General features: G+C 75.6%; 47 protein-coding genes and 2 pseudogenes (1 of these 49 running past the window's edge). 27 read left to right on the top strand and 22 right to left on the bottom strand.

Going from position 1 to position 56,828, the window contains the following annotated elements:
• The 5 genes from ACFWA9_RS12005 to ACFWA9_RS11985 form a co-directional block, all read right to left on the bottom strand.
• Positions 1-394 carry the start of an aldo/keto reductase gene (locus ACFWA9_RS12005; protein WP_380385989.1) on the bottom strand. 602 nt of this gene lie to the left of the window's left edge, so only the first 394 of its 996 coding nucleotides appear in the window; the start codon lies at positions 392-394; its stop codon lies off the left edge, out of view.
• A gap of 117 nt (positions 395-511) precedes the next feature.
• Positions 512-841 carry a hypothetical protein gene (locus ACFWA9_RS12000; RefSeq protein ID WP_329486162.1) on the bottom strand — a complete coding sequence of 110 codons (330 nt, stop codon included), beginning with the start codon at positions 839-841 and terminating at the stop codon, positions 512-514.
• 115 nt (positions 842-956) lie between these two features.
• Positions 957-1,247, bottom strand: coding sequence for an SHOCT domain-containing protein (locus ACFWA9_RS11995; RefSeq protein ID WP_352292364.1), 291 nt, complete (start codon positions 1,245-1,247; stop codon positions 957-959).
• Between the two features lie 52 nt (positions 1,248-1,299).
• Positions 1,300-1,749 carry a DUF6325 family protein gene (locus ACFWA9_RS11990; RefSeq protein ID WP_380385985.1) on the bottom strand — a complete coding sequence of 150 codons (450 nt, stop codon included), beginning with the start codon at positions 1,747-1,749 and terminating at the stop codon, positions 1,300-1,302.
• A gap of 186 nt (positions 1,750-1,935) precedes the next feature.
• Positions 1,936-3,312: a hypothetical protein gene (locus tag ACFWA9_RS11985; RefSeq protein WP_329486159.1), complete on the bottom strand. Its 1,377-nt coding sequence runs from the start codon at positions 3,310-3,312 to the stop codon at positions 1,936-1,938.
• A 359-nt stretch (positions 3,313-3,671) separates the two neighbouring features.
• Between ACFWA9_RS11985 and ACFWA9_RS11980 the strand changes: the two genes are divergently transcribed.
• From ACFWA9_RS11980 to ACFWA9_RS11970, 3 genes are all read left to right on the top strand, one after another.
• Positions 3,672-4,130 carry a hypothetical protein gene (locus tag ACFWA9_RS11980; RefSeq protein WP_380385983.1) on the top strand — a complete coding sequence of 153 codons (459 nt, stop codon included), beginning with the start codon at positions 3,672-3,674 and terminating at the stop codon, positions 4,128-4,130.
• Between the two features lie 99 nt (positions 4,131-4,229).
• A complete protein-coding gene (locus ACFWA9_RS11975) occupies positions 4,230-5,843 on the top strand; it encodes an MFS transporter (protein WP_380385980.1) in 1,614 nt (537 codons plus the stop codon).
• Between the two features lie 190 nt (positions 5,844-6,033).
• Positions 6,034-7,428, top strand: coding sequence for an aminopeptidase P family protein (locus ACFWA9_RS11970; RefSeq protein ID WP_380386004.1), 1,395 nt, complete (start codon positions 6,034-6,036; stop codon positions 7,426-7,428).
• 19 nt (positions 7,429-7,447) lie between these two features.
• Here the strand turns inward: ACFWA9_RS11970 and ACFWA9_RS11965 are convergent, their stop codons facing one another.
• Positions 7,448-8,371, bottom strand: a complete 924-nt coding sequence (locus tag ACFWA9_RS11965; RefSeq protein ID WP_352292356.1) for an LLM class flavin-dependent oxidoreductase — start codon at positions 8,369-8,371, stop codon at positions 7,448-7,450.
• A 248-nt stretch (positions 8,372-8,619) separates the two neighbouring features.
• A complete protein-coding gene (locus ACFWA9_RS11960; RefSeq protein ID WP_380385977.1) occupies positions 8,620-8,970 on the bottom strand; it encodes a hypothetical protein in 351 nt (116 codons plus the stop codon).
• A 166-nt stretch (positions 8,971-9,136) separates the two neighbouring features.
• Here ACFWA9_RS11960 and ACFWA9_RS11955 point away from each other — a divergent pair.
• The 10 genes and pseudogenes from ACFWA9_RS11955 to ACFWA9_RS11910 form a co-directional block, all read left to right on the top strand.
• Positions 9,137-9,829, top strand: a pseudogene (locus ACFWA9_RS11955) (carbohydrate binding domain-containing protein); the annotation flags it as partial.
• 201 nt (positions 9,830-10,030) lie between these two features.
• Positions 10,031-10,990 (top strand): annotated as a pseudogene (locus tag ACFWA9_RS11950) (chitinase); the annotation flags it as partial.
• 139 nt (positions 10,991-11,129) lie between these two features.
• Positions 11,130-12,422, top strand: a complete 1,293-nt coding sequence (locus ACFWA9_RS11945; RefSeq protein WP_380385974.1) for an MFS transporter — start codon at positions 11,130-11,132, stop codon at positions 12,420-12,422.
• A 244-nt stretch (positions 12,423-12,666) separates the two neighbouring features.
• Positions 12,667-14,388, top strand: a complete 1,722-nt coding sequence (locus ACFWA9_RS11940; protein WP_380385971.1) for an acyclic terpene utilization AtuA family protein — start codon at positions 12,667-12,669, stop codon at positions 14,386-14,388.
• A complete protein-coding gene (locus ACFWA9_RS11935; RefSeq protein WP_380385968.1) occupies positions 14,385-15,983 on the top strand; it encodes an acyl-CoA carboxylase subunit beta in 1,599 nt (532 codons plus the stop codon). The genes ACFWA9_RS11940 and ACFWA9_RS11935 overlap by 4 nt, the downstream gene beginning before the upstream one ends.
• A 22-nt stretch (positions 15,984-16,005) precedes the next feature.
• Entirely contained in the window at positions 16,006-17,943 is a 1,938-nt protein-coding gene (locus ACFWA9_RS11930; protein ID WP_380385965.1) for an acetyl/propionyl/methylcrotonyl-CoA carboxylase subunit alpha, read from the top strand.
• A 110-nt stretch (positions 17,944-18,053) separates the two neighbouring features.
• Positions 18,054-19,241, top strand: coding sequence for an acyl-CoA dehydrogenase family protein (locus ACFWA9_RS11925; RefSeq protein WP_380385962.1), 1,188 nt, complete (start codon positions 18,054-18,056; stop codon positions 19,239-19,241).
• Positions 19,242-19,596: 355 nt separating this feature from the next.
• A complete protein-coding gene (locus ACFWA9_RS11920; RefSeq protein WP_380385959.1) occupies positions 19,597-21,183 on the top strand; it encodes a 4-coumarate--CoA ligase family protein in 1,587 nt (528 codons plus the stop codon).
• Between the two features lie 65 nt (positions 21,184-21,248).
• On the top strand, positions 21,249-21,872 hold the full coding sequence (locus tag ACFWA9_RS11915) for a TetR/AcrR family transcriptional regulator (protein ID WP_380385956.1): 624 nt from the start codon (positions 21,249-21,251) through the stop codon (positions 21,870-21,872).
• 150 nt (positions 21,873-22,022) lie between these two features.
• Positions 22,023-24,488, top strand: coding sequence for a SpoIIE family protein phosphatase (locus tag ACFWA9_RS11910; protein ID WP_352292338.1), 2,466 nt, complete (start codon positions 22,023-22,025; stop codon positions 24,486-24,488).
• A 64-nt stretch (positions 24,489-24,552) separates the two neighbouring features.
• Here the strand turns inward: ACFWA9_RS11910 and ACFWA9_RS11905 are convergent, their stop codons facing one another.
• The 9 genes from ACFWA9_RS11905 to ACFWA9_RS11865 all read right to left on the bottom strand — a co-directional run bounded on the left by ACFWA9_RS11905 (position 24,553) and on the right by ACFWA9_RS11865 (position 33,181).
• Complete coding sequence (locus ACFWA9_RS11905) at positions 24,553-26,124, bottom strand: MFS transporter (protein WP_380385953.1); 1,572 nt, start codon at positions 26,122-26,124, stop codon at positions 24,553-24,555.
• Positions 26,125-26,189: 65 nt separating this feature from the next.
• Complete coding sequence (locus ACFWA9_RS11900; RefSeq protein WP_352292334.1) at positions 26,190-26,744, bottom strand: helix-turn-helix domain-containing protein; 555 nt, start codon at positions 26,742-26,744, stop codon at positions 26,190-26,192.
• Positions 26,745-26,999: 255 nt separating this feature from the next.
• The gene (locus ACFWA9_RS11895; RefSeq protein ID WP_329486140.1) at positions 27,000-27,392 is read right to left on the bottom strand and encodes a cell division protein SepF; all 393 of its coding nucleotides are present in this window, start codon (positions 27,390-27,392) and stop codon (positions 27,000-27,002) included.
• 268 nt (positions 27,393-27,660) lie between these two features.
• The gene (locus tag ACFWA9_RS11890) at positions 27,661-28,191 is read right to left on the bottom strand and encodes a DinB family protein (protein ID WP_329486139.1); all 531 of its coding nucleotides are present in this window, start codon (positions 28,189-28,191) and stop codon (positions 27,661-27,663) included.
• A gap of 101 nt (positions 28,192-28,292) precedes the next feature.
• The gene (locus ACFWA9_RS11885; RefSeq protein ID WP_380385948.1) at positions 28,293-29,027 is read right to left on the bottom strand and encodes a TVP38/TMEM64 family protein; all 735 of its coding nucleotides are present in this window, start codon (positions 29,025-29,027) and stop codon (positions 28,293-28,295) included.
• Between the two features lie 141 nt (positions 29,028-29,168).
• Entirely contained in the window at positions 29,169-29,738 is a 570-nt protein-coding gene (locus ACFWA9_RS11880) for an RICIN domain-containing protein (protein WP_380385945.1), read from the bottom strand.
• A 43-nt stretch (positions 29,739-29,781) separates the two neighbouring features.
• Positions 29,782-30,324, bottom strand: coding sequence for an RICIN domain-containing protein (locus ACFWA9_RS11875; RefSeq protein ID WP_380385942.1), 543 nt, complete (start codon positions 30,322-30,324; stop codon positions 29,782-29,784).
• Positions 30,325-30,409: 85 nt separating this feature from the next.
• Positions 30,410-31,783 (bottom strand): RICIN domain-containing protein, encoded by a 1,374-nt coding sequence (locus ACFWA9_RS11870; RefSeq protein WP_380385939.1) that lies wholly within the window; start codon positions 31,781-31,783, stop codon positions 30,410-30,412.
• Positions 31,784-31,906: 123 nt separating this feature from the next.
• Positions 31,907-33,181, bottom strand: coding sequence for an MFS transporter (locus ACFWA9_RS11865; RefSeq protein WP_380385936.1), 1,275 nt, complete (start codon positions 33,179-33,181; stop codon positions 31,907-31,909).
• 157 nt (positions 33,182-33,338) lie between these two features.
• On the opposite strand from ACFWA9_RS11865, the gene ACFWA9_RS11860 reads away from it, so the two are divergent.
• From ACFWA9_RS11860 to ACFWA9_RS11835, 6 genes are all read left to right on the top strand, one after another.
• Positions 33,339-34,532, top strand: a complete 1,194-nt coding sequence (locus ACFWA9_RS11860) for an ROK family transcriptional regulator (protein ID WP_380385933.1) — start codon at positions 33,339-33,341, stop codon at positions 34,530-34,532.
• 195 nt (positions 34,533-34,727) lie between these two features.
• Entirely contained in the window at positions 34,728-35,144 is a 417-nt protein-coding gene (locus ACFWA9_RS11855) for a TOBE domain-containing protein (protein WP_352292316.1), read from the top strand.
• A 66-nt stretch (positions 35,145-35,210) separates the two neighbouring features.
• On the top strand, positions 35,211-35,657 hold the full coding sequence (locus tag ACFWA9_RS11850) for a hypothetical protein (RefSeq protein WP_352292314.1): 447 nt from the start codon (positions 35,211-35,213) through the stop codon (positions 35,655-35,657).
• A gap of 8 nt (positions 35,658-35,665) precedes the next feature.
• Positions 35,666-36,391: a glycerophosphodiester phosphodiesterase gene (locus ACFWA9_RS11845; RefSeq protein ID WP_380385929.1), complete on the top strand. Its 726-nt coding sequence runs from the start codon at positions 35,666-35,668 to the stop codon at positions 36,389-36,391.
• A complete protein-coding gene (locus ACFWA9_RS11840; RefSeq protein ID WP_380385927.1) occupies positions 36,388-37,494 on the top strand; it encodes a winged helix DNA-binding domain-containing protein in 1,107 nt (368 codons plus the stop codon). Before ACFWA9_RS11845 ends, ACFWA9_RS11840 begins: the two co-directional genes overlap by 4 nt.
• Before the next feature lie 258 nt (positions 37,495-37,752).
• Entirely contained in the window at positions 37,753-38,952 is a 1,200-nt protein-coding gene (locus ACFWA9_RS11835; protein WP_380385924.1) for an AI-2E family transporter, read from the top strand.
• On the opposite strand, the gene ACFWA9_RS11830 is transcribed toward ACFWA9_RS11835, so the two are convergent.
• On the bottom strand, positions 38,943-39,515 hold the full coding sequence (locus ACFWA9_RS11830) for a hypothetical protein (protein WP_359836948.1): 573 nt from the start codon (positions 39,513-39,515) through the stop codon (positions 38,943-38,945). The genes ACFWA9_RS11835 and ACFWA9_RS11830 overlap by 10 nt on opposite strands.
• A gap of 90 nt (positions 39,516-39,605) precedes the next feature.
• Here ACFWA9_RS11830 and ACFWA9_RS11825 point away from each other — a divergent pair, with 90 nt between their 5' ends.
• The gene (locus ACFWA9_RS11825) at positions 39,606-40,490 is read left to right on the top strand and encodes a virginiamycin B lyase (protein WP_380385922.1); all 885 of its coding nucleotides are present in this window, start codon (positions 39,606-39,608) and stop codon (positions 40,488-40,490) included.
• A gap of 94 nt (positions 40,491-40,584) precedes the next feature.
• Here ACFWA9_RS11825 and ACFWA9_RS11820 read toward each other — a convergent pair whose 3' ends face one another.
• From ACFWA9_RS11820 to ACFWA9_RS11810, 3 genes are all read right to left on the bottom strand, one after another.
• Positions 40,585-43,611, bottom strand: a complete 3,027-nt coding sequence (locus tag ACFWA9_RS11820; RefSeq protein WP_380385919.1) for an AAA family ATPase — start codon at positions 43,609-43,611, stop codon at positions 40,585-40,587.
• A gap of 299 nt (positions 43,612-43,910) precedes the next feature.
• The gene (locus tag ACFWA9_RS11815; RefSeq protein WP_359807438.1) at positions 43,911-44,102 is read right to left on the bottom strand and encodes a hypothetical protein; all 192 of its coding nucleotides are present in this window, start codon (positions 44,100-44,102) and stop codon (positions 43,911-43,913) included.
• A gap of 113 nt (positions 44,103-44,215) precedes the next feature.
• Positions 44,216-47,329 carry a type 2 lanthipeptide synthetase LanM family protein gene (locus tag ACFWA9_RS11810; protein WP_380385916.1) on the bottom strand — a complete coding sequence of 1,038 codons (3,114 nt, stop codon included), beginning with the start codon at positions 47,327-47,329 and terminating at the stop codon, positions 44,216-44,218.
• 284 nt (positions 47,330-47,613) lie between these two features.
• Here ACFWA9_RS11810 and ACFWA9_RS11805 point away from each other — a divergent pair, with 284 nt between their 5' ends.
• The 6 genes from ACFWA9_RS11805 (at position 47,614) to ACFWA9_RS11780 (ending at position 53,251) form a co-directional block, all read left to right on the top strand.
• Positions 47,614-48,465, top strand: coding sequence for a sigma 54 modulation/S30EA ribosomal C-terminal domain-containing protein (locus ACFWA9_RS11805; RefSeq protein WP_380385913.1), 852 nt, complete (start codon positions 47,614-47,616; stop codon positions 48,463-48,465).
• A 32-nt stretch (positions 48,466-48,497) separates the two neighbouring features.
• Positions 48,498-48,983: a pyridoxamine 5'-phosphate oxidase family protein gene (locus ACFWA9_RS11800; protein WP_380386001.1), complete on the top strand. Its 486-nt coding sequence runs from the start codon at positions 48,498-48,500 to the stop codon at positions 48,981-48,983.
• Positions 48,984-49,309: 326 nt separating this feature from the next.
• The gene (gene ctaD, locus ACFWA9_RS11795; RefSeq protein WP_380385998.1) at positions 49,310-51,094 is read left to right on the top strand and encodes a cytochrome c oxidase subunit I; all 1,785 of its coding nucleotides are present in this window, start codon (positions 49,310-49,312) and stop codon (positions 51,092-51,094) included.
• A gap of 176 nt (positions 51,095-51,270) precedes the next feature.
• Complete coding sequence (locus tag ACFWA9_RS11790; protein ID WP_380385910.1) at positions 51,271-51,804, top strand: hypothetical protein; 534 nt, start codon at positions 51,271-51,273, stop codon at positions 51,802-51,804.
• A 185-nt stretch (positions 51,805-51,989) separates the two neighbouring features.
• The gene (locus ACFWA9_RS11785) at positions 51,990-52,715 is read left to right on the top strand and encodes a response regulator (protein ID WP_380385908.1); all 726 of its coding nucleotides are present in this window, start codon (positions 51,990-51,992) and stop codon (positions 52,713-52,715) included.
• 80 nt (positions 52,716-52,795) lie between these two features.
• Complete coding sequence (locus tag ACFWA9_RS11780) at positions 52,796-53,251, top strand: pyridoxamine 5'-phosphate oxidase family protein (protein WP_380385905.1); 456 nt, start codon at positions 52,796-52,798, stop codon at positions 53,249-53,251.
• A gap of 34 nt (positions 53,252-53,285) precedes the next feature.
• On the opposite strand, the gene ACFWA9_RS11775 is transcribed toward ACFWA9_RS11780, so the two are convergent.
• On the bottom strand, positions 53,286-54,983 hold the full coding sequence (locus ACFWA9_RS11775) for a GAF domain-containing protein (RefSeq protein WP_380385902.1): 1,698 nt from the start codon (positions 54,981-54,983) through the stop codon (positions 53,286-53,288).
• Between the two features lie 345 nt (positions 54,984-55,328).
• On the opposite strand from ACFWA9_RS11775, the gene ACFWA9_RS11770 reads away from it, so the two are divergent.
• On the top strand, positions 55,329-56,192 hold the full coding sequence (locus ACFWA9_RS11770) for a universal stress protein (RefSeq protein ID WP_380385899.1): 864 nt from the start codon (positions 55,329-55,331) through the stop codon (positions 56,190-56,192).
• A 135-nt stretch (positions 56,193-56,327) separates the two neighbouring features.
• On the opposite strand, the gene ACFWA9_RS11765 is transcribed toward ACFWA9_RS11770, so the two are convergent.
• On the bottom strand, positions 56,328-56,762 hold the full coding sequence (locus ACFWA9_RS11765; protein WP_380385896.1) for a copper chaperone PCu(A)C: 435 nt from the start codon (positions 56,760-56,762) through the stop codon (positions 56,328-56,330).
• Positions 56,763-56,828: the final 66 nt, after the last annotated feature.

Below are 56,828 nucleotides of genomic sequence, written 5' to 3'. Positions count from 1 at the left end.
CCTCGATCTGACGGTCGAACACCGCCGTCGAGTGCTCCTTGACCTCGTGCACCGCCACCCCGGAGGCACGCCAGTCGGCGGTGTAGGTGTAACCCCACTTGCTGCCGATCACGACCTCGGCCGCGAGCCGCGGCCGGGCGGCGAGCCACCCGCCGACGAACTCCTCGGCGCGGCCGTAGGAGCGGGCGGTGTCGAAGTAGCGCACCCCCGCCGCGTAGGCGGCGTCGAGCAGGTCGTGCGTCCGCTCCCGCATCGCCTCGACGGTGCGCCCGGCCGGCAGGTCGAGCTCGCGCCCGAGCGTGATGTAGCCGGGCCGCCCGACGGCGGCGGTGCCCAGGCCGAACCGCGCGAGTGACGGTGCGACGGCTGGTCCGGTGGCGGGTGCGGTCGGCATGGGCGGGGTCCCTTCGGCGGTCCGGGCGCGGCGGCGGTGGTCCGCCGCCCGCATCCGAACCCTAACTTCCGCCGGGGGAGCGCCTCCGGCCTGGCCCGATGCCGCCCGCCGGCGCCGTCAGCCGTACCAGGAGACCTCGGTCGGTCCGGCCCGGCGCGGCACCTCGCGTTCGGGCATCGGCAGCCGGGTGTCGCCGTCGACCAGGGTGGCGGACGGGGCGCCGCGAACCGCGCCGGGCAGTTCGGCCTCGACGGTGACCGGGCGCGGCGGGGTGGTGGGCAGCGTGGTGCTGAGCGGGCACACCTGGGCGTGGTGGCCGGGGATCCGCTCGGCGGCGACCTCCTTGCCGTCGACCAGCAGCTCCACCGCCCGGGTGCCGCCCAGGTGGATGCCGACGGTGACCGAGCAGCCGGCGTACTCGCAGTGGAAGTGGTACTCGCGGCTCATGGGACCGCCTCCCTGTCGCGGCAGACCGGGGTTCACCGGCTGCGTCGGGGCACCGGCCGGGACGAAGGCGCCCTCGCCGTGGCCGCCGGCCCGGGGTGCGGGCCGGCGCCGCCGGTCAGGAGCCGAGCAGACGGGACTTCTGGGCCGCGAACTCGGCGTCGGTGAGCACGCCCTGGTTCTTGAGCTCGGCCAGCTGCTTGAGCTGGTCGAGCCGGGTGGCCATGTCGTCGGGCTCGGCGGCCGGCGCGGCGGCCGCCGCCGGTGGGGCGGCGGGCTGGGCCTGGGGCTGCGGCGCCTCCTGCTGGGCCCAGCGGCCGGCCTGCCGCCGGGAGACCCGGTTGGAGACGGCGGTCGCCGTACCGGCGACGACGGCGGTTCGGGCGACGCCGCGAAGGAGTCCTGGCATGGCGAAACCTCCTTGACCTTCGGGGTGGGGCGAGCGGGCGGGCAGGACGGGTTCAGCGTCCGTCCTTGCCCTCGGCCGCTTCGAGGGAGGCGAGGATCGCCTGGACCGGGATGCGACCGTCGGCGACCAGCCGCGCCCCGCTGCGCCGGAGGGCGGCGGCCAGCGGGCCGGCCCAGACGTTCTCGTAGACGAGGACGGCGGCGGAGCTGCCCGGCTCCAGGACGGCGGCGGCGTCGGCGAGGTCCTCCTCGTCGAGCAGGCCGGAGGAGACGCCGTCGAAGACGGCGAGGTCGAGCAGGCCGTCACCGGTGAGGTCGGCGAGTTCGAGGCCGGTGACCGAGCCGTCCGTCTCCTTGCGGACGAAGGTCAGGTCGAGGATCCGGATGATGCCCCGGTCGACCAGGTCGACCAGCAGTGGCAGCCCTTCCCCGGTCATCCGGCTGCCGGGGAACTCGACGACGATGTAGTCGATCGGTCCGGTCTCGTTCAGCTCGTCGCTCATGTCGGGTCCTCTCCGGTCGGCCGGGCGGAGGCTGTCGGCCGATGCCGTGGCGGTACGCGCCCGGGAGGGCGGCGCGCGGCGGACGGCGTCCGCCGCGGGCGGCTCCCGCTCCTGCCATTCCAGCAGTGCCCGCCGCACCGCGCATCCCGGCCCGGCGGGGCGGCCCGGGAGCCGGGCGGCGGGCGCTCAGGCGTGGGTCGGCGGCCCGGTACCGGAGACGGTGCCGGGCCCGGGGCCCGGGGCTCCGTCCGGGCCGGTGACGGTGCCCGGGCCCGGGCCGGTGTCGAGGAACTCCCGGATCAGGAAGGCGAGCAGGACCACCAGGGTGATCCACAGGACCACCGCCGTGGTCGGGTAGTTCCAGGTGGCCAGGACGACCGCCGCCACGGCGAGGATCAGGGCGCCGATCCACCGCTTGAAACGGTGGACGAACGGGCCGACCGGGCCCAGCCGCATCCCGATGCCGAACAGCACCTCGCGCAGGGCGTCGACCATCCGGCGGCAGGCGGTGCGGATCGCGACGGCGGCGCGGGACGGCCCGATCAGGAGCGCGCCCAGGGCGGTGACGACCGCCACCGCGAAGACCACCCGGATGCTCGCGCGCATGAACCGGATCAGGGTGTCGTACACGGCGCCCGCGGCGGCCTGGTTCGCGCCCGGTGGCAGGCGGTCGAGGTAGTACGCGCGGAAGACGGTCAGGACGATGCCGAGCAGCAGCATGGCGAGCGCCACGCCGACGGCCGCGCCGACCAGGCCGCGGCGCCGGTTGGAGGCGAGGAAGACGCCGCCGGCGGCCACCAGGACGGTCACCACCGGGAGCCACGAGCCCATGATCTCCAGCAGCCGGAAGTACGTCTTGACCTTGCCGATGTCCTCGGACTGGAAGACCACGAAGTCGGTGTGGACCTCCGGGATCTTGGAAGCGATCCCGAGGCCGGCGTCCACCAGCTCGGTCTTCACCTTCGCCACGATCGGCGCGATGTCGATGCCGACCTGATTGTTGGTCAGCGTCACCGCGCCGCCGCCCTTGCCGGTGAGGGCCTTGTCGAGGGCGGTGTGGATCAGCCGGTTGGCGTCGACCCAGATCGACTCGAAGGCACTGCTGGTCACCACCCGGTCGACGGTGGTGTGCACCAGGTCGTTGAGGCCGCTGGTGATGGGCCCGCTCAGACCGCCGATCAGGGTCGCGAGCGGGGCCGGCACGCCCTGCTCGGCGGCCGCGTCGGAGAGCTGCTTGACCAGCCCGTTCACGTCGATCTGGTCCAGGACGACCTGGGTGACCCGGGTGGTGACGGCGTCCTGCACCGCCGGATCGGTGGCCAGTGGCGCGACCGTGGAGACGTAGCGGTCGGTGTTGCCGACGATGTCGCTCGTCCAGACCGCGAGGACGGAGATCAGCGAGAGCAGCGACGCGATGACGATGACCACCACGGATCCGGAGGTCCGCAGCCGGTGGTGTTCCCGGTGGCGGGGCGGGGCGGTGCGCTCCAGCGCGGCGATCCGGGCCTTCAGGTGCTCGACCTCGTCCGGCGGTTGCGGCGCGGGCCTCGGTGGTGGTTCCACCGCAGGTCGTGTCGGTGGCTCCGGGGCGGCGGCAGCCGGCGGCGGAGCAGGGTGCGGAGGCCGGTCGCCGGGCGGTTCGGCTCCGTTCGCTCCGGTGGGATCCGCTCCGGAATCCGTCGGGGCCATCGCACTCTCCCTGGGGTCGGACGCGTGCCCCGCCGGGGAGCGCACGTGGTGACAGCTCCTCCCCAGCAGAGCCGCGCACGCCCCGGCCCACCAGCGGGAACGGCCGTACGGGTGGCGGCCGGGGCCCCGGCACGGGGCGCGCCCGCGGCGGGGGTGTGGAACGCTGGAACGTGGAGCCGCCGCCGGGTCCGGACCCATGGGCCTGCCGGCTCCCCGAGAGTTCGGAGGCCCTCATGGCCGGCAATCTCAACCCGCCCCAGCCGCCGCCCGCCGGCGCCGATCCGGCAGCGCCCGCGCGCTCCTCGGGGCACCTGCTGCGATCCGGGTGGATCGTGCTCGCGGGGATCCTGATGGTCTTCGGCGGGACGATGGCGATCTTCGAGGGGATCGCGGCCATCGCCAAGGACGACCTGTTCGTCCGGACGAACGACTACGTGTTCCGCTTCAACCTGACCGGCTGGGGCTGGATCCACCTCATCCTCGGCCTCCTCGTCGTGCTGGCCGGGGTCATGGTGTTCACCGGAGCCGTCTGGGCGCGCGCCGTCGGCGTCGTCCTGGCGGGGTTCAGCCTGATCGCCAACTTCCTCTGGCTGCCGTACTACCCGTTCTGGGCCATCGTGCTGATCGCCGTGAACATCTTCATCATCTGGGCCCTGTGCGCGGGGACGCTGCGCGGGCGGGACGTGGTCTGACCCCGGGTGCGGCGCGCCCGGCGCGCCGCACCGCCGACCCGGTCCGACCGGCCGACTCCCGGGTGGCCGCGTCCCGCCGCCGCTGCGACGATGCGGCCCATGGCACCCAGCGCAGGCACTTTCTCCGCGGTCGGCGGGTTCGTCCTGCCGACCCTCGCGGCCGGCCAGTTCCTGATGGCGCTCGACAGCTCCGTCATGAACGTCTCCATCGCGACGGTGGCCGACGACGTCGGGACGACGGTGGCCGGGATCCAGGGCGCCATCACGGCGTACACGCTCGTGATGGCGATGTTCATGATCCCGGGCGGCAAGGTCGGGAAGCTCATCGGCCGGCGACGGGCGTTCATGATCGGCTGCGTCATCTACGGCTGCGGTTCCCTGACCACCTCGCTCGCCCCCGACCTGGCCGTGCTGCTGTTCGGCTGGTCCTTCCTGGAGGGGGTCGGGGCGGCCCTCATCCTCCCGGCGATCGTGGCACTGGTGGCCGGCAACTTCGCCGCCGGGCGCCGACCGGCCGCCTACGGGTTCGTCGCCGCGGCGGGGGCGGTGGCGATCGCGCTGGGGCCGCTCATCGGCGGTGTCGCGACGACGTACTTCTCCTGGCGCTGGGTCTTCGCCGGCGAGGTCGTCATCGTCCTCGCCATCCTCGTGTTCGCCCGCCGGCTCGCCGACGCCCCGCCCGCCGACCGGGCCGGGCTCGACCTGGTCGGCGCCCTGCTGTCCGCGCTCGGGCTCGGGGTCTTCGTGTTCGGGGTGCTGCGCTCCAGCTCCTGGGGGTGGTTCGTGCCCAAGCCGGGTGCGCCCGGCTGGCTCGGCATCTCGCTCACCGTGTGGCTGCTGCTGGCCGGTGTGCTGCTGATCCGGCTCTTCCTGCACTGGGAGACGCGCGTCGTGGAGCGCGGCGGGGAGCCGCTCATCGACCCGGACCTGCTCGGCAACCGCCGGCTCACCGGCGGTCTGACGATGTTCTTCTTCCAGTACTTCATCCAGATGGGCGTGTTCTTCGTCGTCCCGCTCTACCTGTCCGTCGCCCTCGGCCTGTCCGCCCTGCGGACCGGCGTCTGGCTGCTGCCGCTCTCGCTGACGCTGCTGGCCGCCGCGGTCCTGATCCCGCGCCTGTTCCCGGACGTCTCACCGCGCCGGGTGGTACGGCTGGGGACGCTGGCCCTGCTCGCGGGCGCCGTCAGCCTGCTCGCCGCGCTCGACGCGGACGCGGGTGCGGAGATCGTCACCCTGCCCCTGCTGCTGATCGGCCTCGGGATGGGCGCGATGGCCTCACAGCTCGGCGCGGTCACCGTGTCGGCCGTGCCGGACGAGCAGAGCGCGGAGGTCGGCGGCATCCAGAACGCCGTGACCAACCTCGGGTCCTCGATCGGTACCGCGCTCGCCGGGTCGATCATGATCGCCGCCCTGACGGCCTCGTTCCTGACCGCCGTCGAGCAGAACCCGGCGGTCCCGGCCGAGGTCGCGGACCGGGCGGCCGTCCAACTGGAGAGCGGCGCGCCCTTCCTGTCGGACGTCCAGCTCACGGCGGCGCTGGACGAGGCGGGCACGAGCCCGGAGGTCGCGCGGGCGGCGCTCGACGCCAACGCGGCCGCTCGGCTGGACGGTCTGCGGGCGGCCCTCGCGATCCTCGCCCTGACCGCCGTCGTGGCGCTGTTCTTCACCCAGCGGATTCCGACCGTCCAGTCCGGCCGTGAGACGCCGGTGTAGCCCCGGGCGCCTCCTCGGGGTACGGGGGCTTCTGCCCGGAGGTATGGATGTGTGACATGTGAAATGGTAGTTTCCCCGTGCGGCCGACGTGCGGCCGACGTGCAGCGGGCGTGCGGCGGACTACGGCGAGCGGAGACGACGGGTGGAGCAGCAGGGCGGGACGCGCGGAGCCGGGGCGCAGGACCGCGCGGTGCCGGCCGCGCAGGCCGAGTGGTTCCACCACGGCTGGGCCGACACCGGGACGACGCTGCCGCTGCTGCCCGGTGCGGCCTTCGCCGCCGCGCGGCGCGCGGCGCTCTCCGAGCGGTTCCCGGGGGAGCGGATCGTCGTCCCCTCGGGCGGGCTCAAGGTCCGCAGCAACGACTTCGACCACACGTTCCGGCCGCATTCCGCGTTCGTCCACCTCACCGCGGAGCAGGGCACGAGTGCCGTCCCCGACAGCGTCCTCCTCTTCGAGCCCACCGGGACCGGGCACGAGGTCACCCTGTTCACCCGGCCGCGGTCGCCGCGCGACGGCGGGCCGAACGGCGCCGAGTTCCACAGCAGCCGCCGGCACGGCGAGTTCTGGGTCGGCCGGCGCCGGACGCTGTCGGAGACCGCCGACGCGATCGGTGTCCGGGCCGCCGCCCGGGACGACCTGGAGCGGGCGCTCGCCGGACACGTCCCGACCCGGGTGGTGCGCGGCGAGGACGCGCTCGTCGACGCACTGGTCCGGCCGGCCCACCGGGCGGAGGCCGAACTGCTGACCTTCCTGGCGGAGTCACGGCTGGTCAAGGACGCCTGGGAGGTCGAGCAGCTGCGCACGGCCGTCCGGTCCACGGTGGCCGGGTTCCACGACGTGGTCGGCGAGCTGCGCCATGCCACGGGCCTCGCGCGGGGCGAGCGCTGGATCGAGGGCACCTTCAACCGCCGTGCCCGGCTGGACGGTTACGGCCTGGGCTTCGAGACCATCGCGGCGGCCGGCGCGCACGCCTGCGTCCTGCACTGGATGCACAACGACGGCCCGGTGCGGGACGGCGACCTCCTCCTGCTGGACGCCGGGGTCGAGGCCGACTCCTTCTACACCGGCGACGTCACCCGGACGCTGCCGGTCTCCGGCCACTACACCGATGTCCAGCGCCGGGTGTACGACCTGGTCTTCGCCGCCCAGTCGGCGGGGATCGCGGCCCTGCGGCCCGGCGCCCGCTACGGGGCCTTCCACGACGCGGCGATGCGCGTGATCGCGGAAGGGCTCGACGCCTGGGGCCTGGCGCCGGACGGCGGGCCGTCCCTCGCCGAGTCCGGCCGGTACCGCCGCTTCACCGTCTGCGGCTCGGGGCACATGCTGGGCCTGGACTGCCACGACTGCGCCGGTGCCCGCGGCCAGGCCTACCTGGACGGCGTCCTGGAGGCCGGCCAGGTGCTGACCGTCGAGCCCGGACTGTACTTCCAGCCCGACGATCTGACCGTCCCCGAGGAACTGCGCGGGATCGGCGTCCGGATCGAGGACGACTTCCTGATCACTACCGACGGCGCGCAGTGGCTGTCCTCGGGCCTGCCGCGCCAGGCGGACGAGGTCGAGGCCTGGATGGCGTCGTTGCGGTAGCCGTGGAGCGGGTCCGCGGTCAGGGCAGCCGGGCGGCGCCGCGGTGGGCGGGCGCGATCTCCTCCAGGACGTGCGCGGGCGTGGCGAACGGCCCGGACTCGCGCGGGTGGTGGACCACCAGCTCGGTGAAGCCGAGCTCCGCGCAGCGCCCCGCGACCTCCTCGAAGGCCGCCGCCGAGCGCATGGTGGGCAGCGGCGAGAACCCGGTCAGCAGGGTGCGGCCGAGTGACTTCGGGTCACGGCCCTCCTGCTCGCAGGCCGCGTCGAGACTCTCCAGCCGCTGGGCGAGGCCGGCCCAGGTCGAGGCCTCGGTGAGGGTGTCCTTCGGCAGCTCCGCGTCGTCGGTGACGGCCCAGGACGCGCCGTACCGCGCCACGGTGCGCATGCCGAGCGGTCCGGTCGCCGCCAGCAGGAACGGCACCCGGGGCCGCTGGACGCACCCGGGCTCCAGCCGGGCGTCGATCGCGTCGAAGTAGCGGCCGCGGAAGGTGGTCCGCGGCCGGCCCTCGGGCGCCCCGGTGAGCAGGCGGTCCAGCAGTTCCACCGACTCGCGGAACCGGCCGCCGCGCTCCTTCACCGACCAGCCCGTGTCGGGCGCGCCCTGGCCGAGCACGATGCCGTCGGCGTCGGGCGCGCCGGCGCCGTAGCCGAGGACGAACCGGCCGCCGCTGATGGTGTCCAGCGTCATGACGTCCTGCGCGAGCGGCACGGGGTGGCGGAAGTTCGCCGAGGACACCAGCGTGCCGAGGCGGATCCGGGAAGTGGCCCCGGCGGCGGCCGCCAGGGTGGGCACGGCGCCGTACCAGGCGCCGTCCGGCAGGCCGCCCCAGGTGAGGTGGTCGTAGGAGTAGGCGGCGTGGAAGCCCAGCTCCTCGGCGCGCCGCCAGAGCGGGGCCGCCTCGGGGAACGGCCGGTCGGGCAGGATGCAGACGCTGACGCGCACGGGGACTCCAGCCTGTCGGTTCGGTTCTGCCGCCGCGTGGCGGGGCGGCACCGGTCGGGCGCCGTCGCCGCCCGACCGGTCGCGGTCCGCGGGGGCGTACGGCAGGAGGAACGATCCGCGGCACCGCCGCGGTTCGACGGCGCCCGCACCCGGGGCCTCCTCGATGCTCTCGCGCCCCGGCCGGGTGCGGCGACCGGGGCGCGGCCGAACCGGCGGGGCTGACTGACGGGAGCCGTCGCGGCCGGGCGCTACTGGGCGTTGATCGCCCGCAGGGTGTTCAGGCGGGCCGCCCGCCGGGCCGGCCAGGCCGCGGAGGTGTACGCGGTCACGGCGGCCGGCAGCCCGGCGGGGGGCAGCAGCCCGACGACGACGGAGGTGCCCAGCAGGCTCAGTACGGGGAAGCGGCGGCGGACGGCGAGCAGGACGAGGACGACGGTACCGAGGAGGAGCTGGATCTCGCCGGCCGGGCCGCGGCCGCCCAGGATCAGCTGGGTGAGGAGCATCAGCGCCGCGCCGCCGGTCGTCTCCGCGAGGGCGCGCCACAGCCCCCGGCCCGGTTCGCCGGGGGCCGTGAACGGGTTGCGGGAGAGGGGGGCCATCGGCCCATTGTCGGGGGCGGTGCCGCGGGTCCTTGTGCGACCTGGGGATGAGCTGCGGCTCTGTCGAAAGTCGGAGAGCCGGTGTTCCGCCGTCACCGGGCAATTGGTCCAGACCTATTGACGGGCCTTGCCGCCCCTCCTACGATCCGGTTCGGCACAGCCCCACATGTCCCCACCTCACCCAGAGCCGGGCGTCGCGCCCCCACGCGTCGGTCATGTCCATGACGCTCGGCGGGAAAGGGAGCACCGCATGATCCGTCGAAGGTCGCGTACGCCACGTCCGTCGGGCGAGCCCCGACCCAGCCAGGACCACGGTCGCCTCGGAGGCGACCGGACCGGGAGCGAGCCGCTCGGAGCTCCCGGCCTCCAGCGGGCGACCGCGGCACGCGCGTCGCGGGCCGGGCGGCCCGGGCACGGACAGACCGTCATGATGCGTTCCCTCGCCGGGGTGAGCGTCGCCGCCGTCATCGGGGCCGGACTCGCCCTGACCGGCTCCGTCACGGCCGGGGCGGCCACCACCAACCTGGTGACCAACCCGGGGTTCGAGAACGGACTCTCCGACTGGACCTGCACCGGCGGCTCCGGCGCGGCCGTCGGCAGCCCGGTCCACTCCGGCACCTCCGCGCTCAAGGCCACGCCGACCGGCCTGGACAACGCCCAGTGCACCCAGACCGTCAGCGTGCAGCCCAACTCCCAGTACACGCTGAGCGCCTACGTCCAGGGCAGCTACGTCTACCTGGGCGCCACCGGCTCCGGCATCACCACGGCGCCGTCCACCTGGACGCCGAACAGCGCGACGTACAGCCAGCTCAGCGTCGGCTTCACCACCGGCGCGACCACCACCTCGGTGACCGTCTACCTGCACGGGTGGTACGGGCAGCCGGCGTTCTACGCGGACGACGTGTCGCTCGCCGGTCCCGGCGGCAGCAGCCCCACGCCGACCGCGACCCCGACGACCACCGCTCCGCCGACCACCGCTCCGCCGACGACGACGCCGCCGACGACCGCCCCGCCGACCGCGACGCCGCCGACCACCACCCCGCCGACCACGACGCCGCCGGGTGACACCTGCCCGACGAAGCCGAAGCCCTCGGGCAAGGTCCTCCAGGGCTACTGGGAGAACTGGGACGGTGCCGCGAACGGCGTCCACCCGGGCATGGGCTGGGTGCCCATCACGGACAGCCGGATCGCCGCGCACGGCTACAACGTCATCAACGCCGCGTTCCCGGTGATCCTCTCGGACGGCACCGTCCTGTGGCAGGACGGCATGGACGCCGGCGTCAAGGTCTCGACCCCCGCCGAGATGTGCCAGGCCAAGGCCGCCGGCGCGACGCTCCTGATGTCGATCGGCGGCGCCGCCGCGGGCATCGACCTGAGCTCCAGCACCGTCGCCGACAAGTTCGTGGCGACCGTCGTGCCGATCCTCAAGAAGTACAACTTCGACGGCATCGACATCGACATCGAGACCGGTCTGTCCGGCAGCGGCAGCATCACCACGCTGTCCGCCTCCCAGTCCAACCTGATCCGCATCATCGACGGTGTGCTGGCGCAGATGCCCGCGGGCTTCGGCCTGACGATGGCCCCCGAGACCGCCTACGTGACCGGCGGAAGCGTCACCTACGGGTCGATCTGGGGCTCTTACCTGCCGATCATCAAGAAGTACGTCGACAACGGCCGCCTCTGGTGGCTGAACATGCAGTACTACAACGGCAGCATGTACGGCTGCTCCGGCGACTCCTACCAGGCGGGCACCGTCCAGGGCTTCACCGCGCAGACCACCTGCCTGAACAACGGCCTGACCATCCAGGGCACCACCATCAAGGTGCCCTACGACAAGCAGGTGCCCGGTCTGCCGGCCCAGCCCGGCGCGGGCGGCGGCTACATGGCGCCGGGCCTGGTCAGCCAGTCGTGGAACGCCTTCAGCGGCTCGCTGAAGGGGCTCATGACGTGGTCGGTCAACTGGGACGGCTCGAAGGGCTGGAGCTTCGGCGACAACGTCAAGTCCCTCCAGGGGCGTTGATCTCCGCCGATCCTTGCTGACAGCCCGCTGACCGCACGCGGGACGGACCCGGGAGCGCCCCCTGCTCCCGGGTCCGACCGGTCCGAGCGCTCCGAGCGGTCCGAAAGGCGCTCGTCAGGGCGCTGTTAGCCTGGGCCGCATGATCATCGGGAAGAGTTTCGGCCCACGGACGTCCACCGCGCCGGAGTCGAGCCGCCCGCAGCGCGCCCTCATCCTCGCGAGCTTCGTCAGCCGGGTGGGCAACGGGCTGTTCAACACCGCCGCGGTGCTCTACTTCACGCTGGTGGTCCACCTGCCCGCCGCCCAGGTCGGCGCCGGCCTCACGGTCGCCGGTCTGGTCGGGCTGCTGGCCGGGATCCCGGCCGGGAACCTGGCCGACCGGTACGGCCCGCGCACGGTCTGGCTGACGGCCCTCGCGCTGCAGGCCGTGACGATGGCCGCCTTCGTGTTCATCCAGGACTGGGCCACCTTCACGCTCATCGCCACCCTGGACCGGCTGGCGGCAACCGCGGGCGGCGCCGCGGGCGGTGCGCTCATCGCCCGGACCGGCGGGGAACGCCCGGCCGCCTTCCGGGCGAGGCTCCGCACCTTCGTCAACCTCGGCGTGGTCCTGGGCACCCTGGGCGCGGCCTTCGCCGTCTCGGTCGACACCCGCGCGGCGTACACCGCGCTCATCCTCGCCAACGCCGCCAGCTTCGCCGGCGCCGGCCTCGTCGCCCTGGTCGGCGTCCCGAACTACCGGCCGCTGCCCCGGCCCGAGGAGCACCACCGCTGGGCCGTCCTGGCCGACCGCCCGTACGTGTCCTTCGTCGTGCTCTACGGTGCGATGGGCCTGCAGTACCAGACCGTCTCCCTGCTGCTGCCGATCTGGCTCTCCGCCCACACCGACGCGCCGCGCTGGACGGTGGCGGCGGTCTACGCGGCCAACAGCGGGGTGTGCGTCCTGCTCCAGAGCAGGATCGGCTCCCGGGTGGAGACGCCGCGCCAGGGCGGCCGGGCGTTCCGGCTGGCGGGGCTGCTCTTCCTGGTCAGCTGCCCCTTGATGGCCCTGACCGCGGACGTTCCGGTCTGGGTCGCGCCGGCGCTCGCCCTCCTCGCCGTCGCGGTGCACAGCCTCGGCGAGGTGTGGGAGTCCTCGGGCGGCTTCGCGCTCGGCTTCGGCCTGGCCCCCGACCACGCCCAGGGGCAGTACCAGGGCTTCCTCGGCATCGGCTTCGCCGCCGGGCAGGCGCTGGCTCCGCTGGTCCTGACGACCGCGGTCCTCGGCCTCGGGCACGCGGGCTGGCTGCTGCTCGGCGTGTTCTTCGCGGCCCTGGGCGCGGCAGGCCCGCCGGTGGCCGCCTGGGCCGAACGCACCCGCCGCCCGGCTCCCGACCCGGCCCACGCGAGGCGGGACCGGCCCGAGGAGGCCGCGCTCCCGGACTCCGCCTGACGCCCTGGCGAGGCCGTGCCGCAGACCGGGAGTGCGTGCCCCGGCGGGCATCTCGTGGCCCTCGGGACGCACCCGGGAGAACGAGGCCGCGACCGCCGACCATCGCCGGCAGTCATCGCGCCATCGGTCGGCGGTGTCGGCGAAAAACAAGCAGGCATGATTGCTTTTTCTCCGTGCCGGTGCCACGCTGCTGCCCGACGGCAAGCGTGGCGAGTGCGGGGCCACCGGTAGGGGAGGCGCACCTGTGGGGTCGCGTTCGGTACTGCGGATCGGCAATGCCTCGGGCTTCTACGGGGACCGCTTCTCGGCGGTGCGCGAGATGCTCACGGGCGGGCCGCTGGACGTCCTGACCGGGGACTACCTGGCCGAGCTCACCATGCTCATCCTGGCCCGGGACCGACTGAAGGACCCCTCGCTCGGCTACGCGAGGACGTTCCTGCGGCAGTTGGAGGAGTGCCTCGGCCTGGCGCTGGAGCGCGGGGTGCGGATCGTGGTCAACGCCGGTGGCCTCAATCCGGCCCGACTCGCGGACGCCATCCGCGAACTGGCGCGACGTCAGGGGCTCGATCCCGCCGTCGCCCATGTCGAGGGTGACGACCTGCTGCCCCGGCGGGCCGAACTCGGCCTTCCCGAGGGACTGCTGGCCGCCAACGCCTATCTGGGCGCCTTCGGGATCGCCGAGTGCCTGACCGCCGGGGCCGACCTGGTGGTCACCGGCCGGGTCACCGACGCGGCGCTGGTCGTCGGCCCGGCGATCGCCCGGTTCGGCTGGGGGCCGGGGGACTTGGACGAGCTGGCCGGCGCCGTGGTGGCCGGGCACGTGCTGGAGTGCGGGGCGCAGGCGACCGGCGGCAACTACGCGTTCTTCCGCGAGCACGACGTCACCCGGCCCGGCTTCCCGATCGCGGAGCTGGCGGCGGACGGCTCCAGCGTCATCACCAAGCATCCGGGCACCGGCGGCGCCGTCACCACCGGTACCGTCACCGCCCAACTCCTCTACGAGACGGGCGACGCGCGCTACCTGGGACCGGACGTCACGGCCCGGCTGGACACCGTGCGGCTCGCCGAGGAGGGGCCGGACCGGGTCCGGATCCACGGCGTGCGGGGCGAGGCGCCGCCGCCGACCCTGAAGGTCGGGCTGAACCGGCTCGGCGGCCACCGCAACGAGGTGGTGTTCGTCCTGACCGGCCTGGACATCGAGGCCAAGGCCGACCTGGTCCAACGGCAGTTGGCCGAGGCCCTGCCGCCGGACGCCCGCCCCGCCGAACTCCGGTGGACGCTCGCCCGCACCGACCACCCCGACGCCGCCACCGAGGAGAGCGCCTCGGCGCTGCTGCGGCTCACCGCCCGGGACCGCGATCCGGCCAAGGTCGGGCGCGAACTCGGCAAGGCGGCGGTGGAGTTGGGGCTGGCCGGTTACCCCGGCTTCCATCTCACCGCGCCGCCCGGGGCGGGATCGCCGTACGGGGTCTTCACCGCCGCGTACGTCGACGCCAAGGCGGTGGAGCACACCGCGGTCCTGCCGGACGGGCGGCGGGTCGCCGTACCGCCCGCGCCGGTCACCGCCCCGGCGGAGCCGTCGACCCGGCCGTCGGAGCCGGGCCCGGACCTGCCGGCGCCGCTGCCGCCCGGCCCGACCGCGCGGGCACCGCTCGGCCGGGTGGCCGGCGCCCGCAGCGGCGACAAGGGCGGTGACGCCAACCTCGGGGTCTGGGCCCGCGGCGCGGACGGCTGGCGCTGGCTCGCGCACACCCTCACCGTCGATCTGCTGCGCGAACTCCTGCCGGAGACAGCCGGGTTGCCGATCGGTCGGCAGCTCCTCCCGCATCTTCGCGCGGTCAACTTCACCATCACCGGCCTGCTCGGCGAGGGCGTCGCCGCCCAGCACCGCTTCGACCCGCAGGCCAAGGCGCTGGGGGAGTGGCTGCGCTCCCGCCACCTCGACATCCCGGAGGCGCTGCTGTGACCGTCCTGCCCACCCGCCTCGACCCGGCCGGCGCCGACTACGCCGAGCACCGGGCCGCGATGCTCGCCAAGCTCACCGAACTGGACGCCGAACACGCCAAGGCACTGGCCGGCGGCGGCCCCAAGTACGTCGAACGCCACCGCGGCCGGGGCAAGTTGCTGCCGCGCGAGCGGATCGAGCTGCTGATCGACCAGGACTCGCCGTTCCTGGAACTCTCCCCGCTCGCCGCCTGGGGCAGTGACTACCCGGTCGGCGCGGCGCTCGTCACCGGGATCGGCGTGATCGAGGGCGTCGAGTGCCTCATCACGGCCAACGACCCCACCGTACGCGGCGGGGCCAGCAACCCCTGGACGCTGCGCAAGGCCCTGCGCGCCAACGAGATCGCGCTGCGGAACCGGCTCCCGGTGGTCAACCTGGTCGAGTCCGGCGGCGCCGACCTGCCCAGCCAGAAGGAGATCTTCATCCCCGGGGGCGCGCTCTTCCGCGACCTCACCCGGCTCTCCGCGGCGGGCATCCCCACCGTGGCCGTGGTGTTCGGCAACTCCACGGCCGGCGGCGCCTACGTGCCGGGGATGTCCGACCACACCGTGATGGTGAAGGAGCGGGCCAAGGTCTTCCTGGGCGGCCCGCCCCTGGTCAGGATGGCCACCGGCGAGGAGTCCGACGACGAGTCGCTCGGCGGCGCCGAGATGCACGCCCGCACCTCCGGCCTGGCCGACCACTTCGCGGTGGACGAACCGGACGCGCTGCGGCTGGCGCGGCGGATCGTCGCCCGGCTGAACCACCGCCGGCACGGCCCCGGCGCCGACCCGCTCGCCGAGCCGCCGAAGTACGCCGAGGAGGAACTGCTCGGCATCGTTCCGGGCGACCTCAAGATCCCGTTCGACCCGCGCGAGGTGATCGCCCGGATCGTCGACGGATCGGACTTCGACGAGTTCAAGCCGCTCTACGGCACCAGTCTCGCCACCGGCTGGGCCAGGCTGCACGGCTACCCGGTCGGCATCCTCGCCAACGCCCAGGGCGTGCTGTTCAGCCCGGAGTCGCAGAAGGCCGCCCAGTTCATCCAGTTGGCCAACCAGCGCGACATCCCGCTGGTGTTCCTGCACAACACCACCGGCTACATGGTCGGCAAGGACTACGAGCAGGGCGGCATCATCAAGCACGGCGCGATGATGATCAACGCCGTCGCCAACTCCACGGTGCCGCACCTGTCGGTGCTGATGGGCGCCTCCTACGGGGCCGGTCACTACGGCATGTGCGGGCGGGCCTACGAGCCGCGGTTCCTGTTCGCCTGGCCGAGCGCCAAGTCGGCCGTGATGGGACCGCAGCAGCTCGCCGGGGTGCTGTCGATCGTGGCCCGGCAGTCCGCGGCGGCCAAGGGGCAGCCCTACGACGAGGACGCGGACGCCGCGATCCGGGCGATGGTCGAGCAGCAGATCGAGGCGGAGTCGCTGCCCGCCTTCCTCTCCGGCCGGCTCTACGACGACGGGGTGATCGATCCCCGCGACACCCGGACCGTGCTCGGCCTGTGCCTCTCCGCGATCCACAACGCGCCCGTCGAGGGCGCGCGCGGCTACGGCGTCTTCCGCATGTGATCCGACTCTGAGAGGGACCGACGTGATCGCCAACCTGCTGGTCGCCAACCGGGGCGAGATCGCCCGCCGGGTGTTCCGCACCTGCCGGAGCCTCGGCATCGCCACCACCGCCGTCTACGCCGACCCGGACGCCGACGCCCCGCACACCCGGGAGGCTGACGCCGCCGTCCGGCTCCCCGGCGCGGCACCCGCCGACACGTATCTGCGCGGCGACCTGATCGTCAAGGCCGCGCTGGCCGCCGGGGCCGACGCCGTCCACCCCGGCTACGGATTCCTCTCCGAGAGCGAGGAGTTCGCGCAGGCGGTGCTCGACGCGGGCCTGACCTGGATCGGCCCGCCCCCGGCCGCGATCGCCGCGATGGGCTCCAAGACCGCCGCGAAGCGCCTGATGGCCGCCGCCGGCGTGCCCGTACTGGAGGCCCTCACCGACCCCGTCGAGGCCGACCTGCCGCTGCTGGTGAAGGCGGCCGCGGGCGGCGGCGGGCGCGGCATGCGGGTGGTCCACCGGCTGGACGAACTCGCGCCCCGACTGGCCGAGGCCCGCGCCGAGGCGGCCAGGAGCTTCGGCTCGGACGAGGTGTTCTGCGAGCGCTACCTGCCCACCGGGCGGCACGTCGAGGTCCAGCTGCTCGCCGACACGCACGGCACGGTGTGGGCGGTCGGCGAACGCGACTGCTCGCTGCAGCGCCGCCACCAGAAGGTCATCGAGGAGGCCCCGGCCCCCGGCCTCGACGAGGAGGTGCGCACCGCGCTGCACGCGGCCGCCGTCGCCGCCGCCCGGGCGATCGGCTACACCGGCGCCGGCACGGCGGAGTTCCTGCTCGCCCCCGACGGCCGGTTCCACTTCCTGGAGATGAACACCCGCCTCCAGGTCGAGCACCCCGTCACCGAGTGCGTCACCGGGCTCGACCTGGTCGCGCTCCAACTGCGCGTCGCCGAGGGCGAACCGCTGCCCGCCCCGGCACCGCCCGCCCCGCGCGGCCACGCCATCGAGGCCCGCCTCTACGCCGAGGACCCGGCGCGCGACTGGCAGCCGCAGACCGGCACCCTGCACCGTCTCGAACTCCCCGGCACCACCGTCGAGTTCGCTACTGCCGACGGTGACACCGGGCTGCGCCTGGACTCCGGGGTGGCGGCCGGCAGCGTGATCGGCGCGCACTACGACCCGATGCTCGCCAAGGTCGTCGCCTGGGCGCCGACCAGGGCCGCCGCCGCCCGCCGGCTCGCCGACGCGCTCACCCGGGCCCGGATCCACGGGCCGGTCACCAACCGGGACCTGCTCGTCGCGGCGCTGCGCCACCCCGCCTTCCTGGCCGGCCGGGTGCACACCGCCTTCCTGGCCGAGCACGCCGCCGGTCTCGCCCCCGCCCCCGGCGGGGACGCGGCGGCGGCCCTCGCCGCTGCGCTGGCCGACGCCGCCGAACGCCGCGTCGGCTCGGCGCTGCCCTCCGGCTGGCGCAACCTGCCCTCGCAGCCGCAGAGCAAGCGGTACGCCGCCGCCGACGCCACCGTGTACGAGGTCCGCTACCGGTTCGGCCGGGCCGGGCTGGTCGCCGAGGGCCACCCGGGCACCACGCTCGTCTCGGCGACGCCCACCCGGGTGGTCCTGGAGACCGACGGCGTCCGCAGCGGCTACGACATCGCGCGCCACGGCGACCGGGTCCACCTGGACACCCCGGCCGGCGCCACCGTGCTGACCGCGCTGGAGCGCTTCCCCGACCCGGCCGCGCAGGTCGATCCGGGGGCCCTGCTCGCCCCGATGCCCGGCACCGTGGCGCGCACCGCCGTCGCGGTCGGCGACACCGTCACCGCGGGCCAGCCGCTGCTCTGGCTGGAGGCGATGAAGATGGAGCACCGGGTCACCGCCCCCGCCGACGGCGTGCTCACCGAACTCCGGGCCGTCCCCGGCCAGCAGGTCGAACTCGGCACCCTGCTCGCCGTCGTGCAGCCGGCGCCCTGAGGGAGCCTCCCGAGCCCGACTCCCCGAGAAGGCACCCGAGACCCCCGGGGAGAGCGCCGACTCCCACCCGATTCCCGTGCCAGCCCCGATCCGCCCGGAAGGACGACCGCATGTCCGCACCGCGCACCACCACCCCCGGCAGCCCGCTGATCGAGAGCTCCGAACGCCAGGCCCTGCGCCGCGCCGTGGCCGACCTCGGCAGCCGCTACGGCTCCGCGTACTACCTGGGCAAGGCCCGGGCCGGCCTGCCCGCCGACGAGCTCTGGGCCGAGGCCGGCAAGGCCGGCTACCTCGGGGTCAACCTGCCCGCCGAGTACGGCGGCGGAGGCGGCGGCATCGCCGACCTCTCCATCGTCCTGGAGGAACTCGGCACCGCCGGCTGCCCGTTGCTGATGCTGATCGTCTCCCCGGCGATCTGCGGCACGGTGATCGCCCGCTACGGCACCGAGCAGCAGAAGCGGCAGTGGCTGCCCGGCCTCGCCGACGGCACCCGGCGGATGGCCTTCGGCATCACCGAGCCGGACGCCGGCTCCAACTCCCACCGGATCTCCACCGTCGCCCGCCGCGACGGCGCGGACTGGCTGCTCACCGGCCGCAAGGTGTTCGTCTCCGGCATCGACCACAGCGACGCCGTGCTGTTCGTCGCCCGCACCGAGGACGCCCGGACCGGCAAGCTCAGGCCCGCGCTCTTCGTCGTCCCGCGCGAGACTGCCGGGTTCGAGTACCGCCCGATACCGATGGAACTCGTCTCCCCGGAGAAGCAGTTCCAGGTCTTCCTGGACGACGTCCGGCTGCCCGCCGACGCCCTGGTCGGCGACGAGAGCGCCGGGCTGCTGCAACTCTTCGCCGGCCTCAACCCCGAGCGGATCATGACCGCCGCCTTCTCGCTCGGCCTGGCCCGCCAGGCCCTCGGCCGGGCCGTCGAGTACGCCAGGACGCGGACGGTCTGGTCGACCCCGATCGGCGCCCACCAGGGCCTGGCCCACCCGCTCGCCCAGTGCGCGGTGGAGATCGAACTCGCCCGGCTGATGACGCAGAAGGCCGCGCTGCTCTACGACGGGGGCGACGACCTCGCGGCGGGCGAGGCCGCCAACATGGCCAAGTACGCGGCCGGAGAGGCCGCCGCCCGCACCGTCGACCAGGCCGTCCAGACCCTGGGCGGCAACGGCCTGACCCAGGAGTACGGGCTCGGCGCGCTGCTCGCCGCCACCCGGGTCGGCCGGGTCGCCCCGGTCAGCCGGGAGATGGTGCTCAACTTCGTGGCCCAGCACACCCTCGGGCTGCCCAAGTCGTACTGACCCGGGGCCCGGGCGGGCGCCCGGCTGGAGCGCTCCGCCGCCGAACTCCCGCGCGACGCCGGCGGCGCGGGCCACCGTCTGTGCGAGGCGGTGGCCCGCCGCCGCCCGGCGCCCGGCGGGCCGGCCCGCCGGGCCGCCCGGCGACGTGTGCCCTGGTCGGGAGCGGGCGAGCGGAGCGGACCGGGTGCGCCGGGCACGGCGACCGGCCGGCACGGGACCCCGCCGCCCTTCGTCACAATGGAGCAACGCTCCGCCACTGTCCGTATGCTCCTGTGCGCGCGCTCGGCCGACCGGCGGGCCGGACCACTCGCCGATCCCCCCGACCGGGCGTCAACTACCCCTTTGGAGGCACGCCTTGGTGTTCCACAGCGAGTTCCCGGACGTCGGCATCGTCGATCTGCCGATCCACGAGGCGGTGCTCGGCTCCGCCGCCCGCTACGGCGACCGGCCGGCCCTGATCGACGGGATCACGGGGGAGTCGGTCAGCCACGTGCGGCTCGCCACGGCCGTCCGCCGGGCGGCCGCCGGGCTGGCCGAGGCCGGCGTGCGCCGGGGCGACGTGGTGGCACTGTTCAGTCCCAACACGGTCGCGTACCCGATGGCCTTCTACGGCGCCACCCGGGCCGGGGCGACCGTCACCACGGTGTCCTCCCTCGCCACCCCGGGCGAGCTGGCCGGCCAGCTCGCCGACAGCGGCGCGCGCTGGCTGATCACCGTCTCGCCGTTCCTGGACACCGCCCGGCAGGCCGCCGGGAAGCTCGCCGCCGAGGGCCGGGCGCTCGCCGAGATCATCGTGCTGGACGGCGCCGAGGGCCACCGCTCGCTGGCCGACCTGCTCGCCTCCGGCGGCCCCGACCCCGAGCCGGCGATCGACCCCGGCAGCGACCTCGCCGTCCTCCCCTATTCCAGCGGCACCACCGGCCTGCCCAAGGGCGTGATGCTCACCCACCGCTCGATCGCCACCAACCTCGCCCAGACGGACGCCCTGTACCGGCCGCGGGAGGGGGAGCGGATCCTCGCCGTCCTCCCCTTCTTCCACATCTACGGCCTGGCCGCCCTGCTCAACCAGCCGCTGCGGTGCGGCGCCACCGTCGTCGTCCTGCCGCGCTTCGAGCTGGAGCAGTTCTGCCGCACCATCGAGGAGCAGCGCGTCCAGGCCCTGATCGTGGCACCGCCGATCGCGCTCGCCCTGGCCAGGCACCCGGTGGTCGACCGCTTCGACCTCTCCTCGGTGGAGTACCTGCTCTGCGCGGCCGCCCCGCTGGACCCGGACCTGGCCGCCGCCTGCGCCCGGCGGCTCGGCCTGCCGCACATCCTCCAGGGCTACGGCATGACCGAGCTGTCCCCGGTCTCGCACGTCGTCTCCCCGACCGAGACCGACCCCCCGCCGGGCTCGGTCGGCCGGATGGTGCCCTCGACCGAGCTGCGGGTGGTCGCCCTGGACGGCAGCGGAGCCGACCTCGGCCCCGGCGAGCCGGGCGAGCTGCTGCTCCGCGGCCCGCAGGTGATGAAGGGGTACTTCGGCCGGCCCTCCGACACCGCCGCCACCATCGACGCCGACGGCTGGCTGCACACCGGCGACGTCGGCCACGTCGACGGGCGCGGCTACCTGTACGTCGTCGACCGGGTCAAGGAACTGATCAAGTACAAGGGGTACCAGGTCGCCCCCGCCGAGCTGGAGGCCCTGCTGCTCAGCCACCCGCAGATCGCCGACGCCGCGGTGATCGGCGTCGTGGACGCGGACGGCACCGAGTACCCCAAGGCCTTCGTGGTCCGCGCCCCCGGCAGCGCGCTCACCGAGCAGGACGTCACCTCCTTCGTGGCGGCCGAGGTCGCCCCCTACAAGAAGGTGCGGGCGGTGGAGTTCCTGGACGCCGTCCCCAAGTCGGCCGCCGGCAAGATCCTGCGCCGGGAGCTGCGGGCCCGCGAGGCCGCCCGCTGAGGCGGGCGGCGGATCTGCGAGGATCGACCCCGCCCGGACCCCCAGGACAGGACCAGTCGCCGCCGATGACCGCCCACCCCGCTGCCGCCCGTACCCCCCAGCAGGACCGCAGCCGCGCCACCCGGCAGCGGCTGCTGGCGGCGGCCGTCGACTGTCTGGCCGAGGTCGGCTGGAACGGCGCCACCGTCTCCGTGGTCGCCGAACGGGCCGGAGTCTCCCGCGGCGCCGCCCAGCACCACTTCCCGACCCGCGAGGACCTCTTCACCGCGGCCGTCGAGCACGTCACCGCCGAGCGGCTGGCAGCCGTCCGCGCCCACGCGGACGAGCTGCCGGCCGCCGGACCGGACCGCACCGTGGCCGTGGTCGACATGATCGTGCGCCTCTACACCGGTCCGCTGTTCCGCGCGGCCCTGCACCTGTGGGTCGCCGCCGCTACCGACGAACCGCTGCGTGCGCGGATCGTCGCACTTGAGGGCAGGGTCGGCCGCGAGGCCCACCGGGCCGCCGTCGAGTTCCTGGACGCCGACGAAAGCCGCCCCGGAGTGCGCGAGACGGTGCAGGCGACCCTCGACATGGCACGCGGTCTCGGACTGGCCGACCTGCTCTCCGACGACAGCGCCAGACGATCCGGAGTGATCCGGCAGTGGGCGGGCCTTCTGGAGGGTACGCTGCGGCCGGTACGCCCATGACGCCCGTACGACAGGTCCGTCCGAGGAACCTCTGACCAAGGGGTCGCCGGGCGGCCGATGTCCGTGCAGTCTGGAGAAGAACCCCGGCCGGCACGGACCACGAGGCCCCGCCCGGCCGGACACGAGCCGAACGCGGGGTGCTGGCTGATCATGCACGGACACGAATGGGACGAGACCGACGCCGCCGGCCCCGCACCGGGCGGAGCCTCCGTACGCCTGGACGGCCATCGCCTCGTCCCGCTCGCCACCGCGCTGCTCCAGGAGGACGGCCTCATCCTCCACTGGAGCGAGGACGCCGAGGCGCTGCTCGGCTTCTCCTCGGAGGAGGCCGTCGGCAGCTACGCCGCCCAGCTGCTCACCGCCCGCACCGACCGCCCCGAGGTGCTCGCCCTGTTCGAGCGCATCATGAGCGGCAAGGGCTGGTCCGGCGTCTTCCCGGTCCGCCACCGCGACGGCCACGTGGTCGAGCTGGAGTTCCGCACCTACCCGATAGCCGGCCCCGGCGGCACCCTGCTGCTGCTCGCCACCGCCTCGGACACCCAGGCCCTGCACCGGGTCGAGGCCGACCTCGCCGTCCTCGACGGGATCTTCGGCCAGTCCCCGATAGGCATGGCCGTCTACGACACCGACCTGCGCTACGTCCGGCTCAACCTGGCGCTGGCCCGGATGAACGGCGTCCCCGTCGAGGACCACCTCGGACGCCGGATCAGCGGCGTCCTGCCCGGCATCAACAGCGCCGAGATCGAACAGACCATGAGACAGGTGCTCACCACCGGCCGTCCCGTGGTCGACGCCCGCTCGCACGGCCGCGTCCCCGGCGACCCGCGCCGCGACCGGGCCTGGTCCGCCTCCTACTTCCGGCTGGAGGACTCCACCGGCCGGGTCTTCGGCGTCTGTTCGTCCATCATCGACGTCACCGAGCGGTTCCAGGCCGAGGCCCGCGCCGCCCGCGCGCAGGAACGCCTCACCACCATCGCCGAGGCCACCGCCCGGATCGGCACCACGCTCGACCTCCAGCGCACCGCGGAGGAGCTGATCGAGGCCGTCGTCCCCCGGTTCGCCGACTTCGCCACCGTCGACCTGCTGGAGCCGGTGCTGCGCGGCGCCGAGCCCGCAGCGATCCCCGAGGACCGCTCCGTCCAGCTGCGCGCCGTGGCCGTCGGCGAGTCCTACGAGTCCGGCCTGGCCCACGCCGTCGACACCGTCGGCGACGTCTCCGAGTACGCCCCCGACCGCAGCTACACCCAGTGCCTGCGCAGCGGCCGCCCGCTGCTGCGGGCCCAGGTGGACGAGGACGTGCTGCGCGGCCTGGTCGCCACCGAGGAGCGGGTCGCACCGGGCATCGGCGCCGGCATCCACTCGTACCTGATGGTGCCGCTGACCGCCCGGGGCATGGTGCTCGGCGGCTCCGAGTTCATCCGGATGCGCAACCCCGAGCCGTTCACCGACGCCGATGTCGCGCTCGCCGAGGAACTGGTCGCCCGCACCGCGATCGCGATCGACAACGCCCGGCTCTACCGGCGCGAGCGCGAGACCGCGCTGACCCTCCAGCGCAGCCTGCTGCCGCAGGAGATCCACCGCACGCTCGGCCTGGAGATCGCCTACCGGTACCTGCCCAGCAGCATGACCAGCGAGGTCGGCGGCGACTGGTTCGACGTCGTCCCGCTCTCCTGCGGCCGGGTCGCGCTGGTGGTCGGCGACGTGATGGGCCACGGCATCCGGGCCGCCGCCACGATGGGCCAGCTGCGCACCGTCGCCCGGACCCTGGCCACCCTGGACATGCCGCCCGAGCAGGTGCTGACCCGGCTGGACGAGACCGCCTCCGGGATCGGCGAGGGCCAGTTCGCCACCTGCATCTGCGCCGTCTACGACCCGCTGGAGCGGACGGTGCAGGTGGCCTCGGCGGGCCATCTGCCCCCGGTCTCGGTCGCGCCGGACGGCACCGCCCGCCGGATCGACGTGCCGCCCGGCGCCCCGCTCGGGGTCGGCGGCGTGGCCTTCGAGTCGATCGGCTTCACCCTCCCCGAGGGCGGCCTGCTGGCCCTCTACACCGACGGCCTGGTCGAGCGGCGCGGCCAGGACCTCGACGACGGCATCGACCTGCTCGCCCGCACGCTCTCCGGCCCCGGCCGCACCCTGGAGGAGAACTGCGACGCCGTCCTCGGCGCGCTGGTCACCGACGGCACCGACGACGACATCGCGATGATCATGGCCCGGGTGCTGCCGCTGCCCTCGGACCGGATCGCCACCCTCTCGCTCACCGGCGGCGGCCGGCTGCCCGGCACGGCCCGCCGCTTCACCCGCGCGACGCTGGACGGCTGGGGCCTGTCCGCACTCTCCGACTACGCCGAGCTGCTGGTCAGCGAGCTGGTCACGAACGCCCTGCTCTACTCCGACACCCCGCGCCGGCTCCGGCTCTTCCGCGACCGGGTGCTCACCCTGGAGGTCGCCGACTCCGGCGGCCAGACGCCGCAGCTGCGCCCGTTCGCCGAGCAGGACGAGGGCGGGCGCGGGATGTTCCTGGTCAACGAGCTGGCCCAGCGCTGGGGCAGCCGCCTGACCAGGGACGGCAAGGTGGTCTGGGCGGAGCTGGAGCTGCCGTTCGGCACCGGTTGAGCGCACCGACGCGCGGGACCTCGCACCCCGGGGAGGGGTGCGAGGTCCCGCGCGCGGCCCGGGGTCAGAGCGCCGCCTTCTCGCGGTCGGGCTGCCGCGCCGCCGCCTCGGCCCGGTCCCGGTCGGCGGCCTTCGGCAGGCCCCGCAGCAGGCGCCAGGCGAGCGCCGAGGCGGCCAGCAGCAGCCCGCCGGCCAGGATCGCGGCGATGTTCATGCCGTGCACGAAGGAGTCACGGGCGCTGTCCAGCAGCGGACCGGCCAGCGTCTGCGGCAGACCGTGCGCCACCTCGACCGCGCCGCCGAGCGACTCGCCGGCCTGGGTGGCGGCGGCCTGGCCCGCCCCGGCCGGCACGGTCAGCCCGCTCGCGTAGAGCGAGCCGACCACCGAGCCCACCAGGGCGATGCCGAGCGCCGTCCCCAGCTCGTAGGCCGTCTCGGAGACCGCCGAGGCGGCGCCGGACTTGTCGGCCGGCGCGGCGCCCAGCACCAGGTCGGCGCCGAGCGTGTAGACCACGCCCTCGGCGGTACCGACGATCAGGAAGGCCGCGGCGAGCACCAGGTAGGTGGAGTCCTGCTGCACCCAGCCGAGCAGGCCGATGCCGGTGCCCATGGCCAGCAGGCCCAGCGTCAGGGTGGCCCGGGCTCCCGCCCGCCGCGCCAGCCGGGCGGTCAGCAGACCGCCGACCACGGCTCCGGCGAAGGCCGGCAGCTCGGCCAGACCGGCCTTGAGCGGCTCGTAGCCGCGCACCAGCTGCAGGTACTGCGAGGTCACGAAGACCACGCCGGAGAGCCCGACCAGCGCGGTGAGCGAGGCCAGCACCGCCGCGGTGAAGCGCCGGTCCGAGAAGAGCCGGACGTCCAGCAGCGGGGTGGTCAGGCGCAGCTGGCGGCGGACGAAGACGGTCAGTGCGGCGGCGCCCAGCACGGCCGCGACCGGGACGTCCCAGCGCGCCACGCCGTGGGCGGCGGCCTCCTTGATCGCGTAGACCGCGGCGATCACCCCGGTCAGCGAGAGCACCACGGACAGCACGTCCCAGCGGCCCGGCTTCGGGTCCTTGGACTCCGGCAGCAGCCAGGCCCCGAAGACCAGCAGCAGCACCAGGACGGGGATGTTCAGCAGGAACACCGAGCCCCACCAGAAGTGCTCCAGCAGCACCCCGCCGACCACCGGTCCGAGCGCGGCGCCGGCGGTGGCGGCCGCGCCCCAGATGCCGATCGCGGTGGCCCGCTCGCGGTCGTCCGGGAAGAGGCTGCGGATCAGCGACAGGGTGGACGGCATGATGGTCGCCCCGGCCACGCCGAGCAGCGCGCGGGCCAGGATCAGCCAGCCGGCGCTGGGCGCGTAGGCGGCCAGCAGCGAGGCGGCGCCGAACGCGGTGGAGCCGGCCAGCAGGAGCTTCTTGCGGCCGATCCGGTCGCTCAGCGAACCCATGCTGACCAGCAGGCCGGCCAGCACGAAGGAGTAGGCGTCGCCGATCCAGAGCAGCTGCGTGCCGCTGGGGCGCAGTGTCTCGCTGATCGACGGTATCGCGAGGGACAGGACGGTCGCGTCGACGGCGACCAGGGTCACGGCCAGGACGAGGACGGCGAGGCCGATCCAGCGCTGGCGGGGGCGGGTGAGGACGGTGCTGCTCATGGGTATCGGTTTCCGGCCGCTGGTGCGGGCCTGTGGTCCGAGGTGCTGTGGGTGGGGTGGAGGGCTCAGTGCGGCCGCGGCGGCCGCAGCGCGCCGCCGAGGAAGAGCTCGGCGAGCGAGAAGGCGCCGTCCCGGGGGGCGAGCCGACCGTCCTGGACGGCCCAGCCGACGCCGGCCACCAGGTCGAAGAAGGCCTCGCTGAGCCAGCCGGCGGAGAGCTCGACGCGGAACACGCCCTGCTGCTGGCCGCGCAGGAAGAGCGCCTGCAGCCGGCTGATCTGGGCGTCCCAGAGCTCGTTGATGTCCTCGTCGTCGTACAGCTGGTTCTCGCCGGCCAGGAAGGCGCAGAGTGCGGCGTCCGGCACGATCCGGTCGACCAGGCGGCGCAGCGCGGCGTGCGCGTCGCCGTCCTCGACGGCGGCCGCGTCCAGGGCGGCGCCGAAGGTGCGCAGGCCGAGCAGGCCGACCTCGCGGATCAGCGCCTCGCGGCCGGGGAAGAGCCGGTGCAGCGTGGCGCGGCTGATGCCCGCGGCCCGGGCGATCTCGTCCAGGTGGGCGGTCGGGCGGCGGGAGAGCACGCCCACAGCGGCTTCGAGGACAGAGTCGCGGTCGGTGGCCATGGGGCCAGTCTACGCCAAATGAGACGTCCGTGTCTCAATCTTTTCTTGGATGCCTCAGTCGAGGCCCCGGTGTCGTGGCGGGGTCCGTGGGGCCGGTGGGCCGCAGGGCCGGTGGACCGGTGGGGCTGGTGGACCGGTGGGGCTGGCGGGGCACGGAACCAGTGGGGCCGGGCCCGGTGGGCGTCCGGGCATGCAAAACCGGGGACGGCGGTGGCCGTCCCCGGTCGCGGGTCTGGTGCCGGCGATCGCTGCCGGTCAGCTCTGGTTGTAGAACCCGGTCTCGTCCAGCGGTCGGTCGATGACCATCACCTCGACGTCCGCCGGCGTGAGCAGGAAGACCCGGCGGGCGATCCGCTCGATCCCGCCGCAGGTGCCGAAGATCAGCCCGGAGGCGAAGTCGACCATGCGCTTGGCCTCGGCCTCGTCCATCTCGGTGAGGTCCATGACCACCGGGATGCTCGCCCGGATGTGCTCGCCGACCGTTCGCGCGGCCTCGAAGCCCGTCGGCCGCAGGGAGACGATCTTCGTGGGAGCCGGGGAGGACGGTACCGTCTCCTGCTCGATCCACTCGTCGTCGTACACCGCGGCCGGGTAGTTCCCGGAGGGCATCAGCCACCCGTTGTGGTGCTCGTCGCGAAGTGCTCCCATGCCGCGCCTCCCTGCCTCGTTCCGTACAGGTCCCCCGGTGCGCGTGTCCTTTTGACACGTCATCCACTCGTCGGAACTGTCCGAGTATCGCACTGATCACCGGTCCCGTGCCCGCTCGCGACCCCCGTACGAGTCGTGCCGCGCCGGAAACCCGGGCGAACCCGGGCAACAGTTGCGACGCAGCGGAACGGCGGACGGTTGCGCGCGTAGACCATATCGGTCGTGGTCACCGCCGAATTGACCTTCTGTCAACGATGTGGGAACGATTTCACTCGCCGGTGACGCCGTCGACCAATTCGCGCAGCAGATCCGCGTGACCGTTGTGCCGGGCGTACTCCTCGATCATGTGGACCAGGATCCAGCGGAGCGTCACCTCCCGTCCCTGGCGCGGTCGCTTGCCGACCGTCTCCGGCGGCAGGCCCTCGCAGGCGGCCCGGGCGGCCGTGATCTGCCCCTGCCAGGTGGCGAAGTCCTCCGCGGCGTCGGCGGAGTCGACGAAGTCGAAGTCGCCGTCCGGGTGCTGCTCGGTCCAGTAGAGACCCGCGGTGCCGGGCTCCTCGCCGAGCAGGATGATCCGGAACCAGTAGCGCTCGACCTCCGCCATGTGCCGGACCAGGCCGAGCAGCGAGAGCGAGGACGGCGGGACGGCGCGCAGCCGCAGTTGGTCGGCGCCCAGCCCCTCGCACTTGCGGGCGAGGGTGGCGCGGTGGAACTCCAGCCACGCGGTGAGCATCGCCGTCTCGTCCGCCGCGAACGGGGGCTCGGGCCGGTCGACGGCGGGGATCGGGTCGTTGGTCATGGCGGCCATCCTGGCGTACCCGGTGGGGCCGGGGCGACCGAATAGTCGGTGGGCGCGCCGGGTACGCCGGGCGCGCCGGGCCGTCGGCCGGGTTGTCCGGCTCAGGCCTGCGGGACGCGGCGGCGGGCGGCGGCCCGCCACACCGACACCAGGCTGCCGACGGCCAGGACGGCGATCGCGCCGGCCGACAGCAGGAAGGCGGCCGAACCCGGCTTCCCGGCGCTGGCCGCGGCCGTGACGTACACCGCCGTGGTCGGTACCACGCCGATCGCGGTGGCGGTCAGGAACGGCAGGAACCGCACGCCGGAGAACGCGGCGCCGTAGTTGCCGGCCTGGAACGGGAGCCCGGGCAGCAGACGCAGCAGCAGCACGCTGCGGAACCCCTGCTCGGTGAACCGCCGGTCCAGCGCGGTCAGCAGGCGCCCGCGCAGATAGGGGCGGAGGGCGTCGCGGCCGAGCAGCCGGCCCAGGGCGAAGGCCGCCGCCGCGCCCAGGGTGGTGCCGAGCACGGCCAGCAGGATGCCCTGCTGGATGCCGAGCAGCAGTCCCGCCGCCGCGTTGAGCGCCGGGCGGGGTACGAAGGCCAGCGTGCCGACCGCGTAGACCGCGGTGAACGCGGGTGCCAGCCAGTACCCCGGCACCCCGGCCGGGAGCCCGTCGGAGAGCAGCGCCGACGGGCTCCAGAGCAGCAGCGAGCCGGCCGCCGCGGCGAGGATCACCACCAGCAGGGCGAACCGCGGCCAGGGCGAGCGCAGCCACGACGCGGGCCGGGGCGGCGTCGGGTCGGGCGTCGGCGGGGGCGCGGGCGGTGCGGGTGCGGGAGCGGGTGCGGGCACCGCCCGAGCCTAACCGGGCGGCCCGGTGCTCCGGGCGGTGGGTTCACCCCGTGACCGCCCCGGTGACCGCCTGGTGACCCCCCCCGGCGACCGGCCGGTCACCGGCGGCCCGGAGGCGGCGGCTTCTGACGCGGCCGCCGGTCAGCTGTGCGTGCCGTGCTGGGCGGGGGAGTAGATCCAGGCCTGGTTGAAGCCGTAGTTGCGCTCCCACTGGATGATCGGGGTGCCGTCGGCGGGGTTGGTCCCGGGGAGGTCCAGCACGAGGCCGCTGCTGCGGTTGGTCAGCGAGCGGATGCCGCTGTGGTGGACGACGGTCTCCGACCAGATCTGGTTGAGCCCGCCGTTGCAGTCCCACTGGTCGGCCTGGACGCCCCAGGCGGTGCTGAAGCCGGGGATCTCCAGGCACTTGCCGCTGTGGACGTTGACGAGCTGGTTCGCGTCGGTCCAGGCCCACTTCTGGTTGTCGCCGCCGGTGCAGGTCCACTGGCGGACCGGGGCGCCGTCGTCGGTGCGCCAGTCGGCGACTTCCAGGCACTTGTTGGTGATGGCGTTGCGGACCTCGGTCGGGCTGGTCACGACGACCGGGACGGAGGCCTGTGCCGTGGTCGGGACGGCGGCGGTGAGCACGCCGGCCGCGGCGAGCGCCGCGGTGGCCGCGCCGAGGCGCCGGAGCGGAGAGGTGCGGAGCTGAGCGGTGCGGAGCACGGTCATCGGATCCCCCTGGTGTCGGGTGGTCGGGCAGGCTTCGGCATGGTCAGTGGTGCGGTCCGGGCGGGAACGGCGAGTAGTACCAGACCTGGTTGTCCGCCCCGTTGAGGCCCCACTGGATCACCGGCGCGCCGTCGGCGGCGCTGCCACCGGCCACGTCGAGGTAACGGCCGCTGTGGGCGTTGACGAGGTGGCGGAGCCCGCTGTGCAGCCGGCTCGCGTCGCTCCAGCCCTGGTTCGCGCCGCCGTTGCAGGTCCACTGGCCGACCGCGGTGCCGGGGTCGCCGCTGTACCCCGGGATCTCCAGGCACTTGCCGCTGTGGACGTTGACGAGCTGGTCGGCGTCGGTCCAGACCCACTTCTGGTTGTCGCCGCCGGTGCAGGTCCACTGGCGGACCGGGGCGCCGTCGTCGGTGCGCCAGTCGGCCGCCTCCAGGCACTTGTAGGTGGCGAGGTTCCCGATCTGGAAGGGGGCGGAGGTCGCCGCCCGGGCCGGGCCGGCCGGTGCGGCGACGGCCAGGCCGGTGGCGAGGGCGAGGGCGGTGACGGTCGGGACGAGGCGTCGCCCCGTGGTGGAGCGGTCGGTCATCTGGTCCCCCTGGGTCGGTGCGGTGCTCGGGTCTGCCGGGGTGCCCGGCGGGGTGGCGGTGCTCCCCGCCGGGGCGGGGCCGGCTCTACAGCACCACGGACGGGTTGAAGTACCAGCGCTGGTTGGACACGCCGGTCGGGTACCACTGGATCACCGGGGCACCGTCGGCGGCGGTCCCGCTGTTGACGTCGAGCACGAGGTCGCTGTGGAAGTTGACGACGGCCAGCGAGCCCTGGCTGTCGTTGACGACCCCCCAGCGCTGGTTGGCGCCCTTGTCGCAGGTCCACTGGTCGGCCCGGGCGGCCGGTGCGGTGGAGTAGCCGGGGATCTCCAGGCACTTGCCGCTGTGGACGTTGACGGCGTAGCCGTCGGTGAACCGCCACTTCTGGTTGTCGCCGCCGGTGCAGGTCCACTGGCGGACCGGGGCGCCGTCGTCGGTGCGCCAGTCGGCGACCTCCAGGCACTTGCCGCTCGACTGCACCCGGACCTCGACGTCGGTGGCGGTGCTGATCGGCTTGTAGTTCATTCCCGCCGCCGAGGCGGGCGCGGCGGCCGCCAGGGCGCCGCCGAGGGCGAGGGTGACGACGGCGGCGGCGGAGCCGACGCGTCGCTTGCTGCTGGTTCGGCCGGTCATGAGTCCCCCTGTGCTGTGGACGTGACGGTCGCCGGCCGGGTCAGGCCGCTCCGGACGGGCCCGGGGCGGCGGCGAAGGCCAGCAGGCGCAGCCAGGACTCCCTGGCCGCGTCGGTGTGTTCGACGGCGCCCAGTTCGAAAAAGTTGTGCGGCGCCTGAGGAAAGTCATGAACTCGTGTGAACAGCCGGCTGCCGTGAGGGCCGCGTCGAAGGCGGCGACCGTCCCGGCGGGGATGTGCTCGTCGGCGCCGCCCCAGAAGGCGAGCACGGGGGCGGTCAGGCCGGGGGCGAGCTGGGTGGGGCCGGGGGCGCCGTTGATGGCGTCGGGGTAGCCGTAGTAGCCGACCACACCGGCGAGGCCGAACCGGGGGGCGGCGGCCCGGAACGCCTGGCGGCCGCCGAAGCAGAAGCCCAGGGCGACGACCTCGGTGACGCCGGTCGCGCGCAGCCGGCCGATGCCCGCGGTGAGGTCGGCGTCGAGGCCGTCCGGGGTGAGGGCGAGCAGGTGCGGCAGCAGGTGCGGGAGCTCGCCGAATTCCGGCCCGCGCTCCCGCGGCGCGGCGCCGGCGGTGCGCCCGTAGTAATCGACGGCGAGTGCCGGGTGGCCCTGTTCGGCGAGCCGGACGGCGGTCGCCCGGTAGAAATCGGAAAGGCCCCGGTTGTCCGGCAGGACGAGTACGCCGCGGCCGGTCGGCCGGACCGGCCGGGCCAGGAAGGCGGCGAATTCCGTGCCGTCGCCCGAGACGAGGGTGAGATCGGTGGATTCGGCCAGGGCGCTGCCCGCGGGGGTGAAGGCGGGGGGCGCGGAGTCGGCGTCGTAGCACACGGGGAGAATTCCTCCACTGGTCGCGGAACTGCCGGATGCTCCATGCATCCGGCAGTCGGCGATATTAGCGAAGAATTCAATTGTGCGGGGCCAGCATATCGCCCGGGAATTACCTTGGCAAGGCTATTTCGAGGACGGTGCGATCACGTTTTCGGTGGCCCGCTTCCCGGTGGTCGGCGGGTGGTCGGTGGCCGCCGCCCCGGCGCCCGGTTCGGCCCGGCGCAGGGCGCCGGCGCTCAGCAGCAGGGCGAAGGCGAGCGCCGCGACCACGCCGAAGGAGACGGTGAGCGAGGTGGCCTGGGCGAGCGCCCCGATGATGGCCGGCGCCACCAGGCCCGAGGTGTAGGTGACCGTCGCGACGCCGGCGATGGCCTGGCTGGGGTTGGTGCCGATCCGTCCGGCGGCCGCGAAGGCGAGCGGGACGACGACCGCGATGCCGATGCCGATCAGCGCGAATCCCGCGATGGCCGGGGCCGGGCTGTCGGCGAGGACCACCAGGACGCCGCCCGTGGTGGCGACCGCGCCGCTGATCCTGGTCGCCCGCACGGCGCCCAGGCGGCGGATCGCCGCGTCGCCCGCCAGCCGGCTGACGGCCATGGTGAGCGCGAACGCGGTGTACGAGGCGGCCGCGACGGTGGCCGAGGCGCCGGTGACGTCCTTGAGGTAGACGCCGCTCCAGTCCATCGAGGCGCCCTCGGCGAACACCGCGCAGAAGCCCACCAGGCCGATCACGAGCGAGCTGCGCGGCGGCAGGGCGAAGCGCGGCGGGGCCTCGTCCTCCTCGGCCGCCCGCAGGTCGGGCAGGCCCCGGCAGACCGGCTGGGCCAGGCAGAGGAGCACCACGGCGGTGACGGCCAGCTGGAGCCGGGCGTCGAGGTCCTGGTGGGCGGCGAGGATGCCGAAGGCCGAGGCCACCAGCCCGCCCGCGCTCCACATCCCGTGCAGTCCGGACATGATCGAGCGGCCCAGCCGCTGTTCGACCTCCACGCCCTGGGCGTTCATCGCCACGTCCGCCATGCCCGCCGTCGCACCGTAGGCGAGCAGGAACAGGCAGAGCAGCGGCAGCGAGGGGGCGAGGGCGGGGAGGGTGAGCGCCAGGCACCAGATCGACAGCAGTCCGCGCACCGCGGCCCGGCCCCCGTAGCGGTGGACGAACCGGCCGGCCAGCGGCATCGCGAGGGAGGAGCCGATGGCCGGCATCACCAGGGCGAGCCCGAGCTGGCCGGGGGAGAGGTCCAGCCGGTCCTGGAGCCAGGGGATGCGGGTGACGAAGGTGCCGCCGACCGCGCCGTGCACGGCGAAGACCAGCGCGATGCTCGCCCTGGCGCGGCGCGGGTGCGCCAGGGGCCCGGCGGCCGGCCGGCCGTGGGGTGGTCCTGTGGTCAGGCTGTCGGTCATCCGGTGTTCCCTCCCGGCCGCGCCGTGGCGCGACGGTGCCCTGTGGGTGGTTCCTGTGGAGTGATGCCCGCCATCGCGTGGTTCGTGCGCGGGCGTCGTCGTCCGATAAATTATCAGGAAGGGACCCTGATAGAAACACTCTGGAAGGATGACGCCCATGACCACCGTGCGTACGGCCACGCCGAGCACCGCCCGGGCGATCAACGACCGGCTGGCGCTCAACCTGCTGCTCGACCAGGGGCCACTGACCGCCACCGAGCTCCGCGACCTCACCGGGCTCTCCCGGCCCACCGTCGCCGACCTGCTGGAACGACTGCAGCGGACCGGCCTGGTCGCCGTGGTCGGCGAGCGCGGCGAGCAGCGGCGCGGCCCCAACGCCCGGCTGTACGCGCTGGTCGCCTCGCGCGCCCACCTCGCCGCGATCGACGTCCGGGCGGGCGGGGTCAGCCTGGTCGTCGCCGACCTGACCGGGCACACCCTGGCCTCCGCCGAGCTGGCGGTCGAGGGCCGGGGCGACGCCGGTACGGCGGAACGGATCGTCCGCACCCTGCGCGAGACCGCGGGCCGGGCCGGCGTGGACCGGCTGCACACCGTCGCCGTCGGTGCCCCCGGACTGGTCGCCCCCGCCACCGGCCGGCTCTACAGCACCGGTGCGCTGCCGAGCTGGCACGCCGAACTGCTCACCGCCCTGGAGGCACTGCCCGGCACCGAGGTGATCCTGGAGAACGAGGTCAACCTGGCCGGCCGCGCCGAGTACCGGATCGGCGTCGCCCGGGGGCAGCAGACCTTCGTCCTGATCTGGCTCGGCCACAGCGTCGGCGCCGCGGTGATCCTCGACGGGAGGCTGCGCCGCGGCGCCTCCGGCGGCACCGGCGAGATCTGCTTCCTGCCCGTCCCCGGCACCGCGGGCCTGCCCAGCGCCGCCGGGTGCGAGGGCGGGTTCCACGGCCTGGTCGGCAGCGCGGCGGTCTGCGGCCTCGCCCGCGCCCACGGTCTGCCCGCCGGCCCGGCCGACGACGCCGCGGCCGCGGAGGCCGTCGTCCGGACGGCGCTCGGCGCGTGCGGCGAGGGCGAGCCGGGCGGGCCGTTCCTGGACGAGCTGGCCGAGCGGATCGCGGTCGGCGCCTCGGCGGTCTGCGTCGTCCTCGACCCGGGCTGCGTCGTCCTCGGCGGCGAGGTCGGCCGGGCCGGCGGCGCCGAATTCGCCGGCCGGGTCGAACGCCGCCTGGCCGGGCTCTCCCCGCTGCGCACCGAGGTCCGGGCCGGTACGGCGGGCGGCGGCGCGGTGCTCGCCGGCGCCGTCCTCACCGCCGGCGACGCCGTCCGGCGCGACCTCTTCGGCGAGCCCTAGGCGCACCGGACCGGGCGCGGGGGCGGCCCCGGCGGGCGTACGGTGCTCCGCTTGGCCGGGCGGGCGGCCGGTACGGCAGGATGGCGGGGGCGGCCGGACGCGCGCCGCCGCCCCGCCGGGAGACCGGACGGGGTGTCACACGTGACACCGCACGTGCCACCGGACGTGCTACCGAACCACCGTCAGGAGTCGCACATGGGCCAGTCCGACGCGCCGGTCCACCCGTACCGGATCGGCGAGGCCGCGGCGATGCTCGGCGTGAGCTCGGACACCATGCGGCGCTGGGTGGACGCCGGCCGGGTCGCGGCCGAGCGGGACGAGCACGGCCACCGGATCATCCCCGGCGCCCAGTTGGCCGCCTTCGCCCGGGAGCTCGCCCGGCCCGAGAACGCCGAGGCCGAGGGGCGGCCGTCCTCGGCCCGCAACCGGTTCCCCGGCATCGTCACCGATGTGGTGCTCGGTGACGTGGCCGCGCAGGTCGAGATCCAGGCCGGGCCGTTCCGGGTGGTCTCGCTGATCAGCCGGGAGTCGGCGGAGGAGCTCCGGCTGGTGCCCGGAGCGCCCGCGACGGCGGTCATCAAGTCGACCAATGTGATGGTCGAACTGCGCTGACCACCCGCCCGGGGAGAGCCGGGCGAGCGCACAGCCGAACCCCGCCGACGAGAGGACCGCCACTCGATGCCCCACCCGCCGCTGCCGTCCACCCAGAGCGCCGTGTTCGCGGTCGAGGCGATGGCCGCCCGGCACGGCCGCGAGGTGCGCGCCTCCCACGACATCGGGCGCGACCAGACCTTCGCCGGACTGGTCGGGGGCCACGACCGCGCCGAAGGACTCGACGCGATCCCGCACGAGGCGCTGCTGGAGATCACCGGCCGCCCCGGGCTCACCGTCCGGCTCTTCGTCCACGACGAGGCGGTCGTCACCGTCGAGGACATCGCCTTCGACGTGCCGCGCGACAGCGTGCCCGCCTTCCTCGACGCGGTCTGGAGCGGGCTGGTCCACGTGAAGCAGCGGACCTTCCCGCCGTCCTGCACGCTGATCGTCACCGTGCCGGGCGAGCCGAGCTACCGCGAGTCCGTCACCCACCAGTACCTGTCCCCGTGGCTCGCGGGGCTGATCCGATGAGGGCTCCGATGAAACCCACCGCCGGCTCGAACGCCACCCGTCGCCCGGTGCTCGCCGTCGCCCACCGGGGCGACCCGTACCGGTACCGCGAGAACACCCTGCCCTCCGTCGAGTCCGCGCTGGCCGCCGGCGCCGACGCGGTGGAGGTCGACGTCCGGCTCACCCGCGACGGCGTGCCCGTCCTGCTGCACGACGCGACCCTCGAACGGCTCTGGGGCGATCCCCGCGCCCTCCGCCGGGTCACCCTCGACCAGCTCGACGAGCTGCGCGACGGCGACCTCGCCGTGCCCACGCTCGCCGAGGCGCTCAAGGCCGCGGCCGCCTGCCCGGCCGCCCGGCTGCTGATCGACCTGGACGACCCGCACCCCGTCGCCGCCGCCTGGGAGGCCGTCACCGGACTCGGCGCCGAGCACCGGGTCGGCTTCTGCGGGCCCGCCACCGCGATGCTCGCCGTCCGCGCGCTCGCCCCCGACGCCGAGATCGCGCTGACCTGGAAGCAGCCGCGACTGCCCGCCCGCGCCCTGCTGGACGACCTGCGCCCGCGCTACCTCAACCCGCCGTTCGGCCTGGCCACCGCCGAGTTCACCGCCGCCGCCCACGGCGCCGGCCTCGCCGTCTCCACCTGGACCGCGGACCTGCGCCGCACCATGCGCCGGCTGCGCGCCGCCGGGGTGGACTCGATCACCAGCAACCGGATCGGCGTGCTGCGCGACGTGCTGGACGGCCGCCGGTGACCGGACCGCCCGTCCTCGGGACCCGCGCGCTCGGCCGCGCCCTGCTGGCCCGTCAGCACCTGCTCGCCCGCAGCGCCATGACGCCGGCCGCGATGGTCGGCCACCTGGGCGGGCTGCAGGCCCAGGCCGTGCCGCAGCCGCCCTACCTGGGGCTGCTCAGCCGGCTGGAGGGCTTCACGCCCGACCTGCTCGACGACCTGTTCCAGCGGCGCGAGGTGGTCCGGATCGCGCTCCACCGCGGCACCATCCACCTGGTGACGGCGGACGACTGCCGGACGCTGCGCCCGCTCGTCCAGCCGGTGCTCGACCAGGGCCTGCGCTCCGCCTACGGCAAGCGGCTCGCCGGGCTGGACCTCACCGCGCTCGCCGACGAGGCGCGGGTGCTGCTGGAGGAGCGGCCGCTGACCTTCCAGCAGCTCGGCGGGGTGCTCGCCGCCGGCCGGCCCGACCGCGACCCCGCCGCCCTGGCCCAGGCCGCGCGCTGCCTGCTACCGCTCGTCCAGGTGCCGCCGCGCGGCCTCTGGGGCCGGAGCGGGGCGGCGGCGCACACCACCGCCGAGTCCTGGCTGGGCCGGCCCTTGGACCCGGCGCCCTCGCTGGACGCGCTGGCCCTGCGCTACCTGGCCGCCTTCGGGCCGGCGACCGTCGCCGACCTGCAGAAGTGGTGCGGGCTCAGCCGGCTGGGCGCGGTGCTGAAGCGGCTCGCGCCGGAGCTGGTCACCTTCCGCGACGAGCACGGCCGGCTGCTGTACGACCTGCCGGGGGCGCCCCGGCCCGACCCGGCCGTCCCGGCGCCCGTGCGGTTGCTGGCGCCCTTCGACAACCTGCTGCTCTCGCACGCCGACCGCACCCGGGTGCTGCCCGAGGAGTACCGGCCGCGGGTGATGACGCAGAACGGCATCGTGCTCGGGACGGTGCTGGTCGACGGCCTGGTCGCCGGGAGCTGGCAGCTGACCGAGGGCCCGGCCGGTGAGCGGGCGGTGGCGGTCCGTCCGTTCGCGGCGCTCGGCCGGGGTGACCGACGGGAGGCGGAGGCGGAGGCCGAGCGGGTGCTGGCCTTCGCCGGCGGGGGCGGGGCGGTCCGCTTCGAGGAGGCCGGTTAGGTCCGGCGTTCGACCGGGCCACAGGGGTGCGAGGCGCCGTTCCCGATGGGGTGAGGCTCCGCGATTCCTCCGGGCCCGGCCGGGGCGGGGCCGGTTGAATCGGCTCTGCCGGTGGTCGGCGACGGGCGTGGACGTCCGGAAGCCCGATCCCGCCGCGCGGTCGCGCCGGGCACGCCAGGGGTCGGACATAACGGGCGATCGGTCAGATCATCTGCTGAGATGGGGAAATTGGACCGGTCGAGCCAGGCGGAGGTGGACATGGCGGGGGAGCTTCCGCCCGACAGGGCTCCCGGCGAGCGGTGGGCGGACCACCGCAGGCCCTATCTGATGCTGCCGCCCCCGGTCCGGGCGGCGGCCGCCTGGTCGGTCGCGGTCATCCTCCTGATCACCGTCGCCTCGCTGGTCGTCTTCGCCCTGGTCGAACTGCGCGCGGCGACCGTGCCGGTCATCCTGGCGCTGCTCGGCACCTCGCTGCTCTACCCCGTGATGCCGTGGCTGGTCCGCCGCGGGCTCGGCCGCGGCGCCGCCGCCGGGCTGACCTGCGCCCTCCTGGTCGCCGCCGTCGGCGGGGTGATCGCCCTGCTGGTCAACTCGCTGGTGCACAGCGCCCCGCAGATCGCCGAGTCGCTTCAGGAGGCCGGCGACCGGCTCGCCGACTGGCTCGGACCGGTCGGCGAGAAGATCCGCCACGCGCTGGACAACGCCTCGGGCGAGACCAGCTCGCTGATCTCCACGGTGACCAACGGCGTGCTCTCCGGCCTCGGCCTGGCCACCCAGATCCTCACCGGCGCCGTGCTGGCGCTCGCCCTGGTCTTCTTCTTCCTCCGCGACGGCCACCGCACCCCGGAGGCGCTCCGCGCGCACCTCCCGGGCGGCGGCGCCGAGACGGTCGTCGCCTGCGCGGACCGGGCGTTCGAGGCGATGGCCGGCTTCATGCGGGGCACCACCCTGATCGCCCTGATCGACGCCTTCTTCATCACCGTCGGCCTGCTCGTGCTCGACATCCCCGGGGCGCCCGGGCTCGGCGCGCTGGTGTTCATGGGCGCGTACATCCCGTTCGTCGGGGCCTTCCTCTCCGGGACGGTCGCCGTCCTGGTCGCGCTGGCCGACGGAGGGCTGGGGACGGCGCTCTGGGCGCTCGGCATCGTCCTCGCCGTCCAGGTCGTCGAGGGGAACATCCTCCAGCCCGTGATCCAGAGCCGCACCGTCGAGCTGCACCCGGCCACCATCATGGTCGCCGTGGTGGCGGGTGCCGGAATCGCGGGCATCCTGGGGGCGCTGCTGGCCGTCCCGATCTGCGCCGCCGGGGTGGGCGTGGTCTCCGTCCTGCGCGGCACCGCGGACCCCGTCGGCCGCGGCCCACGCGGGGCGGCTCCGGCGGGCGCGGGCGGGGGCGAGCGCGAGGACGGGGACGGGGACGGGGACGGGGACGCCGGCGGGGAGCCGGGTCAGGAGTAGGCCACCGGGCAGCCGCGCCGGAGCGCGTGCTCGGCCGCCCGCAGGTAGACCGCGGTGTAGTAGGCGGCGTCCAGGTCCTCGCTCCAGGGGCCGGGGGCGGTGGCGGCCGCGACGGCCGCCGGGCCGTCGAACCAGCGGCCCAGGTCGAGGCCGTCGCAGTGCTCGGGTATCCCGGCGGGCAGCGCGAGCCGGTCGGCGAGGCGCCGGGCGGCGGCGAGCGCGCGCCGGGCGCCGCCGACCGTCGTCGGGTCGTCGTCCTCCGACCGCGCCGGCAGGACCACGGAGTCGGCGAGGTCGACCGGCAGCAGCACCTCCCAGCCGAGCAGCGCCTCGTGGGTGTCGTCGGACCGCGCCCGGCAGAGCCGGTCGAAGCTGCCGATCGGACGGTGGAGCTTCTCCTCGAACCGGGTGCCGGGGCGCCGCCCGGCCCGGACGGGCTCCGGACAGACGAACGGCGCCAGGCCGCGCCGGCCCAGCTCGGCGTCGACCGCCCCGGCCACCGGCCCGAGCACCTCCTCGTCGCGCCAGTCGTCGGCGGCCACGCTCACCAGGTAGATCCCCATGGCCCAGGACGGTAGACGACGCCACCGACAACGGCTGGTGACGGCGTGACAGCATGGGGACGATCACGTCGCGACAGTCGAGGAGCGGGGATGCGCGGGGAGTTCGAGCGGTTCCGGGTGGCGGACGGGAAGGCCGGTCCGTACGGCATCACGGTGGGGCCGGACGGCGGTGTCTGGTTCACGCTGGTGCACGCCGGGGAGATCGGGCGGCTGGCGGTGGACGGGTCGGTGCGGCGGTTCGGGACGGGCTCCGCGGGGTCCGGACCGTCGGTGATCACGACCGGGCCGGACGGCGCGCTCTGGTACGCGCGGATGCGGGACCACCGGATCGGGCGGATCGGCACCGACGGCCGGGAGCGGTCGTTCGGGCTGCCGACCGAGGCCGCCGGGCCGTACGGGATCGCGGCCGGCCCGGACGGCGCGCTCTGGTTCACCGAGCTGAACGCGGACCGGATCGGGCGGATCACCGTGGACGGCCGGGTGACGGAGTACCCGCTGCCGCTGACCGGCGCCTTCCCGTCGATGATCACGGCCGGGGCGGACGGCGCGCTCTGGTTCACCCTCAACCAGGCCGGGGCCGTCGGCCGGATCACCGTCGACGGCGAGATCACCGTCCACCCGCTGCCGACCGAGGGGGCCGCGCCCGTCGGCATCGCCGCCGGTGGCGACGGTGCGCTCTGGTTCGCCGAGATCGGCGCCGGCCAGGTCGGCCGGATCACGGTGGACGGCCGGGTGACGGAGCATCCGCTGCCCGACCGGGCCGCCCGGCCGCACGCCGTCGCGGCCGCCCCCGACGGCCGGCTCTGGTTCACCGAGTGGGCCGGCAACCGGCTCGGCTCGCTCACCGCCGACGGCCACTACGTCGGGTACGAGCTGCCGGTGCCGGCCGCCGAACCGCACGGCATCGCGGTGGCTCCGGACGGCGCGGTGTACGCGGCCCTGGAACTCGGCGAGATCGTCCGGCTCACCCCCTGAGCCGGGGGCCGGTCCCGGAGCCGTCACGGTCCGGCGGCGAGGCCGTGGAGAGCCGCGCGGTCCGCGGGGCGGGACCGGCGGGGCGGCCGGACCGTCACGGTCCGGCGCAGAGCTCCGCGGCGAGGTCGCAGAGGGCCGCGCGGTCCGGGCGGCCGGTCTTGGCGAGCAGGTTGGCCACGTGCTTCTCCACCGTGCGGGGGGAGATGGAGAGCGTCCGGGCCAGCTGCTGGTTGCCGGGGCGGTCGGTGAGCAGGGCGAGGACCTCGTACTCGCGCAGCGTCACCCCGCAGCTGCGCAGCCCGGCGGGGACGGCGTCGCGGCCGCCGCGGTGCTGGGCGACGCTGGCGCCCGCCCGGCGCAACAGGGCCCGGCAGGCGGCGGCCACCGGCTGGATGGCGGCCTCGTGGAAGTACTCCTCGGCGGTGCGCAGCCAGCCCACCGGGTCGCCCCAGCCGTCGGCGAGGGCGGCTTCGGCGGTCAGCCGCAGCGCCAGGTGGTGGGCGAGCGGGAAGGGCGCCGCCGCCGCGCTGGCCTCGTCGACCGCGCGGGCGGCGTCCCGCGGCCGGCCCTCGCGGCCGAGCAGCACGGCCTCGGCGAAGCCCAGGAACTGCCGGTTCCAGGCGAGTTCGGTGGCGGGCGCGGCCATGGCCCGGGTCAGGTCGGGGCGCTGCCAGTGGCCCTCGGCGACCTCCAGCAGCGGGTGCAGCCCGTGCCGGCCGGCCAGGTAGAAGACGTTGGGGTGCTCCTGCTCCCAGGCGAGGCCGGCCGCCAGTTCGGCCCGGGCCCCGGCGCGGTCCTCGGCGAGCAGCGCGCCGATGGCGCGGCAGAGACCGTGCCGCAGGGGCATCAGGAAGGACTCCTCGCCGCCGGCCTGGCGGAACCGGACCAGTTCGCGCTCCATCTCCCGGCCCCGGCCGCGATGGGCGGCCAGGGTCGCCGAGCCGAGCAGCAGGTAGCGGTGCGCGGGGACGTTGTTCAGCCGGGCGGTGGCGTCCAGGCAGCGGTCGACGATCTCGCGGGCGGTCCGCCATTCGCCGCGCAGGACGGCGTTCATGGCGAGCAGGCCGTCCAGGGTCTGGGTGAGCACGATCGCGCCGAGGCCGGCGGCGGCCTCCCGGGCGCGTTCGAGGCGGGCGCCGTCGCCGGTGCGCATGAAGGCGTTGGCGCCCAGCCGCAGCAGCGCCTCCACCCGCCAGACGGGCAGGGCGTGGGCCTCGGCCACCGCGAGCATCCGCTCCAGGCAGGCGTCGGCGTCGTCGAAGCCGCGCTCGCGGGCGAGCAGGGCGAGCAACTGCCAGGCCTGGCAGGCGACCACCGGCAGTCCGGAGCGCTCGGCCACCTCGGCGGCCCGGCGGGCCAGGGCCTCGGTGCGGGCCAGCCGGGCCCGTCCGGGGTGCTCGTCGCCCGGGGCCCCGGCGGCGGTCGCGCCGCCCTCGGGCGCGGTGGGCACGGCGGGCGCGTGGTCGGGCAGGAGCGCCAGGTGGCCCTCGACCACGACGAGTGCGGCGTCCTGCTCGGGGCGCGGGTGCGCACCCGAGAGGGCGCGGGCGGCGGCGACCTGGGCGGCGGCCTCGGCGGCCCGTTCGGCCATCACGGCCGCCCAGGCGAGCCGGGTGTGCAGGTCGACCCGGCGGTCGGTGGCCGGGCCGCGGACCGCCGCGGCGCGGGCCGCCGCCGGCTCCGGCCGGACCGGGGGCAGCGTGCGGACCAGCTCGAAGGCCCGGTCCAGCTGGCCCGCCTCGGCCAGGGCCGGCAGCAACTGCTCGGTCACGGCGGCCCGTTCGGCGTCCCCGGCGAGTTCGTGCGCCCGCTCCAGCAGCACCACCGCCGAGCCGGCGGCGCCGGCCTCCAGCACGCGTCGGCCGGCCTCGGCGAAGTGCACGGCGGCGCCCGTCCGGTCCCCGCCGGCCAGCAGCAGGGAGGCGACCAACTGGCGTCGTTCGTCGGCGAGTTCCGGATCGGCGCGAAGGATCGCCCGGGCCGCCCGGCGGGCCACGGCGGCCCGCTCGGCCGGGGCCAGGGCGGCGGTGACGGCGGCGGCGGTGAGGGTGTGGCGGAAGGCGTAGCGGTCCGGGGCGGCGCCGTCGGGCACGATGACGTTGGCCTCGGAGGCCGACCGCAGGTGGCTGAAGAGCGTCCGGTCGTCGTACCCGGTGATCAGCTGGACGGTGGCCACCGAGAACCGGCTGCCCAGGGTGGCGGCGGTGAGCAGCAGGTCGCGCACGGGCGGGTCCAGCTGGTCGATCCGCCGGCCCCAGCTGCGGACGATGGTGCTCGGCACGCCGGTGCGCAGGCCCCCGGCCACCTCCCAGCGGCCGCCGGCCCGGTGCAGCGCGCCGCCGGCCAGCATGTCCGCGAGCAGTTCCTCGATCAGGTAGGGCGAGCCGTCGGCGCGGTCGGCCAGCGTCTCCAGGACGGCCGCCGGGACGTCGGCGGCGTCGCTCTCCAGGACGGCGGCGGCCATCGCCCGGACATCGGCGGGCGGCAGCGGGCGCAGTTCGGTGACGGCGGCGGCACGGCGGCGTTCGGCGGCCCGGACCAGGTCCAGCGCCGGGCCCGGCTCGGCCCGCAGGGTGCCGACCAGCAGGACGGGCAGGCCGGCCAGGTTGTCGACCAGGTACTCCAGGACGGCGACCGTCTCCGCGTCGGTGTCGTGCAGGTCCTCCAGGAGCAGCACGCAGCCCGCGTCCCGGCCGAGCACGGCGAGCAGGCGCAGCAGTGCCTCGGCGAGCTCGACCACCGTCTCGGGGTACGCGCCGGCCCCGGCCGCCGAGGCCGCCGCCCCGCGCCATTCGGGCACCAGCCGGGCCAGGGCGGGCCGGTACGGGTCGAGTTCGGCGTCGGTGGGCGGTCCGGCGGCCCGGAAGCGGGAGGAGAGCGCCTCGATCAGCGGCCGAAACGGGGTGACCGTCCCGGTGGAGCTGCCGCGCCCGCGCAGGACCGGCAGGCCCAGCCCGTAGGCCTGGTAGGCGCACTCGCCGGCCAGCCGCGACTTGCCGATCCCGGCCTCGCCGAGCAGGAAGACCGCCCGTCCGGACCGCTGCCGGGCGGCGGCGAGCGCGCTGCCGAGCCGGCCGAGCTCGGCTGCCCGGCCGACGGTGATCGACGAAGTGGTCCGCATGGCCCGCAGGCTACTTGACGGCCTCTCCGATCTGTAGAGTGGTGAATCGGCCACGAAGCGAACACCTGTCCGGCACGGGCCGGCCACCGTACGGCCACATCGGCGAGACGCCGCTCCGGTCCGCCACCGGGGCGCTGCCCGGTCCCCGGTGGCGGCCGGCCGCGCCCTCAGGGGCGCACGGTCCGGCGTCGGTGGCGTGCGGCCCGTTCACGGCCGGCACATGGCGATCGCTGTCGGGGTGTCACGGGCGGTGCCCGGTGCCCCCGGTCGCTCGGATCGGTCCGGTCAGATCGGGACGGTCAGATCGGGACGGTCATGGTAGGGAACTCGAAGGCCGGGGAGACGGAGCCGCCGGCGGCGGACAGGAGCTGCGAGCGCAGGCCCAGCCCGCCGCCGGCCCGCAGCCGGATGTCCCCGGCGGGATGGTCCACCGCCTCCTCGGGCCGGGCGTCCGGCTGGTTCCAGGTCTGTGCCAGGTCGGTGTCGTTCATGCGGTGCGGTACTCCCGTTCGTCGGTGGAACGCGTGGGGCCGGGTTCGGCCCGGGCGAGCGGTGCTCGCCCGCCGCGCCGCTTCGGCCGTCGTGGACGGTACACGGCGTGCGGTCAGGGGGCCGGCCTTTCGGCCGGGGTGCGGGGGCGCAGCAGCAGGGCGGGCGGCACCCGCTCGGGGAAGCCCAGCCGGAGCAGCCCGTGGCCGATCCCGGCCAGGCCGGTGAGCAGGCCCGGGTGCGGTACGGACCCGGGGGTGCCGCAGCGCGGGCCGTCCTGGTCGACGCCGGCCAGCAGCGAGGCCGCCCGGCGCACCCACGGCGTCCGGCCGGTGGCCGGGCCGCCTCGGCCGAGCAGTTCCAGTACGCCCGACTCGCCGTGGCACAGGCTCTGATCGGCCGTCGGGGCGGCCCGCGCGGTGTTGCGGACGGCGCGCTGGGCCCACTCGGCGAGCCGCCGGTCCGCGCGGGCGGACGGGCTGTCGGCCACCGCGAGGGCAATCCCGGGGCGGCCTCGGCACCAGGAGGACTCCCGGGCGCGCGCGGCCGTGGCGGCGTGCAGGGCCGCCAGGCCCGCCCGGTGGTGCGGTCCGTCGGCGGCTTCGCCGACGGTGTCCGCGTACCGCAGCAGCGCCCAGCCGGTGCCCGCCGCGCCGTGGGCGAAGCCGGCGGCGGCGGGCACCGGCAGGGCGGCGAGCCGGTCGGCGCAGTCCGTCGCGGCGGCCAGCGCCTCGGGCCGGCCGGTGGCGGTGTGCACGGCGAGCAGCGCGGCCAGGCCGCCGGCGGTGCCGCTGTGCACACCGGGGTCCGTCTCGCGGGCGGCGGCGGCCGCGGTGAGCGCGACCGCCGGGCCGGTCCACTGCCGGATCAGCGGGTCGTCCAGGGTGCGGCCGATCTCGGTGAGCGCGTAGGCGATGCCGCCGAGCCCGGCGAAGCCGCCCGAGCCGACGGCGGCCGGCCGGTCGGGGTGCGCGCCGAGGGTGTCGAGCAGGCCGGGAACGGGTGCGAGGGTCCGGCGGGCCACCTCGGCGTAGCGGTCGGAGCCGGTGAGGGCGGCCAGTTGGGCGAGGAACAGCGCGGTGCCGGTGTACCCGCCGGCCAGGTCGGCGCCGAGCGGGCGGACCCGCCAGTAGCGGTCGGCGAGCAGCTCCAGGCCGAGCCAGTTGGTGCGGGACCGCCCCTGGTAGGCGGCCGCGACCAGCTGGTCGCCCACGCCCCGGGCGGCGGCGAGGAGCTGCTCGGGCTCGGGCGCGGTGGCCCAGACGTTCTCCGGCGCCGGCCGGCCGGGCCGGTGCGCGGGGGTCGGGGCGGCGCCGGCCATCGCGGCCCGGACGATCCACTCCTGGTCCTTGCGGTCGACCTCGCCGAGGGCCGCCAGCTTGGCCTCGACGCGGGCCAGCCCGGTCTCCGCGAGTTCGCCGGGGAGCCGGCGGCCGGTGGAGGTCCACAGGTCGCGGCTGCCGGGGCGGGTGGTGAACAGCGGGACGTCGCCGGAGCGGAGGTCGGCGAGCTCGTGGTCGGCGAGTTCCGGGCGTCCGGGGTCGGCGACGGCGTCGGTGCGCAGCAGTTCCAGGACGGCGCCCCGGGCGGCGGCGTCGCGCAGCACGTCCGGGTGGGTCGACTCGTCCAGCAGCCGTGCGTACACCCGGGTGGCGCGGGGCACCACCCGGACCTCGTCCTCGGCGAAGGAGCGCAGCAGGCCGTGGGCGCCGACGAGTTGGTGGCGCCCGCCGGTGATGGCGGTGTAGCCGGCCCGGAAGCCGGTCACCAGGGCGTCGGTGTACTCGGCCGGGTCGGCGGGCGCGCCGTCCAGCCGGGGCCGGTTGCGGGCCTCGGCGAGCGGGCGGGCGCGCCGGACCAGCCGCATCTCGTCGGTGCCGGCGCCCGTCCAGTCCACGCCCTCCACCGGGGAGGTGGACCGTCGGCCGCCGCCGATGCCGGAGACGTCCACGGCGCCCTCGTCGCCGAGCAGCAACTGCGGCAGCAGGCCGACCCGGTGGACCGACTCCTCCAGGGCCCGGGCCGCCGGGTCCGGTGCCGGGTAGGCCCGGGCCGGCGGGTGGAACAGGGTCTCGACGTCCACCAGGACGGGCTGGTCCCCGGCCGCGACGAGGTTCTCGTAGTGCAGGTCGGTGCCGTCCAGGGCGTGCAGCAGCGCCAGCAGCGCGCCCTGGCGCCGGTAGAACCGCTCGACCTCGTAGCCGGTGCGGCAGGGGTGGGCCTCGGCGTACTCCGTCCAGCCGTAGTCGCCCCGGTCCAGCAGCCCGAGCGCGCGCAGCCGGGGGACGCCGGGCTGCGCGTTGAACCAGCCGAGCAGGGCGTTGAAGTGCCGGTGGGCGGCGGGCGGGCGGGGGCGGTGGACGACGGCGGCGCCGTTGGCGAAGTGCAGCACGCTGACGGCGCGGCCGCGCCGGTGGCGGTCGCCGGCCTCGGAGTCGACGGCCACCAGCGCCCCGGGGTCGGTGCCGTGCAGCAGGCCGGCGACCAGCAGCGGCCGGTCGGCGGCGAAGCGGGTGAGCAGTTCGGCGTGCGCGTCGGCGGCGTCCAGGCAGGTCTGCGCGAGCAGCCGGGCCAGGACGGGGTACCCGCGCAGCAGCCCGGCGAGGCCGTCGCGGCGCGCGGTCAGGGCGAGGAAGGAGCGGAACCGTTCCTGCGGGGTGGTGCCCGCGAGCCGCCCGCTGGTCCGCGCGGTGTGCAGTTCGAGGACCAGGGTGCGGGCGGCGATCCGGGCGAGGCGCCGGGCGAGGCGGGCGGTGAAGCCGGCCCGCAGGGCGGGGACGTCCAGCCGCCCGGGCCGGCCGGGGTGGTGGGCGGCGGGGTCGAGCACGGCCGGCAGCCGGACGAGGGCGCGTTCGGCGAACGGCGCCAGGACCAGGGCGAAGCCGGTCAGCCCCGGGTAGGCGGCGCGCGGCACGATCGGCCGCACGGGGGCGGCGGCGACGGCGGCCTCGGTGAACGCGGCCCAGTCGGGGCGGGCCTGCGGCCGGGGCAGACCGGGGGTCAGCGCCCGCTCCCACCAGACGGCCCGGTCCGCCCGGGCGCGCCGGACCCGGGGCGCCGGGGCGTGCTGCGGGGCCGGGGCGGGTGCGTGGAGCCGGGCCGGCGGGTCGCCGGGCATCGGAGGGTGCGGCGTCGTGGCGGCCTTGGCGGACGCCGGTGCGACCGGGCCCTGAACCGGTACGCCGCCCCCGTCGGGGTGCGCTCTGCGCACGGCGTCCACCTCTGCCACCACCGCACCTCCGATGCCGCGAGAGGGCCGCGTCGCCGTCGAAGCCGCCGCCCTCGTGCTGATCCTTGCCCTGCCCCGGCCGCCGGGGCATGGGGGACGGCCCCCCATCTTTGTGGCGCTCCGCCCGCATGATCCGGGCCGGGCGGCGCGCGCGCACGGGCCCTTCGGCCCTTTCCGGCGCCGACCGCTGGCGGGATCGTGAGCGCCTGACGGGTGTGCGGGGCGTACCGGTGGGCAGACGTGACGGGACGGCGGACTTCGTGACGGGACAGGAGAGGCCTGAGGTGGGCGAGTTGGTCGCGATACAGGTGGACGAGGGGCTCGCGCGAGGGGTCGCGATCGACGCCAGGGCCCGGATCGCCGCGGTGGTGGGCGGGGCGGACGCGCTGGTCGAGGCGGTCCGGGTACGGATCCGGCCGGTCGGCGCGCGGGCCGTGCTGGCGCAGGTCAACGCCGAGGTGGACGGCCGGCGGATCCGCGTCCAGGAGGCCGCCGCCGACCGGGCCACCGCCCTGGACCGGCTGGCCGACGGGCTGCGCGCCCGGATCACGGCCGTCACCACCGGCTGGACGCCGCTGCCGTGGCCGCGCCGGGCGCCCGGGGCCGGTCTGCTCTCCGCCGTTCCCGCGCAGGGCGGGCCGTCGCGCGCCGGCCGTGCGCCGGTGGCCGCCGGGGCGGCGCCGTTCGCCGCGCACCCGTGCACCGGGTTGCCGCGCGCCGGCGTCCGGCCCGCCCTGGCGGCGTCCTCGGCCGGCCCGCGCCACATCGCGCGGCGCAAGGAGGCCCACCTGGTGTGGTGCTCGCCCGACGCGGCGGCCCGGACCATGGACGCGATGGACTTCGACATCCACCTGTTCACCGACCCGGCCACCGAGACCGACGCCGTCGTCTACCGGACCGGCCCCACCGGCTACCGGCTCGCGCGCACCGGCGCCGCCGGGCCGCCCACCCGCCCGGCCGTCCCGTTCACCCTCAGCCCGGTCGGCGCACCCGAACTGACGGAGGCCGGAGCCGTCGACCGGCTCTGCGCCGCCGACCTGCCGTTCCTGTTCTTCGCCCAGCCCGGGACGCGGCGCGGCCGGGTGCTCTACCGGCGCTTCGACGGCCTGCTCGGCCTGATCGCGGCCACCTCGTGAGAGACGGGGCCGTCCGCCACCGGCTGCGGACGCTGCGCCGCCTCGCGGGGCGGCCGCCCGGCCGCGGTCGGCCGCCGCACACCGGGGCCCCGCCGCGCCGGCTGGTGCCGATCGACCGGGCCGAGGCGCTGCGGCTGCTCGGCAGCGCGCCGTTCGGGCGGATCGTCTTCACGCTGCGGGCGCTGCCCGCCGTCCGCCCGGTCAACCACCTGCTGGTCGACGACACCGTGGTGATCCGGACGGACGACGCGGCGGCGCTGGGCGCGGCCACGCTCGGGGCCGACGCGGCGGGCGTGGTGGTCGCCTACGAGGCCGACGCCATCGACCCGCGGACCAGGCTCGGCTGGAGCGTGGTCGTCACCGGCTATGCCCGCCCGGTCACCGACCCCGCCCTGCTGGCCCGGTACCGGGCGCTGCTGACGCCCTGGGTGGACGCCGGTACGGACCACATCGTGGCCATCCGGCCGGAGCTGGTGACGGGCTACCGGCTGACCCCGGCCGGGGCCGCCGGCCGGTAGCGCCGGTCCGCCGCCGGTGCGGTGTCGCGGCGGCCCCCGGGCCCCGCGAGGGCGCACCGGCGCTTCGGCATGTCCGGCTTCCGGCCCGCACCGGTGCTTCGGTACGTCCTGGTCCGGGCCCCGGCGGGATCCGGCGGTGCCGGAGGCCGGTCGGAGGTCCCTGGCCCCGGCCCGGGACGGAGGCCCACCGGCCCGGGACCGCCGGGCCCAACGGCCCTGGGGCGCCGGGCCGTCGAGTTCTGATCATGGATCACCATCCATTCGCAGAACTTCGAAGGAGTGCGTCCTTGAGCGCCATCGAGGCACCGGGCGACAGCGCGCCGCCGTTGCCGCCGTCGGCCGCCCGGCCGGCCGGAGTACGGGCCCGCCGGCCCGGCTCGGCCCTGGTCAGGCTGCTGACGACCACCGACCACAAGACGATCGGCTCGATGTACCTGGTGTCGGCGTTCGGGTTCTTCCTGATCGGCGGCGTCCTGGCGCTGGTGATGCGGGCCGAACTCGCCCGGCCGGGGACGCAGATCCTCTCCAACGAACAGTTCAACCAGGCCTTCACCATGCACGGTTCGGTGATGCTGCTGCTGTTCGCGATGCCGCTGTTCACCGGCTTCGCCAACTGGATCATGCCGCTGCAGATCGGCGCGCCGGACGTCGCGTTCCCCCGGTTGAACATGCTGGCCTACTGGCTGTTCATGTTCGGCTCGCTGATCGCCGCCGCCGGCTTCGCGACCCCGCAGGGCGCGGCCGACTTCGGCTGGTTCCTCTACGCGCCGCTCTCGGACGCGATCCACTCGCCGGGCGTCGGCGCCGACATGTGGATCATGGGCGTCACGCTGTCCGGCTTCGGCAGCATCCTGGGCGCGGTCAACTTCATCACCACCATCATCTGCATGCGCGCCCCGGGCCTGACCATGTTCCGGATGTCCATCTTCTGCTGGAACGTGCTGCTCACCTCCGTCCTGGTGCTGATGGTCTTCCCGGTGCTGGCCGCCGCGCTGCTGGCGCTGGAGTGCGACCGCAAGTTCGGCTCGCACGTCTTCGACCCGGCCAACGGCGGAGCGATGCTCTGGCAGCACCTGTTCTGGTTCTTCGGCCACCCCGAGGTCTACATCCTGGCGCTGCCGTTCTTCGGGATCGTCTCCGAGGTCATCCCGGTCTTCTCCCGCAAGCCGATGTTCGGCTACGCGGGTCTGATCGCCGCCACCGTGGCGATCGCGGGCCTCTCGGTGACGGTCTGGGCGCACCACATGTACGTCACCGGCCAGGTGCTGCTGCCGTTCTTCTCCTTCATGACCTTCCTGATCGCGGTGCCGACCGGGGTGAAGTTCTTCAACTGGGTCGGCACCATGTGGAAGGGCTCGCTGAGCTTCGAGACGCCGATGCTCTGGACGGTCGGGTTCCTGGTCACCTTCCTGTTCGGCGGGCTGACCGGGGTGCTGCTGGCGGCGCCGCCGATCGACTTCCACGTCTCCGACTCGTACTTCGTCGTCGCCCACTTCCACTACACGCTGTTCGGCACGGTCGTCTACGCCATGATGGCCGGCTTCCACTTCTGGTGGCCGAAGATGACGGGGAAGATGCTGGACGAGCGGCTCGGGCGGATCAGCTTCTGGACCCTCACCATCGGCTTCCACAGCACCTTCCTGGTGCAGCACTGGCTGGGCGCCGAGGGCATGCCGCGCCGCTACGCCGACTACCTGGCCTCGGACGGCTTCACCCTCCTCAACACCGTGTCCACCCTCGGCTCGTTCCTGCTCGGCCTGTCGATCCTGCCGTTCCTCTACAACGTCTGGAAGACCGCCAAGTACGGCGAGCGCGTCACCACCGACGACCCGTGGGGCTACGGACGCTCGCTGGAGTGGGCCACCTCCTGCCCGCCGCCGCGGCACAACTTCGCCACCCTGCCCCGGATCCGCTCGGAGTCCCCGGCGTTCGACCTGCACCACCCCGGGATCGCGGCGCTGGACTTCGTGGAGAACAACGGCGAACCGGCCAAGCACCTGGCCGGCGTCACCCCGGCCCGGTACGACGCCCCCGCCCCGCGGGCCCGCCGGGCGGTGCGGCGCGGCGACGGGTCGCCGGACCGGTCGCCGGACCGGTCGCCGGACCGGTGACGGCCCGCGCCTGCTGACGGCCCGCGCCCGCCGCGGCCCGCGCCGCCCCGAACGCCGGTCCCGCCCGTTCCGCTGCCCCCGGGCGGGCGGGGCCGGTCCCACCCCTTCCCTTCCACCCGCTTCGGAGCGGCCCCCGGCGACCCGGGGGAGGCCCGCCCGGTCGAGGAGCACCCGGTATGTCCCACCCCGTCCTGGCCCTCGGTACCGCCGCGCTCACCGCGGCCGGCTGCGTCTGGTACCTGCCCGCCGTCGCCGACCTCCGGGCGGGCGAGGACCGCCCCCGGTCCGCCCGCACCGCCGCCGCGGCCTGCGTGGTCTGCTGGGCGGGGCTCGCGCTCGCCGGGGGAGTGCTGCCGGCCGTCGCCGACTGGCGGCCCGCCGCCGGGTTCGCCCTGACGGGCCTGGTCGGCGGGGCGGTCCTGCGGGTTCGCGCGTACCGCCAACGGCGGGGCGAGCAGCGTGAGTCCGGGCGGCGCTGGGCGATGCTCGACGCCGGCCCCGTGCCACGCGGCCCGCGCCCGGCGGCCCGGATCCTGGCGGGCTGGCTGCTCGTCGGGCTCGCCGTCGCCGCGCTCGGTGCGCTGTCCCTGCTGCTCACCGCCGGCGGGCCGTTCGCCTCCCGGCTCGGCGGAGCGGCAGTCGGCGCGGGGGCGGTCTCGACGGCGTTCCTGCTGATCGGGCTCGGCAACGCCCGCCGCCACCGGCCCTGACCGGGCGCCGCGCCGGGCCGCACCGGCGTCGGCCGGGAGGCGCCGGGGGGTTATGCCGTCGGTGGGCCGCTTCGGAGCAGCCGGCCCGAATGGGGTCGTTGGGCCCTGGGCCGGCACCCTCCGGTCGGCGATGATGCGGTGGGCCCGCGGCAGTGTGCCGGGCGCGAGGAAGGTGGAGCCGCGAGATGGCGAGCGAGACGGCCGGTACCGACATCCCGGCACCGGTCAGGGTGTTCCTGCTGGACGACCACGAGGTGGTGCGCCGCGGCGTCCACGACCTGCTGGACGGCGAACCCGACCTGGAGGTGGTCGGCGAGGCCGCCACCGCCGCGCAGGCCCTGGTCCGCGTCCCCGCCCTGCGCCCCGACGTCGCCGTCCTGGACGTCCGCCTCGGCGACGGTGACGGGGTGTCCGTCTGCCGCGAACTGCGCTCCCGGATGCCCGACCTGGCCTGCCTGATGCTCACCTCCTTCGACGACGAGGAGGCGCTCCTCGACGCCGTGATGGCGGGCGCGGCCGGCTACGTGCTGAAGCAGATCAGCGGCACCGACCTGGTCACCGCCGTCCGTACGGTCGCCTCCGGCCGGTCGATGCTCGACCCGGGCGCCGCCACCCGGCTGCTCAACCGACTGCGCAACGACGCGGCCCCGCCGCCGCCCGCCGCCACCGGGCCGGAGCTGACCGGGCGCGAGCAGGAGGTGCTGGCGCTGATCGGCGAGGGCCTGACCAACCGGCAGATCGGCGAGCGCCTCTACCTCGCCGAGAAGACGGTGAAGAACCACGTCTCCCGGCTGCTGGCCAAGCTCGGCGTGGAGCGGCGCGTCCAGGCCGCGCTGATCGCCACCGAGCTGCGCCAGTCCGCCGCCGCCCAGCCGGCCTACCCGCGCACCCTCGGCGGCGGGCGGGGATAGCCCCGCGCTTCGGGACGGGGACCCGCGGCGGGACCATCGGCCCTCGCCCGGGCCCGGTCCGGCGGGTGACCATCGCTGGCATGAACCCCGATCCTCAAGCGCCGTCCGCGCCGTCCGTGCAGGTGGAACCGGAGGGGCGGCGGCCGCCCGGCCCGCCGGAGCTCGACCGGACCGGGGCGCTGGAGCTGCTCGCCGGGGCGGCGGTCGGCCGGGTGGTCTACACCGTCGGCGCGCTGCCCGCGGTGCTCCCGGTGCCCTTCCGGCTGGACGCGGCCGGCGGCGTGCTGCTGTCCGCGCGGGCCGGCTCCGAGCTGGCCCGGGCGGTGGACGGCGCGGTGGTCGCCTTCGAGGCCGACGAGTGGGACGGCACCGACGGCACCGGCTGGTGCGTCACCGTCCTCGGCCGTGCGGAGGTGCGCCCGGCCCCGGCCCCGGCCCCGGGCGACGCACCGGACCGGCACACGGACCGGGAGCGGGTGCTGATCCGGGTCGGCCCGGAGCTGGTGGTGGGCCGGCGGCTGACCACCGAGGGCTGAGGCCCCGCCGCCCGGCGGTATACGGACCGGCCCGTCAGACCCCCAGCGGGGCCTCCCAGACCACCCGGGTGCCGCCGCCCTCCGCCTCCCGCAGGGCGAAGGTCCCACCGGCCCGTTCCGCCCGCTCGGCCAGGTTGCGCAGGCCGCTGCGCCGCCCGCCCGCCGGTACGCCCACCCCGTCGTCCGTGACGGTGAGCGTCACCCGCCCGCCGAGCGCCCGCAGCGCGACCTCCACCCGGCTCGCCCGGGCGTGCCGGGCCGCGTTGCTGAGCGACTCGCCGAGGACGGCCAGCACGTGCTCGGCCAGCTCCTGCGGCACGTCGGTGTCCAGCAGGCCCTCCATGCTGAGCCGCGGCGCGAAGCCCAGAGTGGTCTGCGCGTCGCCGACGGCCCGGGTCGCGCGGGCCCGCAGGCTCCGGTCGGGTTCCCCGTGGGCGCGCAGTCCGAAGATCGTCGAGCGGATGATCTTGATCGTCTCGTCCAGGTCCGCGACCGCGCGGCCGACCCGGTCGGCCGCGCCCGGGCTCTCGATCAGCCGGCCCGCGCTCTGCAGCGTCATCCCGGTGGCGAAGAGCCGCTGGATGGCCAGGTCGTGCAGGTCCCGGGCGATCCGGTCACGGTCCTCCAGCAGCGTCAACTGCTCGGCGTCCCGTCGGCGTTCGGCCAGCTCCAGGGCGAGCGCCGCCTGGTCGGCGAAGCCCAGCAGCGGGCCGGTCTCCTCGGCGGTGAACGGCGGCCGCCCGCACTCCCGGGCCAGCAGCAGCACGCCCCGGCCGTACCCGGGCCCGGTGCCCAGCGGCACCGCCACCGCCGGGCCGAGGCCGTCGAAGCGGCCGGGCGGCCCGGCCGCGAACCGGCCGTCGACCGCCAGCTCCTCGCTGGTCACCGGCGAGCCGGAGGCGTACGCGGCGCCGGAGAGCGTGCCGTCGACGGGGACCGTCACCCCGAGCCGGGCGCCCGGCTCGCGGCCCAGCGCCACCTCGACGGTGAGTTCGTCGGCCCGCTCGCCGGGCTCGGCCGGCGCGACCGAGACGTCCGCCAGCTCCGCGCCGGCGATCTCCCGGGCCCGGCGCGCGATCAGCTCCACCACGGCGAGCCGGGGCGCGCCCGACAGCAGGCTCCGGGTGATCTCGGCGCTCGCCCGCAGCCAGCGCTGCTGGCGCTGCGCCTCCTCGTACAGCCGGGCGTTGTCGATGGCCACTCCGGCGGCCACCGCCAGGGTGGAGATGACCGCCTCGTCGTCGGCGTCGAAGTCCACGCCGCCGCGCTTGTCGGTGAGGTACAGGTTGCCGAACACCTCGCCGCGCACCCGCACCGGCACCCCGAGGAAGGTGTGCATCGGCGGGTGGTGGGCGGGGAAGCCGACCGAGGCCGGGTGTTCGGAGAGCACCGGGCAGCGCAGCGGCTCCGGGTGGCGGATCAGCTCGCCGAGGATCCCGTGGCCGGCCGGCAGCGGGCCGATCGCCGCGATCTCCTGCTCCGTCAGGCCGACCGTGAGGAACTGCGAGAGGGTGTGGCCGTCGGCGCCGATCACGCCGAGCGCCGCGTACCGGGCGTCGACCAGGTCGGCGGCGGCCGCCACGATCCGGTGCAGTGCCTGGGAGAGGTCGAGTTCGCGGCCGACCGCCAGCACCGCCTCCAGCAGGCTGTGCACCCGGTCCCGGGTGCCGCGCGCCGCGTCGATCCGCCACTGGAGCTCCTCCAGCAGCTCGTCCAGGCGCAGTTGCGGCATCCGCGCGCCGCCGCCGGGCGACCTGTCCGCCGAAGGGCCGGTGCCTGTCCGCGTACCGTCCGCGCCGCCCACCGGCGTCCTCCTCAGGGTCCCGTTCCAGCTGTTCCGTCCCCGGTCGAGCGACCGGGAGGATGGTCGGATTTCACGGTAGTGCCCGTGCACACCCGCCCGGGACGCCGGGGTCCGTCGTGTACACACCCGGCGGGACTAACGGCCCCCGTGCCGGGGCCCGCCGGTCCCTGGCACCGGGGCCGCTCCCGGGACGAGGGTGGGGGAGTCGACGGCGGGTCAGGACGCACCGCCCCCGGCCGCAGTGGTCCGTGATCCGCAACGGAAGGAAGACCGATGACGCCACCCGTTCTGGCCGGAGTCGACGGCTCGCCCGCGAGCACCGCCGCCGCCCACTGGGCCGCCGAGGAGGCGCTGCGCCGGGGCGTCCCGCTGCGCCTGGTGCACGCCTGGCCCTGGCTGACCGACGGCCGGGCCGGGTTCGCCACCGCCGAGGCGCCGCCCGCCGCTGCCCAGCAGGTGGTGCAGGGCGCCGCCGAGGCGATCCGCCGCCGCCACCGCGGCCTGGCCGTGCAGGCCGACGTGGGGCTCGACGGCGCGGTGGACGGCCTGGTCGCCGAGAGCGCCGACGCGGGCCTGCTGGTCCTCGGCTCGCGGGGACTCGGCGGCTTCGCCGGGCTGCTGCTCGGCTCGGTGAGCACGGCGACCGCCGCCCGCAGCGCGTCACCGGTGGTCGTGGTCCGGCCGCCGGCCGCGAACGGCGGGCCGCCCGAGGTGCCCGAGGTCGTCGTCGGCGTCGACACCCGGGCGGTGGACGAAGCCCTGCTGGCCTTCGCGTTCGACGCGGCGGAGCTGCGCGGCGCCCGGGTGCGGGCCGTCCACGGCTGGGAGCTGCCGGCCGCGTTCGCGACCGTGGGCGTCGTCCCGTCCCAGTCCGAACTCTCGGAGCTCGAAGCACTGGCGGCGAAAGAGCTCTCGCTCGCCCTCGCCGAGTGGCGTGAGCGCCGCCCGGGCACGGAACTCGTCGAGCAGGTCGGGCTCGGCGCCGCCCGCACCCTGGTGGCGGCCTCCGGGGCGGCCGACCTCGTGGTGATCGGCCGGCGCCACCGCCCGTACGACCTCGGCCGGCGGCTCGGCCCGGTCACCAGCGCAGTCCTCCCGTACGCGGGCGCCCCCGTCGCGGTGGTGCCGCACCCGTGAGGGCCCGGCCGGGCGGCCCGCCCGCCGCCCGGTCCCGGTCCGTCGCCTGCCACCCGGGCTCAGTCCGCCTGCCGCCCGGCCCCGGTCCGTCGCCTGCTCTCAGCCTGCCACCGGGCCCCGGTCCGCCGCCCGGGCTCAGCCCGCGCGCCGCCCGCCGGGCGGTACGACCTCGGCCCGCACCCGCAGGTCCGGACTGTGGCGGAAGCTGAGGGTGAACTCCACCCACTGCCCGGCGCGCAGCTCCGGCGGGTCGACGATCATCAGGTCGGCGTCCTCCGGCGCCATCGCCAGCGCGCCGCGCTCCGGCACGGGCAGCACGGCGGCCGGCTCCCAGCGGCCCGCCGCGCCCTCGTGCCGATGCCGCTTCAGCGTGATCCGGCCACCGAACTCCCAGCTCGCACCGGTGAGTTCGTCGGGTATGTCGCCCGGGTTGCGGACGGTGAAGAACGCCGCCGTGGCGCTCGCCCCGCTGGTCGCCGGCAGCAGCACCCAGCCCGGGCCCGCCTCCACCGGCCGCTGGCGCCCGGCCCCGCCGACCGCCGTCCAGCCGGCGAGCAGGGCCAGCGCCACCGCCGCCGCGGGCCCCGGCCGCCCCCCCCCCCCCCCCCGTTGTATTATAAACAAAAGACGGGGGCG

The organism is Kitasatospora sp. NPDC059973 (assembly GCF_042737525.1).
GTDB lineage: Bacteria > Actinomycetota > Actinomycetes > Streptomycetales > Streptomycetaceae > Kitasatospora.
This window is presented reverse-complemented; position numbering and strand designations above follow the sequence as displayed.

Bases quoted from the DNA above. Each gene is read 5' to 3' on its own strand.
- ACFWA9_RS12000 (WP_329486162.1), bottom strand. From the start codon at position 841: ATGAGCCGCGAGTACCACTTCCACTGCGAGTACGCCGGCTGCTCGGTC.
- ACFWA9_RS11995 (WP_352292364.1), bottom strand. From the start codon at position 1,247: ATGCCAGGACTCCTTCGCGGCGTCGCCCGAACCGCCGTCGTCGCCGGT.
- ACFWA9_RS11990 (WP_380385985.1), bottom strand. From the start codon at position 1,749: ATGAGCGACGAGCTGAACGAGACCGGACCGATCGACTACATCGTCGTC.
- ACFWA9_RS11980 (WP_380385983.1), top strand. From the start codon at position 3,672: ATGGCCGGCAATCTCAACCCGCCCCAGCCGCCGCCCGCCGGCGCCGAT.
- ACFWA9_RS11975 (WP_380385980.1), top strand. From the start codon at position 4,230: ATGGCACCCAGCGCAGGCACTTTCTCCGCGGTCGGCGGGTTCGTCCTG.
- ACFWA9_RS11960 (WP_380385977.1), bottom strand. From the start codon at position 8,970: ATGGCCCCCCTCTCCCGCAACCCGTTCACGGCCCCCGGCGAACCGGGC.
- ACFWA9_RS11945 (WP_380385974.1), top strand. From the start codon at position 11,130: ATGATCATCGGGAAGAGTTTCGGCCCACGGACGTCCACCGCGCCGGAG.
- ACFWA9_RS11925 (WP_380385962.1), top strand. From the start codon at position 18,054: ATGTCCGCACCGCGCACCACCACCCCCGGCAGCCCGCTGATCGAGAGC.
- ACFWA9_RS11915 (WP_380385956.1), top strand. From the start codon at position 21,249: ATGACCGCCCACCCCGCTGCCGCCCGTACCCCCCAGCAGGACCGCAGC.
- ACFWA9_RS11910 (WP_352292338.1), top strand. From the start codon at position 22,023: ATGCACGGACACGAATGGGACGAGACCGACGCCGCCGGCCCCGCACCG.
- ACFWA9_RS11905 (WP_380385953.1), bottom strand. From the start codon at position 26,124: ATGAGCAGCACCGTCCTCACCCGCCCCCGCCAGCGCTGGATCGGCCTC.
- ACFWA9_RS11900 (WP_352292334.1), bottom strand. From the start codon at position 26,744: ATGGCCACCGACCGCGACTCTGTCCTCGAAGCCGCTGTGGGCGTGCTC.
- ACFWA9_RS11895 (WP_329486140.1), bottom strand. From the start codon at position 27,392: ATGGGAGCACTTCGCGACGAGCACCACAACGGGTGGCTGATGCCCTCC.
- ACFWA9_RS11890 (WP_329486139.1), bottom strand. From the start codon at position 28,191: ATGACCAACGACCCGATCCCCGCCGTCGACCGGCCCGAGCCCCCGTTC.
- ACFWA9_RS11880 (WP_380385945.1), bottom strand. From the start codon at position 29,738: ATGACCGTGCTCCGCACCGCTCAGCTCCGCACCTCTCCGCTCCGGCGC.
- ACFWA9_RS11875 (WP_380385942.1), bottom strand. From the start codon at position 30,324: ATGACCGACCGCTCCACCACGGGGCGACGCCTCGTCCCGACCGTCACC.
- ACFWA9_RS11865 (WP_380385936.1), bottom strand. From the start codon at position 33,181: ATGACCGACAGCCTGACCACAGGACCACCCCACGGCCGGCCGGCCGCC.
- ACFWA9_RS11860 (WP_380385933.1), top strand. From the start codon at position 33,339: ATGACCACCGTGCGTACGGCCACGCCGAGCACCGCCCGGGCGATCAAC.
- ACFWA9_RS11855 (WP_352292316.1), top strand. From the start codon at position 34,728: ATGGGCCAGTCCGACGCGCCGGTCCACCCGTACCGGATCGGCGAGGCC.
- ACFWA9_RS11850 (WP_352292314.1), top strand. From the start codon at position 35,211: ATGCCCCACCCGCCGCTGCCGTCCACCCAGAGCGCCGTGTTCGCGGTC.
- ACFWA9_RS11845 (WP_380385929.1), top strand. From the start codon at position 35,666: ATGAAACCCACCGCCGGCTCGAACGCCACCCGTCGCCCGGTGCTCGCC.
- ACFWA9_RS11835 (WP_380385924.1), top strand. From the start codon at position 37,753: ATGGCGGGGGAGCTTCCGCCCGACAGGGCTCCCGGCGAGCGGTGGGCG.
- ACFWA9_RS11830 (WP_359836948.1), bottom strand. From the start codon at position 39,515: ATGGGGATCTACCTGGTGAGCGTGGCCGCCGACGACTGGCGCGACGAG.
- ACFWA9_RS11825 (WP_380385922.1), top strand. From the start codon at position 39,606: ATGCGCGGGGAGTTCGAGCGGTTCCGGGTGGCGGACGGGAAGGCCGGT.
- ACFWA9_RS11820 (WP_380385919.1), bottom strand. From the start codon at position 43,611: ATGCGGACCACTTCGTCGATCACCGTCGGCCGGGCAGCCGAGCTCGGC.
- ACFWA9_RS11815 (WP_359807438.1), bottom strand. From the start codon at position 44,102: ATGAACGACACCGACCTGGCACAGACCTGGAACCAGCCGGACGCCCGG.
- ACFWA9_RS11790 (WP_380385910.1), top strand. From the start codon at position 51,271: ATGTCCCACCCCGTCCTGGCCCTCGGTACCGCCGCGCTCACCGCGGCC.
- ACFWA9_RS11785 (WP_380385908.1), top strand. From the start codon at position 51,990: ATGGCGAGCGAGACGGCCGGTACCGACATCCCGGCACCGGTCAGGGTG.
- ACFWA9_RS11780 (WP_380385905.1), top strand. From the start codon at position 52,796: ATGAACCCCGATCCTCAAGCGCCGTCCGCGCCGTCCGTGCAGGTGGAA.
- ACFWA9_RS11775 (WP_380385902.1), bottom strand. From the start codon at position 54,983: ATGCCGCAACTGCGCCTGGACGAGCTGCTGGAGGAGCTCCAGTGGCGG.
- ACFWA9_RS11770 (WP_380385899.1), top strand. From the start codon at position 55,329: ATGACGCCACCCGTTCTGGCCGGAGTCGACGGCTCGCCCGCGAGCACC.